This window comes from Pseudoxanthomonas sp. CF385, assembly GCF_900104255.1.
Lineage (GTDB): Bacteria > Pseudomonadota > Gammaproteobacteria > Xanthomonadales > Xanthomonadaceae > Pseudoxanthomonas_A.
On the sequence record NZ_FNKZ01000002.1, the window covers coordinates 394,573 to 451,382 of the forward strand.

52 protein-coding genes (2 of these 52 only partly in view) are annotated in these 56,810 nt (G+C 68.9%); 29 read left to right on the forward strand and 23 right to left on the reverse strand.

From position 1 onward, the window contains the following. The 8 genes from lpxD to BLT45_RS12070 all read left to right on the forward strand — a co-directional run. A protein-coding gene (lpxD, locus tag BLT45_RS12035) for a UDP-3-O-(3-hydroxymyristoyl)glucosamine N-acyltransferase (protein ID WP_093300158.1) crosses the window boundary here: on the forward strand, nt 1–320 show its end. 700 nt of this gene lie to the left of the window's left edge; the window shows 320 of its 1,020 coding nt (coding positions 701–1,020); its start codon lies beyond the left edge, outside the window; the stop codon is at nt 318–320. After that, complete coding sequence (gene fabZ / locus BLT45_RS12040; RefSeq protein ID WP_055935832.1) at nt 320–775, forward strand: 3-hydroxyacyl-ACP dehydratase FabZ; 456 nt, start codon at nt 320–322, stop codon at nt 773–775. Before lpxD ends, fabZ begins: the two co-directional genes overlap by 1 nt. Before the next feature lies 1 nt (nt 776). Beyond that, nucleotides 777–1,565 carry an acyl-ACP--UDP-N-acetylglucosamine O-acyltransferase gene (gene lpxA, locus BLT45_RS12045; RefSeq protein ID WP_093300160.1) on the forward strand — a complete coding sequence of 263 codons (789 nt, stop codon included), beginning with the start codon at nt 777–779 and terminating at the stop codon, nt 1,563–1,565. Beyond that, a complete protein-coding gene (lpxB, locus tag BLT45_RS12050) occupies nt 1,565–2,743 on the forward strand; it encodes a lipid-A-disaccharide synthase (protein ID WP_093300162.1) in 1,179 nt (392 codons plus the stop codon). Before lpxA ends, lpxB begins: the two co-directional genes overlap by 1 nt. Before the next feature lie 20 nt (nt 2,744–2,763). Continuing rightward, nucleotides 2,764–3,345 (forward strand): ribonuclease HII, encoded by a 582-nt coding sequence (rnhB, locus tag BLT45_RS12055; RefSeq protein ID WP_093300165.1) that lies wholly within the window; start codon nt 2,764–2,766, stop codon nt 3,343–3,345. A gap of 138 nt (nt 3,346–3,483) precedes the next feature. Beyond that, a complete protein-coding gene (locus tag BLT45_RS12060; RefSeq protein ID WP_139188008.1) occupies nt 3,484–3,756 on the forward strand; it encodes a hypothetical protein in 273 nt (90 codons plus the stop codon). 162 nt (nt 3,757–3,918) lie between these two features. Next, nucleotides 3,919–7,476, forward strand: coding sequence for a DNA polymerase III subunit alpha (gene dnaE, locus BLT45_RS12065; protein WP_093300171.1), 3,558 nt, complete (start codon nt 3,919–3,921; stop codon nt 7,474–7,476). 96 nt (nt 7,477–7,572) lie between these two features. Continuing rightward, nucleotides 7,573–8,532, forward strand: a complete 960-nt coding sequence (locus tag BLT45_RS12070; protein ID WP_093300173.1) for an acetyl-CoA carboxylase carboxyltransferase subunit alpha — start codon at nt 7,573–7,575, stop codon at nt 8,530–8,532. 63 nt (nt 8,533–8,595) lie between these two features. Here BLT45_RS12070 and BLT45_RS12075 read toward each other — a convergent pair whose 3' ends face one another. Continuing rightward, entirely contained in the window at nt 8,596–11,406 is a 2,811-nt protein-coding gene (locus BLT45_RS12075; protein ID WP_175455839.1) for a di-heme oxidoredictase family protein, read from the reverse strand. 222 nt (nt 11,407–11,628) lie between these two features. Between BLT45_RS12075 and BLT45_RS12080 the strand changes: the two genes are divergently transcribed. Continuing rightward, nucleotides 11,629–12,378 carry a tetratricopeptide repeat protein gene (locus tag BLT45_RS12080; RefSeq protein WP_093300182.1) on the forward strand — a complete coding sequence of 250 codons (750 nt, stop codon included), beginning with the start codon at nt 11,629–11,631 and terminating at the stop codon, nt 12,376–12,378. Between the two features lie 103 nt (nt 12,379–12,481). Next, nucleotides 12,482–12,670 carry a hypothetical protein gene (locus tag BLT45_RS12085; RefSeq protein ID WP_093300185.1) on the forward strand — a complete coding sequence of 63 codons (189 nt, stop codon included), beginning with the start codon at nt 12,482–12,484 and terminating at the stop codon, nt 12,668–12,670. A 6-nt stretch (nt 12,671–12,676) separates the two neighbouring features. Here BLT45_RS12085 and BLT45_RS12090 read toward each other — a convergent pair whose 3' ends face one another. Then, nucleotides 12,677–13,630, reverse strand: a complete 954-nt coding sequence (locus tag BLT45_RS12090; protein ID WP_254771877.1) for a GAF domain-containing protein — start codon at nt 13,628–13,630, stop codon at nt 12,677–12,679. A gap of 106 nt (nt 13,631–13,736) precedes the next feature. Between BLT45_RS12090 and tilS the strand changes: the two genes are divergently transcribed. Genes tilS through BLT45_RS12105 form a run of 3 tightly spaced genes read left to right on the forward strand, consistent with a single transcriptional unit; the run spans nt 13,737 to nt 16,207 of the window. Next, a complete protein-coding gene (tilS, locus tag BLT45_RS12095) occupies nt 13,737–15,035 on the forward strand; it encodes a tRNA lysidine(34) synthetase TilS (RefSeq protein ID WP_093300187.1) in 1,299 nt (432 codons plus the stop codon). 43 nt (nt 15,036–15,078) lie between these two features. Continuing rightward, nucleotides 15,079–15,339, forward strand: coding sequence for an exodeoxyribonuclease VII small subunit (locus BLT45_RS12100; protein WP_093300200.1), 261 nt, complete (start codon nt 15,079–15,081; stop codon nt 15,337–15,339). After that, on the forward strand, nt 15,329–16,207 hold the full coding sequence (locus tag BLT45_RS12105; protein WP_093300202.1) for a polyprenyl synthetase family protein: 879 nt from the start codon (nt 15,329–15,331) through the stop codon (nt 16,205–16,207). Before BLT45_RS12100 ends, BLT45_RS12105 begins: the two co-directional genes overlap by 11 nt. A 69-nt stretch (nt 16,208–16,276) precedes the next feature. Here BLT45_RS12105 and BLT45_RS12110 read toward each other — a convergent pair whose 3' ends face one another. Together BLT45_RS12110 and pmbA are read right to left on the reverse strand one after the other, a co-directional pair. Further along, nucleotides 16,277–16,654: a DUF4870 domain-containing protein gene (locus tag BLT45_RS12110; RefSeq protein ID WP_093300203.1), complete on the reverse strand. Its 378-nt coding sequence runs from the start codon at nt 16,652–16,654 to the stop codon at nt 16,277–16,279. 114 nt (nt 16,655–16,768) lie between these two features. Continuing rightward, the gene (gene pmbA / locus BLT45_RS12115) at nt 16,769–18,127 is read right to left on the reverse strand and encodes a metalloprotease PmbA (RefSeq protein ID WP_093300204.1); all 1,359 of its coding nucleotides are present in this window, start codon (nt 18,125–18,127) and stop codon (nt 16,769–16,771) included. Nucleotides 18,128–18,223: 96 nt separating this feature from the next. On the opposite strand from pmbA, the gene yjgA reads away from it, so the two are divergent. Then, nucleotides 18,224–18,775 (forward strand): ribosome biogenesis factor YjgA, encoded by a 552-nt coding sequence (gene yjgA / locus BLT45_RS12120; protein ID WP_093300206.1) that lies wholly within the window; start codon nt 18,224–18,226, stop codon nt 18,773–18,775. 23 nt (nt 18,776–18,798) lie between these two features. Here yjgA and tldD read toward each other — a convergent pair whose 3' ends face one another. The 4 genes from tldD to BLT45_RS12140 are packed head-to-tail and all read right to left on the reverse strand — an operon-like array spanning nt 18,799 to nt 26,255. Next, a complete protein-coding gene (tldD, locus tag BLT45_RS12125) occupies nt 18,799–20,241 on the reverse strand; it encodes a metalloprotease TldD (RefSeq protein ID WP_093300221.1) in 1,443 nt (480 codons plus the stop codon). Nucleotides 20,242–20,299: 58 nt separating this feature from the next. Continuing rightward, the gene (locus BLT45_RS12130; RefSeq protein ID WP_093300232.1) at nt 20,300–24,130 is read right to left on the reverse strand and encodes a YhdP family protein; all 3,831 of its coding nucleotides are present in this window, start codon (nt 24,128–24,130) and stop codon (nt 20,300–20,302) included. A gap of 24 nt (nt 24,131–24,154) precedes the next feature. After that, complete coding sequence (rng, locus tag BLT45_RS12135; protein WP_093300234.1) at nt 24,155–25,642, reverse strand: ribonuclease G; 1,488 nt, start codon at nt 25,640–25,642, stop codon at nt 24,155–24,157. A gap of 13 nt (nt 25,643–25,655) precedes the next feature. Further along, nucleotides 25,656–26,255, reverse strand: coding sequence for a Maf family protein (locus tag BLT45_RS12140; RefSeq protein ID WP_093300237.1), 600 nt, complete (start codon nt 26,253–26,255; stop codon nt 25,656–25,658). A 161-nt stretch (nt 26,256–26,416) separates the two neighbouring features. Between BLT45_RS12140 and BLT45_RS12145 the strand changes: the two genes are divergently transcribed. Continuing rightward, nucleotides 26,417–27,160, forward strand: a complete 744-nt coding sequence (locus BLT45_RS12145) for an SIMPL domain-containing protein (RefSeq protein ID WP_093300239.1) — start codon at nt 26,417–26,419, stop codon at nt 27,158–27,160. A 210-nt stretch (nt 27,161–27,370) separates the two neighbouring features. Continuing rightward, nucleotides 27,371–28,036, forward strand: a complete 666-nt coding sequence (locus BLT45_RS12150) for an energy transducer TonB (RefSeq protein ID WP_093300240.1) — start codon at nt 27,371–27,373, stop codon at nt 28,034–28,036. Between the two features lie 57 nt (nt 28,037–28,093). Here BLT45_RS12150 and rlmH read toward each other — a convergent pair whose 3' ends face one another. From rlmH to leuS, 6 genes are all read right to left on the reverse strand, one after another. Further along, complete coding sequence (gene rlmH, locus BLT45_RS12155) at nt 28,094–28,564, reverse strand: 23S rRNA (pseudouridine(1915)-N(3))-methyltransferase RlmH (protein WP_093300241.1); 471 nt, start codon at nt 28,562–28,564, stop codon at nt 28,094–28,096. 73 nt (nt 28,565–28,637) lie between these two features. Next, nucleotides 28,638–29,054 (reverse strand): ribosome silencing factor, encoded by a 417-nt coding sequence (gene rsfS, locus BLT45_RS12160; RefSeq protein WP_093300247.1) that lies wholly within the window; start codon nt 29,052–29,054, stop codon nt 28,638–28,640. A 31-nt stretch (nt 29,055–29,085) separates the two neighbouring features. Then, complete coding sequence (gene nadD, locus BLT45_RS12165; RefSeq protein WP_093300254.1) at nt 29,086–29,763, reverse strand: nicotinate-nucleotide adenylyltransferase; 678 nt, start codon at nt 29,761–29,763, stop codon at nt 29,086–29,088. 13 nt (nt 29,764–29,776) lie between these two features. Next, nucleotides 29,777–30,811 (reverse strand): DNA polymerase III subunit delta, encoded by a 1,035-nt coding sequence (gene holA / locus BLT45_RS12170; protein WP_093300255.1) that lies wholly within the window; start codon nt 30,809–30,811, stop codon nt 29,777–29,779. Continuing rightward, the gene (gene lptE / locus BLT45_RS12175) at nt 30,811–31,356 is read right to left on the reverse strand and encodes an LPS-assembly lipoprotein LptE (RefSeq protein ID WP_093300269.1); all 546 of its coding nucleotides are present in this window, start codon (nt 31,354–31,356) and stop codon (nt 30,811–30,813) included. Before lptE ends, holA begins: the two co-directional genes overlap by 1 nt. Before the next feature lie 90 nt (nt 31,357–31,446). Next, nucleotides 31,447–34,095 carry a leucine--tRNA ligase gene (gene leuS, locus BLT45_RS12180; protein ID WP_139188009.1) on the reverse strand — a complete coding sequence of 883 codons (2,649 nt, stop codon included), beginning with the start codon at nt 34,093–34,095 and terminating at the stop codon, nt 31,447–31,449. 105 nt (nt 34,096–34,200) lie between these two features. Between leuS and BLT45_RS12185 the strand changes: the two genes are divergently transcribed. Further along, a complete protein-coding gene (locus tag BLT45_RS12185; RefSeq protein ID WP_093300279.1) occupies nt 34,201–35,511 on the forward strand; it encodes a metal-dependent hydrolase family protein in 1,311 nt (436 codons plus the stop codon). 21 nt (nt 35,512–35,532) lie between these two features. Here BLT45_RS12185 and BLT45_RS12190 read toward each other — a convergent pair whose 3' ends face one another. The 4 genes from BLT45_RS12190 to BLT45_RS12205 all read right to left on the reverse strand — a co-directional run bounded on the left by BLT45_RS12190 (nt 35,533) and on the right by BLT45_RS12205 (nt 37,727). Further along, on the reverse strand, nt 35,533–36,129 hold the full coding sequence (locus BLT45_RS12190) for a DUF998 domain-containing protein (RefSeq protein ID WP_093300282.1): 597 nt from the start codon (nt 36,127–36,129) through the stop codon (nt 35,533–35,535). An 81-nt stretch (nt 36,130–36,210) separates the two neighbouring features. Beyond that, nucleotides 36,211–36,801, reverse strand: coding sequence for a DUF4410 domain-containing protein (locus BLT45_RS12195; protein ID WP_093300292.1), 591 nt, complete (start codon nt 36,799–36,801; stop codon nt 36,211–36,213). A 72-nt stretch (nt 36,802–36,873) separates the two neighbouring features. After that, a complete protein-coding gene (locus BLT45_RS12200) occupies nt 36,874–37,092 on the reverse strand; it encodes a helix-turn-helix transcriptional regulator (RefSeq protein WP_093300302.1) in 219 nt (72 codons plus the stop codon). Further along, nucleotides 37,089–37,727: a hypothetical protein gene (locus BLT45_RS12205; protein WP_139188010.1), complete on the reverse strand. Its 639-nt coding sequence runs from the start codon at nt 37,725–37,727 to the stop codon at nt 37,089–37,091. The genes BLT45_RS12200 and BLT45_RS12205 overlap by 4 nt, the downstream gene beginning before the upstream one ends. A 139-nt stretch (nt 37,728–37,866) precedes the next feature. Here BLT45_RS12205 and trxA point away from each other — a divergent pair, with 139 nt between their 5' ends. The 7 genes from trxA to BLT45_RS18165 all read left to right on the forward strand — a co-directional run bounded on the left by trxA (nt 37,867) and on the right by BLT45_RS18165 (nt 45,340). Further along, nucleotides 37,867–38,721 (forward strand): thioredoxin, encoded by an 855-nt coding sequence (trxA, locus tag BLT45_RS12210; protein WP_093300305.1) that lies wholly within the window; start codon nt 37,867–37,869, stop codon nt 38,719–38,721. A gap of 44 nt (nt 38,722–38,765) precedes the next feature. Then, the gene (locus BLT45_RS12215) at nt 38,766–39,230 is read left to right on the forward strand and encodes a DUF4442 domain-containing protein (protein ID WP_093300308.1); all 465 of its coding nucleotides are present in this window, start codon (nt 38,766–38,768) and stop codon (nt 39,228–39,230) included. Nucleotides 39,231–39,311: 81 nt separating this feature from the next. Continuing rightward, the gene (locus tag BLT45_RS12220) at nt 39,312–39,983 is read left to right on the forward strand and encodes a DUF502 domain-containing protein (RefSeq protein WP_093300311.1); all 672 of its coding nucleotides are present in this window, start codon (nt 39,312–39,314) and stop codon (nt 39,981–39,983) included. 2 nt (nt 39,984–39,985) lie between these two features. Continuing rightward, nucleotides 39,986–40,762, forward strand: a complete 777-nt coding sequence (locus BLT45_RS12225) for a queuosine precursor transporter (protein WP_093300318.1) — start codon at nt 39,986–39,988, stop codon at nt 40,760–40,762. A 47-nt stretch (nt 40,763–40,809) separates the two neighbouring features. Further along, nucleotides 40,810–41,859, forward strand: a complete 1,050-nt coding sequence (locus BLT45_RS12230; RefSeq protein WP_093300320.1) for a serine hydrolase domain-containing protein — start codon at nt 40,810–40,812, stop codon at nt 41,857–41,859. A gap of 125 nt (nt 41,860–41,984) precedes the next feature. Continuing rightward, nucleotides 41,985–43,634 carry a FecR family protein gene (locus BLT45_RS12235; RefSeq protein ID WP_093300327.1) on the forward strand — a complete coding sequence of 550 codons (1,650 nt, stop codon included), beginning with the start codon at nt 41,985–41,987 and terminating at the stop codon, nt 43,632–43,634. After that, nucleotides 43,631–45,340, forward strand: a complete 1,710-nt coding sequence (locus BLT45_RS18165) for a CHASE2 domain-containing protein (RefSeq protein WP_175455840.1) — start codon at nt 43,631–43,633, stop codon at nt 45,338–45,340. Before BLT45_RS12235 ends, BLT45_RS18165 begins: the two co-directional genes overlap by 4 nt. A gap of 20 nt (nt 45,341–45,360) precedes the next feature. Here BLT45_RS18165 and BLT45_RS12250 read toward each other — a convergent pair whose 3' ends face one another. Beyond that, nucleotides 45,361–46,734 carry an MBL fold metallo-hydrolase RNA specificity domain-containing protein gene (locus BLT45_RS12250; RefSeq protein ID WP_093300332.1) on the reverse strand — a complete coding sequence of 458 codons (1,374 nt, stop codon included), beginning with the start codon at nt 46,732–46,734 and terminating at the stop codon, nt 45,361–45,363. 227 nt (nt 46,735–46,961) lie between these two features. Here BLT45_RS12250 and BLT45_RS12255 point away from each other — a divergent pair, with 227 nt between their 5' ends. Beyond that, a complete protein-coding gene (locus tag BLT45_RS12255; RefSeq protein WP_254771907.1) occupies nt 46,962–49,064 on the forward strand; it encodes a M13 family metallopeptidase in 2,103 nt (700 codons plus the stop codon). A gap of 206 nt (nt 49,065–49,270) precedes the next feature. Then, nucleotides 49,271–51,292 (forward strand): M13 family metallopeptidase, encoded by a 2,022-nt coding sequence (locus BLT45_RS12260; protein ID WP_093300336.1) that lies wholly within the window; start codon nt 49,271–49,273, stop codon nt 51,290–51,292. A 66-nt stretch (nt 51,293–51,358) separates the two neighbouring features. On the opposite strand, the gene BLT45_RS12265 is transcribed toward BLT45_RS12260, so the two are convergent. Beyond that, a complete protein-coding gene (locus BLT45_RS12265; protein WP_093300338.1) occupies nt 51,359–52,003 on the reverse strand; it encodes a rhomboid family intramembrane serine protease in 645 nt (214 codons plus the stop codon). Nucleotides 52,004–52,045: 42 nt separating this feature from the next. Further along, a complete protein-coding gene (locus BLT45_RS12270) occupies nt 52,046–52,384 on the reverse strand; it encodes an MGMT family protein (protein ID WP_093300340.1) in 339 nt (112 codons plus the stop codon). Between the two features lie 41 nt (nt 52,385–52,425). Between BLT45_RS12270 and BLT45_RS12275 the strand changes: the two genes are divergently transcribed. Further along, the gene (locus tag BLT45_RS12275) at nt 52,426–52,836 is read left to right on the forward strand and encodes a hypothetical protein (RefSeq protein ID WP_093300342.1); all 411 of its coding nucleotides are present in this window, start codon (nt 52,426–52,428) and stop codon (nt 52,834–52,836) included. A 75-nt stretch (nt 52,837–52,911) separates the two neighbouring features. On the opposite strand, the gene BLT45_RS12280 is transcribed toward BLT45_RS12275, so the two are convergent. Continuing rightward, complete coding sequence (locus tag BLT45_RS12280; protein WP_093300344.1) at nt 52,912–54,033, reverse strand: inorganic phosphate transporter; 1,122 nt, start codon at nt 54,031–54,033, stop codon at nt 52,912–52,914. Between the two features lie 12 nt (nt 54,034–54,045). Further along, complete coding sequence (locus BLT45_RS12285; protein ID WP_056878267.1) at nt 54,046–54,672, reverse strand: DUF47 domain-containing protein; 627 nt, start codon at nt 54,670–54,672, stop codon at nt 54,046–54,048. A gap of 282 nt (nt 54,673–54,954) precedes the next feature. On the opposite strand from BLT45_RS12285, the gene BLT45_RS12290 reads away from it, so the two are divergent. Further along, entirely contained in the window at nt 54,955–56,265 is a 1,311-nt protein-coding gene (locus BLT45_RS12290; RefSeq protein WP_093300346.1) for a hemolysin family protein, read from the forward strand. Between the two features lies 1 nt (nt 56,266). Beyond that, nucleotides 56,267–56,810, forward strand: the 5' portion of a protein-coding gene (locus tag BLT45_RS12295) for an exopolysaccharide biosynthesis protein (protein ID WP_093300349.1). 80 nt of this gene lie beyond the right edge of the window; 544 of the gene's 624 nt are visible here — the first part of the coding sequence; it begins with the start codon at nt 56,267–56,269; the stop codon falls past the right edge of the window.

Sequence of the window (56,810 nt, forward strand, 5' to 3'; positions counted from 1 at the left end):
ACAACCAGATCCAGATCGGCCACAACGTCCGCATCGGCGCGCATACGGCGATGGCCGGCTGCAGCGCCGCGGCCGGCAGCGCGCGCATCGGCCGCTACTGCCTGATCGGCGGCGCGGCCGGCGTGCTCGGCCACCTCGAGATCTGCGACCGCGTGGTGGTCACCGCGATGTCGCTGGTGACCAGCTCGATCACCGAGCCCGGCGAATACTCCAGTGGCACGCCGCTCACCGACAACCGTACCTGGCGCAAGAACGCCGCCCGCTTCAAGCAACTGGACGCCTTGGCACGACGCGTGCTGGCGGCCGACAAGGAAAGCTGATGACCCTAGACCTGCAATTGCCCGTCGACGCCGCCACCATCCGCAAGCTGCTGCCGCACCGCTATCCGTTCCTGCTGGTGGACCGCGTGGTGGAGTTCGAGAAGGACAAGCGCGTGCTCGCCTACAAGAACATCACCCAGAACGAGCCCTTCTTCACCGGCCACTTCCCGGACCGTCCGATCATGCCGGGCGTGCTGATCATCGAGGCGCTGGCGCAGGCCGGCGGCCTGCTGACCCAGCTTTCGCACCAGGGCGATACGGCGGGACGCATGTTCTACATGGTGAAGGTCGAGAACGCCCGCTTCACCCGCATGGTGGTTCCCGGCGACCGCCTGGACCTGGACGTCACCCTGAAGCGGCTGATCCGCAACATGGCCTTCTATACCGGCGTGGCCTCGGTCAATGGCGAACAGGTCGCCTGCGCCGATGTGCTGTGCGCCGAGGACACCCGCTGAGATGACGGCCCCCACCGCCATCCATCCCAGTGCGGTCGTCGATCCCGGCGCCTCGTTGGGCGAAGGCGTCAGCATCGGGCCCTTCGCCTACGTCGGCCCCGAGGTCGAGATCGGCGATGGCACCGTGATCGGCCCGCATTGCACCGTCACCGGCCCCACCCGCATCGGTCGCGACAACCGTTTCGTCGGCCACGCCGCCATCGGCGGCGATCCGCAGGACAAGAAGTTCAAGGGCGAACGGGTCGAGCTGGTCATCGGCGACCGCAACCAGGTGCGCGAGTTCGTCACCCTGAACCGCGGCACCGCCACCGGCACCGGCATCACCCGGATCGGCAGCGATAACATGCTGCTGGCCTACACGCACGTGGCGCACGACTGCGTCATCGGCAACCACTGCGTGTTCTCCAACAACGCCACCCTCGCCGGCCACGTGACCGTGGAAGACTGGGTCATCCTCAGCGGCTTCGCGGGCGTGCACCAGTTCTGCCGGATCGGCGCGCATGCCTTCATCGGCATGGGCGTGCTGCTCAGCGGCGACGTGCCGCCATTCACCATGGTCGCCGGCGAAGCTTCGGGCCGGCCGCGCGGGATCAACAGCGAAGGCCTGAAGCGCCGCGGTTTCGATGCCGACCGGATCGCCGCGATCAAGCGCGCCTACCGCACGCTGTACGTCGCAGGCCTGCCGCTGGCGGAAGCCAAGCAGCAACTCGCCGAGCAGGCGCAGGCCAGCGACGACGTGAAGGCCCTGCTGCACTTCATCGACAGCGGCGAACGGCCGTTGCAGCGCTGATGGACGCGGCGCCCGCGGCCCGGCCGCTCCGCATCGCGCTGTGCGCGGGCGAGGCATCCGGCGACGGGCTGGGCGCGGGTCTGATCCAGGCATTGGAACAGCGCTTTCCCGATGCCGAATTCGCCGGCATCGGCGGCGACGCCATGCGCGCGGCCGGTTGCGACACCTGGTTCGATGCGAACGAACTCGCGGTGATGGGCCTGGCCGAAGTGCTGCGCCACCTTCCGCGCCTGCTGCGGCTGCGGAAGGCATTCCGCCAGCGCATGCTCGCCTGGAAGCCCGACGTCTTCGTCGGCATCGACGCGCCCGATTTCAACCTCGGCGTCGAGGCTTGGCTCAAGCAGCGCGGTGTGCGCACCGTGCACTACGTCAGCCCCTCCGTCTGGGCGTGGCGCGAGAAGCGGGCCGAGAAGATCGGGCGCAGCGCGGACCGGGTGTTGTGCCTGTTCCCGATGGAGCCGCCGATCTACGCGCGGCACGGCGTGGACGCGCGCTTCGTCGGGCACCCGATGGCCGACGACATCCCGATGCGTCCGGACCGCGGCGGCGCGCGCATGGCGTTGGGATTGGCGTCCGATGCGCCGGTGCTGGCCGTCCTGCCCGGTAGCCGGCTGGGCGAGATCCATCGCCTGGCACCCGCCTTCTTCGAAACCGCACGCCGTGTCGCCGCGGACATCCCGGGGCTCCAGATCGTCGTGCCGGCCGCCAACGCCGCCTGCCGGCAGGCCCTGGAGGCGCAGTTCGCCGCGCACGGCGCCGACGCCGCCTGGCATCTGCTCGACGGCCAGGCGCGCAGCGCGATGATCGCCAGCGATGTCGTGCTGCTCGCCTCCGGCACCGCCACCCTGGAAGCGATGCTGTGCAAGCGGCCGATGGTGGTGGGCTACCGGATCGCGCCGCTGACCTATCGCATCGTCAAGGGCCTGGGCCTGCTGAAGGTGGAGCGCTATGCGCTGCCGAATGTACTGGCCGGCGAAGACATCGCGCCCGAGCGCATGCAGGACGACTGCACGCCCGACCATCTCGCCGCAGACGTGCTCCATTGGTTCCGCTCACCCGCTGCGGTCGCCGCGCTCCAGCCCACCTACGATCGGTTGCACGTGCAGCTGCGGCAGGACGCGTCGGCCAGCGCCGCCGATGCGGTCGCAGGCGTGCTCGACGCGGTACCGCACGCGTGAACGCGGAAGGGCTCTTTCCGATGCCGACCGTCCGCCTGGTCGCGGGCGTCGACGAGGCCGGGCGAGGGCCGCTGGCCGGACCCGTCGCCGTCGCCGCGGTGATCCTGGACACCCGCCGCCGCATCCGCGGACTCAACGACTCCAAGCAATTGAGCGAGCGGAAGCGCGAGGCGCTGTTCCCGCTGATCCAGGAACGCGCGCTCGCGTGGCGCGTGGAATTCGTGGCGCCGGACGAGATCGACCGCCTCAACATCCTGCAGGCCACGCTGGAAGGCATGCGACGCGCGGTACTGGCGCTGCAGCCGTTTCCCGACCTGGTGCGGATCGACGGCAACCGCGCGCCGAAAGGCCTGAACTGCATGGCCGAGACGCTGGTCGGTGGCGACGCCATCGAGCCCGCCATCATGGCCGCGTCGATCCTGGCGAAGGTGTCGCGCGATCGCCTGATGGTGCAGCTGCACGCGACGTTCCCGCAGTACGGCTTCGACGTGCACAAGGGCTACCCCACGCCGGCGCACCTGTCGGCGCTCGCGCAGCACGGGCCCTGCACGCATCACCGGCGCAGCTTCGCCCCCGTGCGCGAGGCGTTGCTCACGCGCTGAACCCCGTGACCATCGGCACCGTGCCCATGGTCACGATGGCTTCCTGCAGGCGCGACGCCGGGCGCGACACGGCAGCATGACGGTCATGCCCGTTCCCTCCCCCCTGGATCGCGGGCTCCTCTCCCCCACGAGGCCTGCATGCCCCTGATGCATTCCGACGCCGCCCCCGCGAAGGCGCCCTACAGCCACTCCCCCGACGACGAGCGCCTCGCCCTGCTGCGTTGCCTGCTGGCCGACCGCACCTGGCCGCAGGAGGCCGCCCAGCGCGCCCTGCTGCAGCACGTGCTGGCGGCCTTGCGCGCGCCCCGCGGCATGCCGCTCGATGAAGCCCAGTGGACGCTGCTGGCCGACGAGACCGCGCGCTACCTGGAGTTCCGCCGCCAGCAGAGCCTGGAGCGCCTGCTGCACTGACCCCGGCCACGCCGCTGCAGACGGCGGGCCTTCCACTTCCCCCTGCCGCTCCCCTGGGCGGCCTTTTTTTTGCGGGCGGAGCCGGCCGGCGGTGCCGGAATGTCAAGCCTTGCCCCACCCCACCCCCGCCGTTACGCTGGCCCCACAGTACCCCGAGCCGGCATGTCCTCCCGTTTCGTCCATCTCCACCTGCACACCGAATTTTCGTTGGCGGATTCGATCATCCGCGTGCCCGAGAAGCCGGAGCAGGCCGACCCGAAGAAGGCCAAGCAGGCGAACCTGCTGAGCCGCGCGGTGGAACTGGGCATGCCCGCGCTCGCGGTCACCGATCGCAACAACCTGTTCGCGCTGGTGAAGTTCTACAAGGCGGCCGAAGGCGTGGGCCTGAAGCCCATCGCCGGCGCGGACCTGCTCGTCGCTGAAGGCAACGAGGCCCCGTGGACGGTCACGCTGCTGTGCCGAGATCGCGACGGCTACCTGTCGCTGTCGCGCCTGCTGACCCGCGCCTGGATGGAAGGCCACCGCACCGATGGCGTGGCGATCGACCCGGAGTGGCTGCGCCAGGACCATGCGGGCCTGTTCGCGCTGATGGGGCGGCAGAGCCTGGCCGGCCGGATGGCGCTCGGTGGACGCCATGACCTGGCCGAGCAGCACCTCGCCGACTGGCAGCGCAGCTTCGGCGACGACCTGCACCTGGAACTGACCCGCACGCAGCGCGATGGCGAAGAGGCCTTCAACGCCTTCGCCCTGCAAGCGGCGGGCACGCGCAGCCTGCCGGTGATCGCCAGCAACGACGTGCGCTTCCTCTCCCCCGACGACTTCGACGCGCACGAGGCGCGCGTATGCATCGCCTCGGGTCGCGTGCTCGACGATCCCAAGCGACCGCGCGACTACAGCCCCGAGCAGTACATGAAGTCGGCCGCGCAGATGGCCGAGCTGTTCGCCGATGTGCCCGACGCGATCGACAACACGGTGGCGCTGGCCCAGCGTTGCAACATCGAGATGCGCCTGGGAACGTATTTCCTGCCCGCGTATCCGGTGCCGGACGACGAAACGCTGGACAGCTGGATCCGCAACCTGTCGCACGACGGCCTGAAGGCGCGCCTGGAGAAGAACCCGCTCGCGCCCGGCCATACCCGCGAAGACTACGAGAAGCGGCTGGATTTCGAGCTGGACACCATCTGCAAGATGGGCTTCCCCGGCTACTTCCTGATCGTGGCCGACTTCATCCAGTGGGGAAAGAGCCACGGCATCCCGATCGGACCGGGCCGCGGCTCGGGCGCCGGCTCGCTGGTGGCGTGGGCGCTGCAGATCACGGATCTTGATCCGTTGCCCTACGGCCTGCTGTTCGAGCGCTTCCTCAATCCGGAACGCGTGTCGATGCCCGACTTCGACATCGACTTCTGCATGGACCGTCGCGACGAAGTGATCGACTACGTCGCGCGCAAGTACGGACGCGACCGGGTCAGCCAGATCATCACCTACGGCACCATGGCCGCGAAGGCCGTGGTGCGCGACGCCGGCCGCGTGCTGGGCTTCCCGTACGGCCTGGTCGATGGCGTCGCCAAGCTGATCCCGAACATCCTGGGCGTGACGCTGAAGGATGCGATGGGTGAAGGCAGCAGCGAGATGGCGTCGCAGGAGCTGATCGAACGCTACCGCGACGAGGACGACGTCCGCGACCTGATCGACCTCGCGCGCCAGCTGGAAGACCTGACCCGCAACGCCGGCAAGCACGCTGGCGGCGTGGTGATCGCGCCGACGCCGTTGTCGGACTTCTGCCCGCTGTTCGCCGAACACGACGAAGGCGGACGCGGCAGGAACCCGGTCACCCAGTTCGACAAGGACGACGTCGAAGCCGTCGGCTTGGTGAAGTTCGACTTCCTCGGCCTGCGCACGCTGACGATCATCGACTGGGCGGTGAAGGCGGTGAACGCGCGCCGCGCGCACCTGGGCGTCACGCCGGTCGACATCGCCACGATCCCGCTCGACGACGCCAGCGTGTACCGCGACGTGTTCGCCAACGGCAACACCGGCTCGGTGTTCCAGTTCGAATCCTCGGGCATGCGCCGCGCCCTGAAGGAAGCCAAGCCCGACCGGTTCGAGGACCTGATCGCGCTGAACGCGCTGTACCGCCCCGGCCCGATGGACATGATCCCGTCCTTCGTCGAGCGCAAACACGGGCGCGAGGAGTTCGATTACCCCGACCCTCGCACCAGGACCATGCTGGAAGAGACCTACGGCATCATGGTCTACCAGGAGCAGGTCATGCAGATGGCGCAGATCGTCGGCGGCTACTCGCTGGGCGGCGCCGACCTGCTTCGCCGTGCGATGGGCAAGAAGGTCCCGGCCGAAATGGCCAAGCAGCGCGAGATCTTCCGCGAAGGCGCGGCGAAGGGCGGCGTCGACGAGCGCAAGGCCGACGAGATCTTCGACCTGATGGAGAAGTTCGCCGGCTACGGCTTCAACAAGTCGCACGCCGCCGCGTACTCGCTGGTCGCCTACCAGACCGCGTGGCTGAAGAAGCACTACCCCGCCGAGTTCATGGCTGCCACGCTGTCGTCGGACATGGACAAGACCGACAAGGTGGTCGGCTTCCTCGACGAAGCGCGCGGCCTCGGCCTGAACGTATTGCCGCCGGACGTGAACCATTCGGCCTTCATGTTCGTCGCCACCGACGCCAACACCGTGCGCTACGGCCTGGGCGCGGTGAAGGGCGTGGGCCAGGGCGTGTGCGAGAGCATCGTCGAGGCGCGCGGCAATGGCGACGCATTCCGCGACCTGCTGGATTTCTGCAAGCGCGTCGATTCCTCCAAGCTCAACAAGCGGGCGCTGGAAGCGTTGATCAACGCCGGCGCGCTGGATGCCCTCGGCCGCAACCGGGCGTCGCTCGCCCTGCAGTTGCCGGAAGTGCTGAAGGCGATCGACCAGATCACCAAGAACCGCAATGCGGGCATCGTCGACATGTTCGGCGCCAGTGCCGGCAGCGACGACATCCATGTTGAGCTCCCGGTAACGGACGAATGGCCGCTCACCCAGAAGCTGCACGGCGAGCGCGAGACGCTGGGCCATTACCTCAGCGGCCATCCGATGGATCCCTATCGCGAGGACCTGCGCTCGCTGGTGGGCAGCGACCTGAGCGAACTCGACCGTATCTGGACGAGCGGTTCCAGCGGGGAGAAGAAAGGCTGGCGCCCCGAAGTCAACGCGATCGTCGCCGGCCAGGTGGTCGGCGTGCGCCGCAAGGGCGACAGCCAGGTGTTCGTGCAGTTGGAAGACGGCCGTGGCCGCATCGAATGCAGCGCGTTCTCCGATGCGCTGAACGAATTCGGCGCGCTGATGACGCGCGACCGTGTGCTGGTCATCAAGGGCGGCCTGCGCGAAGACGAATTCAGCGGCGGCTACAGCCTGCGCATCCGCCAGGTGTGGGACTACACCGCGCTCTGCCAGCAGCACGCGCAACGCCTGCAGCTGCGCCTCGACCTGCGCGTGCCCGGCCTGTGGGAACGCGTCGACGCGCTGCTGTCGCGCCATCGCCCCGGCGGTACGCCGCTGCGCCTGGACCTGCTGATGGGCGCCGGCGGCAACACGATCGCCGGCATGCTCGACCTCAACGGGCAGAAGGCCGTGCGCGTGGACGCCGAACTGCTGGATGCGCTGCGGGCCATGCCCGGCGTGCGCACCGCCAAGCCCGCGTTCTACCGCCCCTGGGCCAACTGACGCGGGGCCGTGCGCCGCGTCACCGCCCTACCCCCCCGTACGTGACCGTCGGGTGGCTTCGGCTACACTTCCCCCTTTCCGGCCCATGGCCCGCAGATGAACCCGAACTACCTCGATTTCGAACAGCCCATCGCCGATCTGGAAGCCAAGATCCAGGATCTGCGCGCCGCCAGCACCGGGCCGGCGGTGAATGTCGATGCCGAGGTGCACGCGCTGCAGGACAAGCTGCGCATCCGCACGGCGCAGATCTTCCGCGACCTGTCGCCGTGGCAGGTCTCGCAGCTGGCGCGCCACCCGGCGCGTCCCTACACGCTGGACTACATCAAGGTCTTCTGCGACGAGTTCCAGGAACTGGCCGGCGACCGCGCGTTCGCCGACGACGCCGCCATCGTCGGCGGCCTGGGCCGCATCGACGGCCGCAGCGTGGTCATCATCGGCCACCAGAAGGGCCGCGACACCAAGAGCAAGATCGCGCGCAATTTCGGCATGCCGCGTCCGGAGGGCTATCGCAAGGCGCTGCGCCTGATGAAGATGGCCGAGCGCTTCAAGCTGCCGCTGCTGACCTTCATCGATACCCCCGGCGCATACCCGGGCGTGGGCGCGGAAGAGCGAGGCCAATCGGAAGCCATCGCCCGCAACCTGATGGAAATGGCCGAGCTGAAGATCCCGATCATCTGCACGGTGATCGGCGAAGGCGGCAGCGGCGGTGCGCTCGCCATCGGTGTCGGCGACCGCACGCTGATGCTGGAGTACGGCACGTATTCGGTGATCTCGCCCGAAGGCTGCGCGTCGATCCTGTGGAAGGATGCCGCCAAGGCGAAGGATGCCGCCGAGCAACTGGGCCTGACCGCCAAGCGCCTGAGCGCGCTGGGCCTGGTCGACAAGGTCGTGCGCGAGCCCATCGGCGGCGCGCATCGCAACCCGCGCCAGATGGCCGTGCGCCTCAAGGCCGTGCTGCTCAATGAACTCGACGCGCTGGAGCAGTTGCCCGTCGAGGAACTGCTGGCCAAGCGCTATGCGCGCCTGCGCGGCTACGGGGCGTACGAAGCGGCCTGAGCGACCTCCTCCGCAGTCCTGTCGAAGCGCCGGTTCGTCCGGCGCTTTTTTTGTCCGTGCGGCCTAGAGCGATTTGAGGAAATCCACCAGCGCGCGCCGATCCTCCGCGCTCATCGCCTCGAAGCGCTGCTTCGCGGCGGCGCCCTGCCCGCCATGCCACAGCACGGCCTCGTCCAGCGTGGCCGCACGTCCATCGTGCAGGTAGCGCACGTTCGGATCGATCGTCGCGGCCAGGCCCAGGCCCCAGAGCGGCGCCGTGCGCCACTCGCGCGCGGTGGCGCGCCCCTCGACATAGGTATCCGCCAGCTCCGGCCCCATGTCGTGCAGCAGCAGGTCGGTGTACGGCCGGATCGTCTGGTAGCGCAGCTCGACGAAGCGGTGGTGCCCGGTGCGCAGTTCCGGCGCATGGCAGGTGCCGCAGCGCGCGGCTTCGAACATCTGGGCACCGCGCCTGACCCGCAGCTGGCGCGCGCGTGCCTGTGCGTCCTGCTCCAGCGGATTGTCGAAATCGCGCTTCGGCGGTACGCCCAGCAGGCTGAGGTAGAGCGTGGTCTGGTGGATGTCGGCGGCGGTCAGCTTCGCGCCGCCGGTGTTGGCCTGCGCACAAGCGGCACCTTCGCTGCCGCGCGCGCATTCCAGCGACGGCATCAGCGGCGAGGCCACGCCCATGTCGGTGTTGAAGGCCAGCGAGGCCTGCTGTTCCAGCGTCGCACTGCCACCCTTCCAGCCGAAGCGACCCACGCGGCTGACGCCGGGGTCGCGCGCATCGGCGACGATCTGCAGCCGGCCGGCGACACCGTCCGGATCGCCCTGCTGCGCCAGCGCCAGGCGCTCCAGCTGTTGCTCCGGGACGGCTTCCAGCAGGCCCAACCCGACCAGCGAAGATGCCACGCGCACCGACAGGGCCGTCGGCAACGCCAGCGCCTGTCCCGCGCGATCACGTAGCGCGTAGTTCGGCCGGCGCAGCACATAGGCGCTGCCATCGGCGTAGCGGCCAGGCAGTTCGGTGTAGCCGGTCAGCACCAGCTCCGCTTCGCGGCCGTCGAGCGTGGCGCCGGCCTCGCGATAAGTGCCCTGCTGCAGGCGCAGGCCGAAGCGCGGATCCGCCGCTTGGGTGCCCGCACCGGCGATGCCGACGAACACGCCTAGCCGGTTCAACGGCGCGCCCGCCGCCGGCGAACTGCGGCCATTACCCGTGTGGCAGTCCACGCAGCGCGTCTGCGAAAAGTGCGGCGCGGTCTTGCCGGCGTGCGCGGTGAAGACCGTGTTGCTTTCCTCCGAGTGGCGACCGCTCGCGAACGAGGTGTGGATCAGCCGACGCCCTTCTGCCCAGGGCTGCATGTTGTAGCCGGCGATGTTGTGCGAGGCCTGCTGCAACATTCGGTAGGGCTCGTTGGAGGTGTCCTCGTGCAACGTCATCCACGCACCGGCGCTGAGCGCCTCGTCCGGCATCGCCAGCGAATCCAACGGCCGCTGCACGCCGTAACCCGGCCCGCGGAACCACGACACGATGCCGTGCGAACCGGCGCGATACACCAGTGCCTCGGCGTAGTAGTTGAAGCGGCCGATGATGTCGGGGTTGCCGGCCAGGAAGATGCCCAGCTCGAACTCCACCAGGTCGCCCTTGCGCAGCGCGCGGTGCGCGTCGTTGGCGGCCGTGCGGATTTCCTTCACCAGCACGAAGGCGTTGCCGGGCGCGCCCGCGGGCGGCGTGTAGTTGGCGTTCGGATCCTGCCCGAATTGCGCGTAACCGGGGATCGGCGTCTGTGTGGCCACGCCACCGGGCAGTAGCTTCATGCCGCCGTTGTCGGCGTACAGCGCCACCGAGGTCGGCTCCAGCGGATCTTCGCTGCGTCGCCCGATATAGCCGTGGCGGAAGTTGGTGCCGTACCAGTAGTGCTGCGGCTTCACCACGATGGTCAGGATGCGCTGCTCGCCGGACGTGCCGGGCACCGCATCGTCGTGGATGATGATCTCGTGCGTGCGCCGCTCGAAGTAATGCGGCGGGAACACCTGGTAGCTGTCGTCGACGATGGGTTCGCGCGCGTGCCGGTCACGCACGCGCCCACCGACGTGGGTGACCAGGGTGCCGTCGTCCTGCGTGTACTGGACCGGCGCGGCCTCGTCGGGCCACAGCAGTGGCTGGTAGTTGGCCGAAGGCGGCACCGGCGGCGGGGGCGGCAACATCGGATGCGATCCGTTCTGCCGCACCGGCTGCGGCTCGCCGGCGCCGAGGTGGAATTGCTGGGCGGGCACCGCCACGCAGGCGACCTGTTCGAGGGAAGCGCCCGCGCTGGCTGAGGCACCCACGACACCGAGGCACTTTCCGCTGTTGACGTTGACGATGCGGTAACGGTCGCTGGCGTCGATGCGTTGCAGGCGAAAGCGTTGCGCGCCGCTGCCGTTGTCGTCCCACTGCTGTACGACCACGTGGTCGGCGCCGGACGCACCCGGGATGTCGGCGGATTTCTGCGTATGCAGGTTGCGCAGGCGGTACTGGCCCGTCGCGGTTTCGGCGATATCGAAGAACTGGCGGTTCAAGGTCGCATCGCAGGCCGACTGCACCAGCGGCGTGCCGTTGGCCACGCTGCCGTCGCGGATCTCGATGCACAGGCCGCTGAGCACGCTGGCGACGCGGTAGCGCCCCGATGGCACCGGGTCGACATCGATGTTCTGTGGCGCGGCCGCCGCGACGGGTGCGCCGGATGCGACCCTCTGCGCGGCCGCCTGCGATGCCAGCATCGGGCGGGCGCGGCTCCAGAACGGCGCCTCCTCGCCGGCCTCCTCCGTCTGCACGGAACAGGCGGCCAGCGAGGCCACGGCGAGCACGGCGAATGCGCGGCGACGCCACGCACGTACGAGGAGGACATGCATCGGGGACCAACTCCTTGGGGACGCGTGGGGAACGTCGGCGGTGCCGCGGCCTCGCTCCCCGAGGCGACACGGCCCGCCATCCGAAGCAGGACGCGGCATCGTCGCAGAGCGCGTCGCCCGTCACTGTGACCCTCGCCGCACAACCCGCGCCGGACCGGCGCTGGCGCACGCGACGCGGATGCCCGATGCTGGGCGCCCCGTCTCCGGCGCCCGCACGTCCGCATGAGCCCACTCCTCCTGCTGTCCTTCGCCCTGCAGATCGCCTGTTGCGTGCACGTGGTCCGCACCGGGCGCCCGTTGTACTGGGTCTTCATCCTGCTGCTGTTCTCCTTCATCGCGGTGATCGTGTACTTCATCGCCGAGATCCTCCCGGACCTGCGCCACAACCCGTCGGCGCGCCGCACCGTCCGCAGCGTGCGGAACCGCATCGATCCCGAACGCGACCGGCGTGATGCGGCCAAGCTGCTGAAAGCGGCCGACACACCGCAGAACCGTCGCCGCCTGGCGGAGGAAAGCCTGCGCAGCGGCGACTACGCGCATGCCGCGGAGTTGTACGAGCAGGCGCTGAAGGGCCTGTACGCCACGGATCCGGACCTAATGCTCGGGCTGGCGAAGGCGCAGTTCGGCCTGGGCGATTCGCCCAAGGCGCGCGCCACCCTGGATGCGCTGATCGCCGCGAATCCGTCCTTCCGTTCCGCCGATGGCCACCTGCTCTATGCGCGGACGGTCGAAGACACCGGGGACGCCACAGCCGCGATCCACGAGTACGAAGCCGTCGTGCAGGGCTATCCCGGTGAAGAGGCGCGCGCCCGCTTCGGCCTGCTGCTCAGGCGCGCCGGGGAGGACGGCCGCGCACGCGCCGTGTTCCAGGAAATCCTCGACCGCTCCGATGCCGCGCCGCGTTACTACCGCCGCGAGCAGCAGGACTGGATCGACGTGGCCAAGCGCGAACTCGCCACGCTGGCGCGCTGATCCTCCCCGACGGGCGGTTGATCGCGATCAATGCGGGCGACGCTGTCCCGCAGGATGATGCGATCACCGGGTGGGGCGTCGTCCGCCCGATGGGAGGACCGTCATGGACCTGTTGTCGTTGCCGTGGTGGTTGCTGCCGGCGGTGCTGTTCACGCTGCCGGTGCTGGTCGCGCTGGGCGTCAACCGCTGGCGTTTCCACCGCACAGGCGTCAGCCAGCACCTCGTGCTCGGCTTGTTCGTGAGCACCTGCTGGATCGCGGCGCTCATCGTCATCCTCCAGCGGGTGCGCTGAGTTCCGTCAGGCCGCCTGGCGTCCGCTGGCCAGCGCATCCTTCTGGTCGCTGAGATCGCCCTCCGCGCGCAGGTACACCTGCATCAGCGCATCGTCCGCCGAGTGGGATGCCGCGGCACCGACCAGCAACACCAGCCCCTGCCGCTGGCCGGCCTGGCGCGCCGCGGTGCGCAGGGCCTCGATCCGCGCCGCGACGTCACCGCCTTTCAGCAGCACGACGAACTCAGCGCTGTCGGTCACGCGGCTGACGTGGTCGCCCTCGGCGTGGTGGAGGCAGGCATCGAAGACCGGCTCCAGGCCCTGCAGGGTCTTCTCCAGCGTGCGCTCACCCAGCCGCCGTGCGGCGTCGGCCATGCCCTGTACTTCGACCAGTACCACGCTGTAGGCCTCGGTGGCGACGGGCGCCGCGTCCTCGCCCTGCAGCGCCACGAGCGCCTGTCCCTCGTGTTGCGCGCGCTGGGTGTCGAGCAACGTCGCGGTGATCCGCGCCAGCGCGCGCAGCGACGCCTTCTGCTGGTTGTTCAACTGGCGTGGCTGGGTGTCGACCACGCAGACAGTGCCCAGGGCTTCGCCACTGCCGGCGACCAGCGGCATGCCGGCGTAGAACCGCGCCTTCACGTCGCCGGTGACGATGGGGAAGCCGGAAAAGCGGGTGTCTTCGACGAGGTCCGGGATTTCGAGCAGTTCCTCCGGCTGCCGGATCGCATGGTCGCAGACGGCGGTGTCGCGCGTGGTCTCGTGTCCGTCCAGCCCGATGCGCGCCTTGAACCACTGGCGCTCGCGATCGATCAGCGACACCACCGCGATCGGCGTCCCGCAGACCGCGGCGGCCAGCGCGACCAGGTCGTCGTAGACCGTGCTCGGCAGCGTGTCGAGGCGTGGTAGCGATCCAGCGTGTGCTGGCGCGCGCGTTCGCGGTCGGCGGTATCGGTCGGCTTCACGGAGGCTCCTGTGGGGCAATCGCGTCCATGGTCGCGGCGTGCCGGTTCAGATCCCGTCAACGCGCACGTAAAACCGAACGTCCATCACAGTGCGCGGGATGGCCTGCGCCCGTTAGCATGCGCGCATGGATGCCGCCTCTTCCTCGCTGGACCTGCTGCCCGCACGCGCCGCCGGCCACGTGTGGGTCGCTTTCAGCGGCGGCCTGGATTCCACCGTGCTGTTGCATCGGCTCGCCCACGACGCCGCGATCAGGCGCCACGGACTTTCCGCGCTGCACGTGCACCACGGCCTGCAGCCCGAGGCCGATGCCTGGGCGGCGCACTGCGCGAGCGTGTGTCACGCGCTCGACGTGCCGTTGCGTACCGTCCGCGTGCAGGTGGACCGGGGACGCGGCGAAGGCCTGGAAGCCGCCGCACGCCATGCGCGCCACGCCGCGTTCGCCGAAGCCATGGACCAGGGCGACCTGTTGGCCGCCGCGCATCACCGCGACGACCAGGCGGAAACCTTCCTGCTCCGCGCCCTGCGCGCCTCCGGACCGGACGGCCTAGCGGCGATGCCGGCGTGGCGCAGGTTCGGTCCGGGATGGCTGTGGCGGCCGCTGCTGGAGACCCCGCGCGGCGAGGTGCAGGCCTACGCACGCGCGCATGCGCTGACTTGGATCGAGGATCCCAGCAATGCGCACACGGACCTGGACCGCAACTTCCTCCGCCACGCGGTGTTGCCGGTGCTCGAACAGCGCTGGCCGCATGCGGCGGCCGCCTTCGCACGCAGTGCCGCACTGAGCGCCGACACGGCCGCCCTGCTGGCGCAACAGGACGCGTCGTGGCTGGCGCGTGCCGCCACCGCGGATCCCGCCGCGCTGCGCATCGCGCCGCTGCAGGCGGCGAGTGCCGCGCAGCGCGCGCGTACGTTGCGACATTGGATCGCCACGTTGTCGCTGCCGCCGCTGCCCGCCGAGGGCGTGGCGCACATCGAGGCCCAGTTGCTCGACGCACGCGCCGACGCGCAGGCCACGTTCGCATGGCAGGGCGCCGTCGTCCGGCGCTGGCGCGACCTGCTGCACGCCGAGCGCCTCCGCCCCGCGTTGCCGGACGGCTGGCAGACCGAATGGGATGGCGCCGCGCCCTGCCTGCTGCCGGATGGCGGCCGGCTGGTGCTGGAAAGCGACGGCACGGGCTTCGACCTGCCGATGACGCTCACCCCGCGCCGGGGAGGCGAACGCATCACCCTGCCGGGGCGGTCGCACACGCACGCGCTGAAGGACGTGCTGCAGTCGCTCGGCGTGCCGCCCTGGGAGCGTCGCCACCTGCCGCTGCTGTGGCGCCAGGACCGGCTGTGGGCCGCCGGCGATCTCGTGCTCTCCGCGGACGGCGATGCATGGTTGCGCGCGCAGGGCGCCCGCCTCGCCTGGCAGCGCGGCTGAATGCCGCGTTGACCTGGCCGGGGCCGATCCCCACACTTGCCGCATGGCCAAGAAGAACACCCCCGACGCCTCTCCCGTCGCCCACTTCGAACAGTCGCTGGACGAACTGGAGAAGCTGGTCGACAAGATGGAACACGGCGACATGAGCCTGGAAGAGTCGCTCGCAGCGTACGAGCGCGGCGTCGGCCTGTACCGCCAGTGCCAGAGCGCGCTGGAGCAGGCCGAACTGCGGGTCAGGCTGCTCAGCGACCCGGAACAGCCCGAGAACGGCGAGCCTTTCGCCCCGGCGCCCGATGGCCGCTGATCCCCGCTTCGCCGCCTGGGCGGCGGGCCTGGAAGACTACCTGGATCACGCGCTGCCTCGAGCGGACGTGGCACCGCAGCGCCTGCACGCCGCGATGCGCCACGCCGTGCTCGGCGGCGGCAAGCGCATGCGCGCGCTGCTCGTCTACGCCAGCGGCGCGCTGGTCGGTGCCGACGACGCCACGCTGCACGCCCCTGCGGTGGCGGTGGAACTGATCCATGCGTATTCGCTGGTCCATGACGACCTGCCCGCGATGGATGACGACGATCTGCGTCGCGGCAAGCCGACCGTGCACGTCGCCTTCGACGAAGCCACGGCCATCCTCGCCGGCGACGCGTTGCAGACCCTGGCGTTCGAGTACCTGGCCACGGCGGCGGCATCGGCCGCGCTGCGCGTCGACTGGCTGGCCACGCTCGCGCAGGCCTCGGGCGTCGCCGGCATGTGTGGGGGGCAGGCCCTGGATATCGATGCCACCGGCACGCTGCAGTCGCTGGATGCCCTGCAGCGCATGCATGCGCTCAAGACCGGCGCGCTGATCCGCGCCTCGGTGCGGATGGGTGCGCTGGCCGGCGGCGCGGACGCCGCCCTGCTCGCGCGGCTGGACGATTTCGCCACGGCGCTGGGCCTGGCCTTCCAGGTCCGCGACGACATCCTCGATATCGAAGCCAGTTCCGAACAGCTCGGCAAGACCGCCGGCAAGGACCAGGCCCAGGCGAAATCCACGTACCCCGCCCTGCTCGGCATGGACGGCGCGAAGACGAAGCTCGAGGAGTTGGCCGACGCCATGCGCGCCGCCCTGGCACCCTGCGACGCGCGTGCCGATACCCTGCGCGCACTGGGCGAACTGACCGTGCGCCGCTCGCACTGAATCGTGCGGCGAGCGGCAAAGAAAAAGCCCGGCGATGCCGGGCTTTTTCATGGGCGGTACGCGCGCCGGTTACTTGATCAGGCGCAGCGCGAACGGGTAGCGGTAGGCCTCGCCGTTGTTCGCCTTCATGCCGGCGATGATGCACAGCACCAGGTTCGCGATGCCGATCAGCGGCATTAGCAGCAGGCCGATCAGGACGAACGCCAGGATCCACGACACCACGAAAGCGATGAAGACGGTGATCTGGAAGTTCAACGACTCGATGGCCTGGTCGTTCAGCCAACCCTTGTCCGTCTTGTCCTTGTTCACCAGCCAGATGATCAACGGCACGATGAAGCCGAACAGGATGCCGGACAGGTGCGTCAGCAGGGCGATGGTGCGGTCTTCCTGCGGCGCGGTACCGGTCGGCGGCGGCGGCGGTGCGGTGACGTTGTCGAATTCGCTCATTCAAGATTCCCCGGAAAGTGATGGTGGTCGGACCCCGCGGCTCCGCCGCAGGTGCCCCTCGTCAAGGATAACGGCAATCGGGGTCGGTTTCGGTCAGGGGCTCCCCGGCCCCGATCACTCGCCCGCCACCGTCATCCGGCCGATCAGGACCGATCCGATGGCCACGTGCGAACGCCGGTCGACATCGGTGCCCACGGCTTCGATGCGGGCGAACACGTCCTTGAGGTTGCCGGCGACGGTGACGCCGTCGACCGGGTAGGCAATGGCCCCGTCCTCGACCCAGAAGCCGGCTGCACCGCGCGAGTAGTCGCCGGTCACGCCGTTCACGCCCTGCCCCATCAACTCGGTGACCAGCAGACCAGTCCCCATGCCCGCGAGCAGTTCATCGAAACCGCCCGCGTTGGCCTTCACCTGCAGGTTGTGGACGCCGCCGGCGTTGGCCGTGGTCTGCAGGCCGAGTTTGCGCGCCGAATAGCTGCCCAGCAGGTAGCGTTCCAGCACGCCGTCGCGAATGATGTGCGACCGCTTCGTCGCCACGCCTTCGGCATCGAACGCGGCCGAGCGCAGGCCGCGCGGCAGCAACGGAAGCTCCTCGATGGCGAACCAGTCCGGAAAGATCCGCTGGCCGACGTGGTCCAGCAGGAAGCTGGCGCGCCGGTACAGCGCACCGCCCGAAATCGCACCGAGCAGGTGCCCCACCAGCGAGCGCGCCACTTCCGCCGAAAACAGCACCTGATGCTGGCCGGTCGCCAGCGAGCGCGGCTGCAGGCGGGCCAGCGTGCGCTCGGCGGCCTTGCGGCCGATCACGTCCGGCGCTTCGAGCGCCAAGTGAGACAGCGCCGTGCTGTACCAGCCATCCCGCTGCATGGCGTCGCCCTGCCCGGCGATCAGCGCGCAACCGATGGTGTGCTGGGTCTCGCGTTCGCGGCCGACGAAACCATGCGAGTTCGCATAGACGGACAGGCTCTCGCCGCTGCCGACCGAGGCGCCGTCGGAATTGGCGATGCGCGCGTCCAGGTCGCGGCCCGCGGCCTCGCAGGCCAGCGCCTGGTCGACCGCCTGGTCCATGTCCAGCGCCCAGGGGTGCCACACGTCCAGGTCCGGGAACTCCCGCGCCATGAGCGCCGCGTCGGCCAGGCCGGCGGCTTCGTCGTCCTCGGTGAAACGTGCGATCGCGCAGGCCTGCTCGACCGTGGCTTCAAGGCTTTCCTCGCGCAGATCGGCCGTGCTGGCGCTGCCCTTGCGCTGGCCGAAGTAGACGGTCACGCCGATGCCGCGGTCGCGGGTCGATTCCACCGTCTCCACATCGCCCAACCGCACGTTGACGTTGAGCCCGGTTTCTTCGCTGCAGCTGACTTCCGCCTGGGTGGCGCCGGCCGCCTTCGCGCGCGCCAGCAGGCGCTGCGAGAGCGATTCCAGGCGTTCCAGCCGCGCAAGGCTGTCGTCGGCGGTGGTCGGGAGGGTGGCGTTCAATGCTTTATCCTTGTGTCCTGTGATCCGCGCGATGGCGCCGGATCGGTACCCTGGTCAGGCTTCCGCGCGATGCGGAAGCGATAGTGAGGCTTCACCATGCGCGGACGCGACCCCGAAACCGGCGAATTCCATAGCCCGAGCCGTACCCAGCAGCGGGGCGAGGCCCTGGAGATCCGCAGCCTGGCCGAAAAGCTGGTGGCCCTGCCGGCCGCGCAACTGGCGCGCCTGCCGATCCCCGAGGAACTGATGCCGCACATCGTGGAAACGCAGCGCATCACGTCGCACATCGCCCACAAGCGCCAGCTTCAGTTCCTCGCCAAGCAGATGCGGCGCGAGGAAGACGAGGTGCTCGAAGCCATCCGCGATGCGATGGATGAAGGCGGTGAAGCGGCGCGGCGCGAGACGGCCCTGCTGCATCGCGCCGAACAGTGGCGCGACCGCCTGCTGTCCGGCGGCGACGACGCGTTGGCCGACCTGCTGGGTGAATTCCCGACGGCCGACCGCCAGAAGCTTCGCCAGCTGGTCCGCAACGCCACCGACGAACGTACGAAGAACAAGCCGCCGCGTGCGTTCCGCGAACTCTTCCGCGAGATCCGGGACGTGCTCGAGGGTGCGGAATCCGACGAAGGCGCGGGCGAAGAGGACTGAGGGCATCGCGTCGCGACGCGTGTTCACGCCTTCGTACCGCCCACCGTCAGGCCTTCGATCAGCAGCGACGGCTGGCCCACGCCCACCGGCACGCTCTGTCCGTCCTTGCCGCACACGCCCACGCCGGCATCCAGCGCCAGGTCGTGGCCGACCATCTTCACCTTCTGCATCGTCTCCGGGCCGTTGCCGATCAGCGTGGCGCCCTTCACCGGTGCGGTGATGCGGCCGTCCTCGATCAGATAGGCCTCGGTGGCGGAGAACACGTACTTGCCGCTGGTGATGTCGACCTGGCCACCGCCGAAGTTGACCGCGTACAGGCCCTTCTTCACCGAGCGGATCATGTCCTCCGGATCGTCCTGCCCGGCCAGCATGTACGTGTTGGTCATGCGCGGCATCGGCAGGTGCGCGAACGACTCGCGCCGGCCGTTGCCGGTCGGCGCCATGCCCATCAGGCGCGCGTTGAGCGAGTCCTGCATGTAGCCCACCAGTACGCCGTCTTCGATCAGCGTGGTGCAGTTCGTCGGCGTGCCTTCGTCGTCGATGTTGAGCGAACCACGGCGCCCCGGCAGCGTGCCGTCGTCGACGATGGTGACGCCCTTCGACGCGACCTGCTGGCCGATGCGGCCGGCATACACGCTGGTGCCCTTGCGGTTGAAGTCGCCTTCCAGGCCGTGGCCGACGGCTTCGTGCAGGAGCACGCCCGGCCAGCCGCTGCCCAGCACCACCGGCATGATGCCGGCCGGCGCATCGATCGCCTCGAGGTTCACCAGCGCCTGGCGCAGCGCTTCGCGCGCCAGGTCTTCCGGCTTGCCGTCGGCGAACAGGTCCGCATAGCCGTAGCGGCCGCCCATGCCGGCGTAACCGGATTCGCGGCGTCCGTTCTGCTCCACGATCACCTGCACGTTGAGGCGTACCAGTGGCCGCACGTCCGCGCCGAGCACGCCGTCGCTGCGCGCCACCAGCACCGTGTCGATGCCGCCGGCCAGGCTGACCGTTACCTGCTTCACCCGCGGGTCGGCCGCACGCACGAAACGGTCCACCGCGCGTAGCGCCTCGACCTTCGCCTCGTTGCCCATCGCATCGATGGGATCGTCGCTGGCGTACAGCGCGCGACCTTCGCTGCGCACCAGCGTGCGCGGTGCATGCGCGGCACCGTCGCGGGCGATGGCACGTGCGGATTTCGCCGCGCCGAGCAGCGCCTGCGCGTTGATGTCGTCGGAGTACGCGAAGCCGGTCTTCTCGCCCGAGATCGCGCGCACGCCCACACCCTGTTCGATGGAGTGCGCACCGTCCTTGACGATGCCGTCCTCCACCGTCCAGCTTTCGCGGCGCGCATGCTGGAAATACAGGTCGCCGAAATCGACGCCGGGGCCCAGCAGGGCGCCGAACGCACGGTCGAGGCTGGAGGAGGCCAGCCCGGCGGGCAGCAGGAGACGGGATTCGGCGAGCGCGATCGGCAGGGTCATGGACATCACAATGGGGGTGGAGGACGCCGACGGCAAGGCGGCCGCGCGCCGGGCCGGTTCAGGGAGCGCCGGCGGAATCGGTCCGGCTGTCGTTGACGACGCGCGATTGCTCACGGCCCACGACTTCGACCTTCGGCGACTTCCACGGGCCGGTGACGCGGTAGGTCTTGGCGCTCATCTCGGCCAGCGGCTTCTTCAACACCGCATTGGCCACCGCGCCCACCGCTGCGCCGATCGGGCCGCCGGCCACCGCGCCGACGGCGGTGAGCACATTGGCGGACTTCGGCTTCACGTCGACGGTCTGGTCGAAGCGCTCGCTGCGCAGGTCGGTGTCGCCGCGGATCTGGATTTCGGCGGCCGGGCCGTCGATCACCAGGTTGTCGCTGCGCGCCAGCCCCCCGGCGATGCGGATGTCGCCGTCGATGCGGTTGAAGGCGAAGCCCTTGGAGAAGAAGTCGCTGAAGTCCAGCATCAGCCGCCGGCGCACTTCCGCCACGCTCAGCAGGCCGAGCACGCGGCCCGCACCCGGCTCCACTTCCAGCAGGTGGCCATCGCGCGCGGCGAGCTTCACGCTGCCCTCCAGCGAGGCCAGCCGGAACGCCGCAGGACTGCCGGGCCAGCCCGCTTCCGCGGTGATCTGCCCGTGGCCGCCGCCGACGCGGTCGCCCAGGCCCAGGTCATCCAGCAGCACGCCGAAGTTCTCGCTCTTCACGTCGGCGGCGAACCGCGTGCGGGCCGCATCGCCCGTGCCGGTCCACTGGCCGCTCACGTCGATGTGCTGGCCCGGGGAACGCAGCTGCAACTGGTCCACATGCATGCCATCGGCCTGCTGGCGCGTGCGCAGCTTCGCCGCGCCCAGCTGCGCATCGCCGAAGCGCAGGTCCTCGATGTCCAGCGACAGCGGCGGGATACCGGCCGGATCGATGTCGTCCGTCGCGCCCCGCGCGGCCGTGGCGGCACCGCCGGCATCGGCCGCGGGCGCCTTGCGCCAGTGCACGCGCGCCAGCTTGCCGGCGATCGCAGCGCCCTTCGCATCGGGCACCAGCAACGCACCGGAGAGCGCTTCGCCATCCAGCGACACCGCCAGCGCCTGCTGCGCGGGCGCCAGCTGCAGGCGCGTATCGGGGAACACCGAGCCGATCATCAGCAGCCGTTCCGCGGTGACGTCGATATGGCGCAAGGGCAGCGATCCGCCTTCGCCACCACCCTTGGCCAGGGCGACCCACTCCATCGCATCCAGCGTACCGGCACGGCCGGTGGCGATCAGTCCGGAGGCGGGTGCGGCGTCCTTCACTTCGTTGCTGCCCAGCACGACGCGCACGCCGGTCTGGCCGTTGCTGGCGCGTGCACGCAGCGCGAGCAGGTCGCCGAACGCGACATCGATCTGCCCGCTGCCCATCGGCAGCGGCGCGCGCACGGTCGTCTGCAGCGGCGATGCAGCCGCTTTGCGCAACGGTGCCGGCAGGCTCATCGCCGTGCCCACTAGGTCGGAGGTGAGGTTCAACTGCGTGGGCGCTTCGGGCTTGCCCGTCGTGGTGCGCGGGATGTTCACCCCCACGGTCCACGCCGACCGGCCGTCCATGTACGGCTTCAGCCAGGCCATCTCGGGCGCGCGGTCGAGCAGGCGATCGGCATCCACCACGGCGGACAGATCCGCTTCGAATGCCTGGTTGCGGTCGCGCGTACCGCTACCCGCGCGCAATCCGAGTACGCCGGCCTGCCCGTCGTGCACGACCTGCAACGGCCCCGATGCGAAGCCGCCGTCGTCGTACTTCGCCTTACCGCGCACGTTGTCGAACACCAGATCCCAGCGCTTCTCCGCTAGCTGCGCGCCTTTAAGTTCAACGGTGCCTGCCAGCTTCTTGCGCGCCTGTTCGTCGGCGTGCAGCGGCTGCAGCAGATCGAACGTGGCCGCGACCGGTCCCTTCGCCTGCAGGTGGTCCAGCGTATCGCCGTAGGTCTTGTGCAGCGGGCTCTGCCGCAACAGCGCGAGCAACTTGCCCGAGTCGGTCTCGGTGCGCGCCGTGATCTTCAGGTCGCCCTTGCCGAAATCCGCGATGCCCGCTTCGAACGCGGGGATCGCGACCTCCGCCAACTGGCCCCGCGCCTTCAGCTGGAAACCATTGCCGATGAAGGCGATGTCGCCATGCACCTGTTCCACCTGCGGCCAGTCGGGCTGGAACTTGAACTGTCCGCCGTCGATCCGGGCGACGGCTTCGAAGCGGCCGTTCTGATGGATGAACGGCCAGTCGTCCAGGTCGCCGGTGACGATCGCGCGCCCGTCGCGGACCGTGCCGCCGACCAGTGCGCCATTCAACCAGTCCACCGCAGCCTTCGACATCTTGTGATGGATCCAGAATCCCTTCGCCACCGGCACCGGCGCGTCGTCGAGATCGGCGGCCAGGTCGATCCAAGGCCGCGTGCCGTCGCCCTGGAACCACATGCCGCCGCGCACGTCGGCCGCGTAATCCTTGCCCTGCACGCGCAGCGCGGGTGTGGCCATGCGCCAACCCTGCCCTTCGCGCCAGCCCAGCACGTCGCCCTGCAGCCTCACGTCGTGCACCACGGCGAATCCGCTGGGCCAGTCGAAGCGCATGCGCGAGGCAGGATCGAGTTTCAGGCGGAAACCGGCGGCATCGCCATCGAAATCGCCCGCCAGGCCGCTGAGCCCCGGTGCATCCCCGACGGCCGCGAACGAAATGTCACGCAGCGTGCCTTCTCCATGCATCGCGCCGTCGCGTCGACCCGCGAGTGCGATCCGTGCGAGCCGCGCGCCCGGCTTCGCCTGCACCAGCCAGCGGCGCAGGCCCGGATCGACCTTGTCGCTCAAGCCCAGCACGGCGAACAGCGGCGCGGCGTCCACCTCGTCGGCCAGCAACGCGTAGCGCTCGCCGCCGCCCAGCACGAGGCCATCGAGCGTCTGCACCGCCGGCGCGTTGCCCACGCGCAGGCGCGGCGCATCGAGGCGCCAGCCGCCATTCACCAGCCGCCAGCGCATGCGGCCTTCCAACTGTTCGAAAGCGACCCGCGTCGGCACCGCGGACGCCGTCAGCGACGCGCCCCGCAAACCGACCTGGCGCAGCTGGGCGTCGGCCGTCACCAGCACGACGCGATGCCGGCGCAACTCCGTCCACGCGCGCACGCGCCCGTTGCCGCGCTCGGCCACCACGCCGGCGTAGCGCAGCAACGGTGCCCAGGCGCCGATGTCGTCGGCCACGACATCGAGGTAGGCGCGGCCATCGCCGGCCTTGCGGTCGAAGTCCACGGCGACATTGAGCGGCGCCGCGTCCTTGCGGATCCAGGCGCGCGTACCCGCACGCACGCGGTCGCCCTGCACGCGCAGGCGCAGATCGAGATCCGGCACCTGGATATCCCAACCCAGGGACGGTGCGACGATGGCCAGGCGCCCGTCGATGATCTGCAGTTCGCCCAAGCCTTCCAGGCTCCTCAGCGGATCGTCGCCCGCCTGCTGCTGGCCGGGCAGGCCGCGCACCGACCACTTGCCGTCGTCGCCGCGTTGCAGCGTCAGGGCAAGGCCGCGCAACCTCAACTCGGTGAAGGAACGTCCGGGCAGCAGGCCGCCATACATCGACACCAACACTTCGGCCTGGCCGATGCGCACTCCCGCATCGCCCTCGCCCAGGCGCAGGCCGTCGAGCTGCAGCAGCGGCCCGCGCCGCGTCCATTGCGTCTTGACCCCGTCGAAGGCCACGGGCCGGCCGGCGCGTTCGCTGAGCCAGGCCGCGATGCGGTCCGGATGGCGCTCGGCCAACGGCAACACCTGGCTGGCGATGCCGAGCACCACGGCCATGCACACGAGCACGACCGCGATGCCGTACACGGCACCCCGGCGGGCCAGGCGCAGGCGGCGGCGCAGCGGCGTGGGCATCAGGCGTGCGCCCCGCCCCGTGCGTCAGAGCAGCACGACATCGAACTGCTCCTGCAGATACTGGTCGTCCGCCTGGAAGCGGATCGACTTGCCGAGGAATTCCTCCAGCTCGGCGACGGCCGCGGATTCCTCGTCCGTGATCCGTCCCACCACCTTCGGCGAGGCGATCACCAGCAGGCGCGCGGCGTCGAACTGGCGCACGGCGCGGGTGATCTCGCGGAAGATTTCGTAGGTGACGGTTTCGGTCGTCTTGATGCTGCCGCGCCCGCTGCATTCGGGGCACGGTTCGGACAGCTGGCGCGCCAGGCTTTCCACGGTGCGCTTGCGCGTCATCTCGACCAGGCCCAGCGGCGAGAACTCGTACACCGTGGTCTTGGCGTGGTCCTTCGCCAGCGACTTCTCCAGCGTCCGCAGCACCTGGCGGCGATGCTCCGGATCGTCCATGTCGATGAAGTCGATGATGATGATGCCGCCCAGATTGCGCAGCCGCAGCTGGCGCGCGACCGCCTGCGCGGCTTCCAGGTTGGTGCGGTAGACGGTCTCTTCGAGGTTGCGCTGACCAAGGAACGAGCCGGTGTTGACGTCCACCGTCGTCATCGCCTCGGTCTGGTCGATCACCAGGTAGCCACCGGATTTCAGCGGCACCTGCTTGTCCAGCGCACGACCGATCTCGTCCTCGACGCCGTACAGGTCGAAGATGGGACGCTCGCCCGCGTACAGTTCGATGCGCTCGGCCAGCACCGGCATGTACTTGGCGACGAACGCCTGCAGCCGCTCGTGGGTTTCCTTCGAGTCGACCTTCACCTTCTCCACGTCCTTGCGGATCAGGTCGCGCACCGCGCGCAGCGGCAGGCTCAGGTCTTCGTACAGGATGCTGCAGGAAGGGGACTCGCGACCGCGGCGCTCGACCACGTTCCAGACGCGCGACAGGTAGGCGATGTCCTCGGCCAGCGCCTCGGCCGGCTGGCCTTCGGCGTTGGTGCGGATGATGTAGCCGTGGCCGCCATGCAGGCCGGCCAGCTCGGTGACGACCTGCTTCAGGCGATGGCGCTCGGCTTCGTCCTCGATGCGCGCGGACACGCCGATCACCTTGGACTGCGGCAGCAGCACCAGGTAGCGCGACGGAATGCTGATCTGCGTGGTCAGGCGCGCGCCCTTGCTGCCGATCGGATCCTTCACCACCTGCACGACGATGTCCTGGCCGTCGCGCAGCAGGTCCATGATCGGTGCCGGCGGCGGCGCGGGCATGGGCGCGTCCTCGCCTTCGACCACTGCGCCCGGCGAGGAACGCACGATGTCGTTGGCGTGCAGGAACGCGGCGCGCTCCAGCCCGACCTCGACGAAGGCCGCCTGCATGCCCGGCATCACCCGCTGCACCTTGCCCTTGTAGATGTTGCCCACCACGCCGCGACGCCAGCCGCGTTCGATGTGCAACTCCTGCAGCATGCCGTTCTCGATCACCGCGACGCGGGTTTCGCGCGGGGTGACATTGACCAGGATTTCTTCCGACATCGGGGTCCTTCCCTCAAGCTGTTGCGTGGGCGGCGGTGGCCGACGACGGATGGATGCCGAACTCGCGCAGCAGCTTCGCGGTCTCGTGGAGGGGCAGGCCCATGACGGCCGAATAACTGCCGTCCAGGCGGGTGACGAACTGCTCGGCGCGTCCCTGGATGCCGTAGGCGCCGGCCTTGCCCATCGCCTCGCCGCTGGCGACGTAGGCCGCGATGTCGGCATCGTCCAGCTCGGCGAAGCTGACCTCCGTAACCACCAGGGCCTGCGCTTCGCGCCCGGCGCTGACCACCGACACGGCGGACACCGCCTGGTGCGTACGACCGGAGAGGCGGCGCAACATCGCGGCGGCTTCGACCTCATCGGCCGGCTTGCCGAAGACCTCGTCGCCCAGGATCACCTCGGTGTCGGCCCCCAGCACGACCGCACCGGGCGTGGCGACGACCTTCAGCAGCCCGGCACCGGCCTTCTCGCGGGCGACCCGGCGTACGTACTCCGTGGCCGGCTCACCGGGTTGCCGGTGCTCGGGGATGTCGAGGTCGATCCGGCCGAATGCGAGCCCTAGGCGGGTCAGCAGTTCGGCACGGCGGGGGGATTGGGAGGCCAGATAGAGCATCGAGGAAGAATAACCCGCGGCACCTGACTGAATGGGTCCTGATGCGGACCGGACATGGCTAACCCTGCCGCAGATCACGGCTCGTTCATGTCATCGTGAACACCCTTGCGCGTCGACGACGACCGGGTGTCCCGCCACCCGAATCACGAAAAGGAGATCCCATGCGTCTGCCCCTCATCCGCCCGCTGCTGCTCGCCCTGACCCTGTCCCTGGGAACCACCGCCGCCATGACCTCGTCCGCCCAGACCGCCCCCGCCTACGCGATCCCGTCCGACGGCACCCTGCTCAACGTGTCGGCCCAGGCCGAGGCCTCGCGCGTGCCGGACATCGCCACGATTTCCGCCGGCGTGGTCACCCAGGCCGTGGACGGCAACACCGCCCTGCGCCAGAACAGCGAGCAGATGGCCAAGGTGGTCGCCGCCATCAAGGCCGCCGGCATCGCCGACAAGGACGTGCAGACCAGCGGGATCAGCCTCAACCCGCAGTACCGCTACGCCGAGAACGAAGCCCCGAAGATCACCGGCTACCAGGCCAACAACACGGTGAGCGTGAAGGTCCGCGACATCGCCAAGCTGGGCAAGGTGCTGGACGCCCTGGCCGGCGTCGGCGCGAACCAGATCAACGGCCCCAGCTTCGAGATCGACAATCCGGAACCGGTCTATGACGAAGCCCGCCTGGCCGCACTGAAGAAGGCCCAGGGCCGTGCCGAGACCTACGCCAAGTCGCTGGGGCTGAAGGTGCGCCGGATCGTCAGCATCTCCGAGGGCAACGGCGGCTTCCGCCCTGTCCCGATGATGGCGATGGCCAAGATGGAAGCCCGCGATGCCGGGGGGGCGCCGCCGGTCTCGGCGGGCGAAACCACGGTCTCGGTCAACCTGGACGTGGTGTTCGAACTGGGCAAGTAAGCCCGGCCGCACCGCACCACGAACGGCGCCCCGAGGGGCGCCGTTTTCGTTGACGGCGTCCTGGAACCGTGCCTACGCCCAAGGTCGTAGGCCGCCCCTCTTGCGGCCAACGTGCGGGGGAGTACAGTCTGGACGTGCGGCGCGGGGACGTTGCAACCCCACTCTTCGCGGCCGAGCGTTGTTCCGTTCACAGCCCTCAGGAGGTGGATCATGGTTCGCGCACTACCCCACGGTTCCGACACCCGCATCGACATCGGCCGCATCGCCGCCATCGCCGCCGCCATCGCGGTCCACGCCGTCGCCCTCCTGATGCTGCTCATGCCGATGGCGGCACCGCCCTTGAAGCCGCTGGCGCTGGACGTTCCGAAGAAGCCCATCTTCCAGATCTACGAGAAGAAGGTCCTCCCCGATCCCGTGCCTGTCGTCGAGGAGCGCAAGATCGTTCCCGAAAAGAAGCCGGACGTGATCCAGAAGCGGGCCGACGTGGTGACCCCCGCCGTCGATACCCCCGTGATCGTCGAAGGCGGCAGCGAACCCATCGTCGAACATTCCGTGGTCGACGCCGGCGATATCACCGGCCCCGTCGTGGGCGGTCCGCTACCCTCGGCGACGCTGGAATACGTCCGCGCCACGTCGCCGCGCTATCCGAACAACGAGTTGCGCAACGGTGTGCAGGGCACGGTGATGCTGCGCGTGCTGGTGGACGTGGACGGCACGCCGCTCAGCGTGACCATCGAAAGCAGCAGCGGCAACCGCAACCTGGACAAGGCCGCGCTCCAGCATGTGCTGAAGACCTGGCGCTTCAAGCCCGCCATGCAGAACGGCCAGGCCGTGCAGGCTTACGGCTTGGTGCCGATCGCCTTCAGCCTGCAGTGACCCGGAAGACGTAAACGGAAAAGCCCGCCGGAAGGCGGGCTTTTTCTTTGCCCGCGCTCAGGCGCGGTGGTACGGATGGTTCGCCAGCATCGCCGCGGCGCGGTACACCTGTTCGGCGACGACCAGCCGTACCAGCATGTGCGGCAATGTCAGCGGACTGAGCGACCACTTCTCGTGCGCCGCCGCGACCACGTCCGGCGCATGGCCTTCCGGCCCCCCGATCAGCAACGCGAGGTCGCGACCCAGCGTGCGCCAATGCGCCAACCGCTGCGCGAGCTGTTCCGACGAATAGGGCTTGCCGGTCACTTCCAGCGCGACGACGTGCGCGTTCTTCGGCAACGCGGCGAGCACGCGCTTGCCTTCGTCCTCGATCGCACGCTGCGGATCGCGACTCTTGCCGCGCAGGCCCGGTTCGATCTCGACCAGCTCGAACGGCAGCCAGTGCGAGAGCCGCTTCTGGTATTCGGCGAAGCCCTGGGCGACCCACGCGGGCGCGCGCTCGCCGGTGGCGATGAGACGGCATTTCATGTCGCCATGATAGCGGGCTCCGGAAACGACGAAGGCGCCTGCCGGCGCCTTCGCGTGGAGACCGGATCGCGGCTCAGAGCCGCGATTCGTCGGCGGTCTCGACGTCCTCCGGCGGCTGGTCGCCCACGGTCCACAGGCGCTCCAATGCGTAGAACTCGCGCACGCGGGGCAGCATGACGTGGACGATGACGTCGCCCAGGTCCACGAGCACCCATTCGGCCTCACGCTCGCCTTCCACGCCCAGCGGCATGACGTCCAGTTTCTTGGCGAACCTCACCACCTCGTCGGCGATCGACTTCACGTGGCGCGTCGAGGTGCCCGAGGCGATCACGAGGTAGTCGGCGACGCTGGATTTGCCGCGCACGTCGATCTCGACGACATCCTTGGCTTTCAGCTCCTCGACCGCGGCGTGCACCGTGGCGAGCAGGTCCGGCAGGGCCGGGGGCGGGCTGGGCAGGCGGGTCTTGATGACGTGGGCTTGGCTGGACAAAGGCTTGGTGGCTCCGGAGGTACGGCCGGGATTATAGCGGACCCGGCGTGGTGGCCCGGTCAAGGTAGAGCCTTTCGTCGGCGATGGCCGTTGCGACGGCCGTGGGCACGAGATGGCGCCAGGGTTCTCCGGCCGCGATCCGCCGCCGTATATCGGTGGCCGATTCGGGCTGCAGCGGATGGCTCAACCGATACACCAGGCCTGACGGCACGTCGCACAGCGCATCCGCCGAGGACGTCCAGCGCGAAGCCAGCAGGTCGCCCAGTTCGGCCGGCACGCCCGCATCCAGTGGACTTCCGGGCCGGTCGGCCACGATGAAATGGGTCAGCGCGAACAGCGACCGCCATGCCCGCCACGTCGGCAGGCCCAACAGGCTGTCGGCGCCGATCAGCAGGGCCACGGGCACGGCATCGCCTTGCTCGGCGCGCAGTTCGTGCAGCGTGTCGACCGTGTAGGAGCGGGTCTCCGGCATGCGTTCGGCGCGCAAGAGTTCGCGTCGATCCACGCAGAGGCCGTCTTCGTCTTCCACCGCGAGGTCGAGCAGGTGCGCGCGCTGCTGCGCGCTGGCACCGGGTGGCGCACGATGCGGCGGGTCTGCGGCGGGCATCAGGCGCACCGGCGCCTGCACTTCGTCCCGCGCGGCGCGCGCGATGGCCAGATGCCCGTTGTGGATGGGGTCGAACGTGCCGCCGTAGAAGAGCTGCAGCATTCCGACGCGCCCGTCAGGCCACCAGCAACCGCACGGCCTTGGCTTCGGCGATGGCCAGCAGCAGGCGCTCCAGCGCCACCCAGGCATCGCCCTCGCCCCGGCCCTTCGCGGTGCGGTCGATCTTCGAGGCCTCGGCGACGAAGCGGTCCCAGCGCGCGGGCGAGGCGTGCCGCTGCAACGCGCGCTTGAACGGCGCCTGCTTGGCTTCCCAGATGCCCTGCGACTTCATTTCGGCCGCGAGATTGCCGCCGCCGGCCTGCACGCGCGCCAGCGTGGCGGTGCGCAGCAGTTCCTTGACGATCATCGGCATCAGGCCGGCGACCACGTCGCCCTCGGCCCGCAGGCCAGCAAGGATGCGCGAAACCTGCGCGCCCTGCCCCGCCAGTACGGCATCGGTGAGGCGGAACACGTCGTAGCGTGCCGCGTTCGCGACCAGCGCTTCCATCCGGTCGACGTCCAGCGTCTGTCCATCGCTGAGCAGCGCCAGCTTGTCGATCTCCTGCGCGGCGGCGAGCAGGTTGCCTTCGACGCGCTCGGCCAGCAGTTGCACCGCCTCGCGATCGGCGCGAAGGCCCTTGCTGCGCAGCCGGCTCTCGATCCAGCCCGGCAATTCGTGCGGCTTGATGGCCCACGCCACGGCGACTACGCCGACGCGCGCGACGGCGTCGCTCCACTTGCCCTGGTACGCCTTGCCCCATTCGCCCGCGGTGATCAGCAGGACCACGTCGGGCGGCGGATTGGCGCAGAACGCGCTGATGACCTCGGCGCCCTCCTTGCCCGGTTTCCCGCCCGGCAGGCGTACTTCGACCAGTCGGCGCGCACTGAACAGGCTGGGCGCGTTGAAGCTGGCATCCAGCTGGCCCCAATCGAAATCGCGGCCGTCGGCATCGAATACTTCGCGCTCGCCGATGCCCTGGGCCCGCGCCTGCGCGCGCACGGCGTCGGCGGCCTCCAGCACGCGCAGGATTTCGGGACCCGCGATCAGGTAGACCGGATGCAACGGCTCGGACGCGCCACGCGCGGCCAGCTGTTCCGGTTTCAGCTCCATCAGGGGGCCGCGTTCACCGGGCCGGAACGCACCACGCCGTCGACGCGGCGCAGGATCGACGCCGCCATCTCGCGACGGAGTTCTTCCGCCAGCACTTCGCGCTCGGTGGTCGTGCCGGTCGCGTCCTGCGGCGGCGACACGTAGTCGCGCGACAGTTCGACGACCTGCTGCGGCACCAGGTCGGTGCCATCGGCCTTGGTGAAAGCGAACACCACGGCGTAGCGGAGGCTGAATTCCTGCGCGCGCCCGAACTGGTCCACCGCGATCGGCAGGTCGCCCCACCGCTCGGACACGACGCGCAGGGTGGCGACCTGTTCGCCGGCCGCGATGTCCTCGTTTTCGCCGATCGGCGCGGCCAGCGTCGCGCCCGCAGCCTGCAGGCCGCGCGACAGGCTGGTGACCAGCGCGCTGTAGGACGTCGTCGAGCCGACCACCCTCACCGGCCCGAGGTCGGCCGGCAACGCGATCTGGTTGCGCAGGTGGAAGCCGCAACCGGCCAGCAGGACCAGGGCGGCGAGGAGCATCGGCAGGCGGAATCGGGTCATGGGCGAAGTCTGGACGAGGCCGTCATGGGCGGCAATAGCGTAGCCCGCCCGCAGGTGAACACGGAGGCAAGGCGCCGCAAGCGCCCGTCCTCAGCCCGCGACGATGTTGACGATCTTGCCCGGCACCACGATGACCTTGCGGATCGCCAGGCCGTCGAGGAACTTGGCCGTGTTCGGCTCGGCTTTGGCCAGCGACTCGACCAGGTCGCGCGGCGCGTCCGCGGCCACGTCGATCGTGCCGCGCAGCTTGCCGTTGACCTGCACCGCCAGCGTCACCGTGTCGCGCACCAGCGCGTCGGCGTCGACCTGCGGGAACGGCTGGTCTTCGATCAGCGTTTCGGCGTGGCCCAGCGCCTGCCACAGCGCATGGCTGGCGTGCGGGGTGATCGGGTTCAGCAGCAGCACCGCGGCCTCCAGCGCCTCCTGGCGTACGGCGCGACCCTGCGCGCTCGCATCGTCGAACTTGCCCAGCGCGTTCGACAGTTCCATCACCGCCGCGATGGCGGTGTTGAAGCTGTGGCGTTTGCCGTAGTCGTGGCCGACCTTCTCGATGGTCTCATGGGTCTTGCGGCGGACGGCCTTCTGGTCGGACGTCAACGCGCTTCCGAGCATTGCGATGCTTGTCAATTTGTCCAGAGCCCCTTCGGCCGCATGCTTCTGCACCTGCGTCCACAGGCGACGCAGGAAGCGCGCCATGCCCTCGACGCCGGCTTCGTTCCACTCCAGCGACTGCTCGGGCGGCGCGGCGAACATCGAGAACAGGCGGACAGTGTCCGCGCCGAACTTGTCGACCATCGACTGCGGGTCGACGCCGTTGTTCTTCGACTTCGACATCTTCTCGACCGCGCCGATCTTCACCGGTTGGCCGTCGGCCTTCAGCGTCGCGCCGACGACGCGCGCCTTGTCGTCGCGCTGCACTTCCACGTCGGCCGGGTTGATCCAGTCCTTCGAACCATCGGCGCTGTCGCGATAGAACGTCTCGGCGATCACCATGCCCTGCGTCAGCAGGTTGGTGGCCGGTTCGTCGCTGTCCACCAGCCGCGCGTCGCGCAGCAGCTTGTGGTAGAAGCGGAAGTACATCAGGTGCAGGATCGCGTGCTCGATGCCGCCGATGTACTGGTCCACCGGCAGCCAGTAATTGCCGCGCTTGTCGACCATGTCCTTCGCGCCGGGCGAGGTGTAGCGCGCGTAGTACCAGCTCGACTCCATGAAGGTGTCGAAGGTGTCGGTCTCGCGCTCGGCGGCGGCACCGCACTGCGGGCACTTCGTCTTGCGCCATTCCGGGTCGGCCTTGATCGGCGACTTCACGCCATCCAGGGTGACGTTTTCCGGCAACACGACGGGCAGGTCCGAATCCGGTACCGGCACCGCGCCGCAGGCGTCGCAGTAGATCACCGGGATCGGGCAGCCCCAGTAGCGCTGGCGGCTGACGCCCCAGTCGCGCAGGCGGTAGTTGACCCGGCGCTGGCCCTGGCCCTTGCGTTCGAAACGCTCGGCCAGTGCCTCGAAGGCACCGCGGTAGTCCAGGCCATCGAACTCGCCCGAGTTGACCAGCTCCAGGTCATCGCGGGTCTTGTCGCCGTACCAGTCGCGCCACGTGGTGGCGTCGTAGGTCTTCTCATCGTCGTTCTTCGGCGCCGTCAGCGCGATCACCTGGCGGATCGGCAGCGCGTACTTGGTGGCGAACTCGAAATCGCGCTCATCGTGCCCGGGCACCGCCATCACCGCGCCGGTGCCGTAGCCCATCAGCACGAAGTTGGCGACCCACACCGGGATCCGGTCGCCGGTGATCGGGTGCACGGCCACCAGGCCGGTGTCCATGCCGCGCTTTTCCTGGGTTTCCAGTTCCGCTTCGGACACACCGCCCTGCTTCAGCTCGGCCAGGAACGCGGCCAACGCCGGATTGGACGCGGCAGCCTTCTGCGCCAGCGCGTGTTCGCCGGCGATCGACACGAAGGTCACGCCCATCAGGGTGTCTGGGCGCGTGGTGAACACCGTCAACGGTTCCTGGCCGTCGACGGCGAACTGGATCTCCAGGCCTTCGGAGCGGCCGATCCAGTTGCGTTGCATGGTCTTGACCGCGTCCGGCCAGCCCGGCAGGTCGTCCAGGCCGTCCAACAGCTCCTGGGCGTAGTCGGTGATGCGCAGGAACCACTGCGGGATCTCGCGCTTCTCCACCACCGCACCGCTGCGCCAGCCGCGACCGTCGATCACCTGCTCGTTCGCCAGCACCGTCTGGTCCACCGGATCCCAGTTCACCACCGAGTTCTTGCGGTAGGCCAGGCCCTTGCGCAACAGGCGCGTGAACATGCGCTGCTCGTGAACGTAGTAGTCGGGCCGGCAGGTGGCGAACTCGCGCGACCAGTCGATCGCGTAGCCCAGCGACTTCAGCTGGCTGCGCATGTGGTCGATGTTGGCGTAGGTCCACTTGGCCGGCGCGGTCTTGTTCTTGATCGCCGCGTTCTCGGCCGGCAGGCCGAACGCGTCCCAGCCCATCGGCTGCAGCACGTTGTGGCCGGTCATGCGCTTGTAGCGGCTGATCACGTCGCCGATGGTGTAGTTGCGCACGTGGCCCATGTGCAGCGCACCCGACGGGTACGGCAACATCGACAGGCAGTAGTACTTCGGCTTGTCCGACCGCTCGTCGACCTCGAAGGCGCGCCGGGCCTCCCAGAAGGACTGGGCCTGGGACTCGACGGATTTCGGATCGTAGGAAACGGGTTCGGCGGCGGTGGACATGGCGGCTGCGGAGACGGCTACGGCAAAGCCGCCAAGGGTACCGCAGCGCACCATGCCCCGCCATGCCACCGGTTAGCATGAGGGGGTCGAAACAGGGGATTCCAGATGAACAAGACCGTCCTTGCCCTCGCCGTGGCCGCCTGCGGCCTGTTCGCCGGCATGACCGCCATGGCCGCCGAACCGGCCGCGCCCGCCACGCTCGCGCTGCACTGCGAGCGGGTCTTCGACGCCCGCAGCGGCAAGGTCCTGGGCGAGCACACCCTCCTGATTCGCGACGGCCGGATCGCCGAGGTCATCCCCGGCCGCGCCAAACTGGCCGACGCCGAATCGATCGTCCTGGCCGACCACACCTGCACGCCGGGCTGGACCGACCTGCACGTGCACCTGGATGGCGAGTCCAGCCCGCAGAGCTATTCGGAAGGCTTCCGCCTGGATCCGGTCGATTTCGCCTACCGCTCGGTCGGTTACGCCGAGAAGACGCTGATGGCCGGCTTCACCAGCGTGCGCGACCTCGGCGGCGAGGTCACCCTGCACCTGCGCGACGCGGTGAACCAGGGCGCCGTGAAGGGCCCACGCATCTTCGCCGCCGGTACCTCCATCGCGACCACCGGCGGCCACGCCGACCCCACCAACGGCTTCAACACGCACCTGGCGCACCTGATGGGCCCGCCGGGCCCCACCGAAGGCGTCATCAACTCCATCGACGACGCCCGCCAGGCCGTGCGCCAGCGCTACAAGGACGGCAGCGACGTCATCAAGATCACCGCTACCGGCGGCGTGCTGAGCTACGCCAAGTCCGGCGACGCGCCGCAGTTCACCGTCGAGGAGGTGAAGGCCATCGTCGACACTGCGCGCGACTACGGCTTCCGCGTGGCAGCGCACGCGCACGGCAAGGAGGGCATGAAGCGCGCCATCCTCGGCGGCGTGACCAGCATCGAGCACGGCACCTACATGGACGACGAGGTGATGCGGCTGATGAAGCAGCATGGCACGTGGTACGTGCCGACGATTTCCGCCGGCCGCTTCGTCGCCGAGAAGGCGAAGATCGATGGCTACTTTCCGGCCGTAGTGCGACCGAAGGCCGAGCGCATCGGCGCGCTGATCCAGGAAACCGCCGGCAAGGCCTACCGCAACGGCGTGAAGATCGCCTTCGGCACCGACATGGGCGTGGGTCCGCACGGCGACAACGCGCGCGAGTTCGTCTACATGGTCGAAGCCGGCATGCCCGCGGCCTATGCGCTGCAGGCGGCGACGATCCGCGCGGCGGAAGTGCTGGGCGTGGACGACCAGGGCGTGATCGAGGCCGACAAGCGCGCCGACATCGTGGCCGTGCCGGGCAATCCGGTGGAAGACATCAACGCCGTGCTGAAGGTGGATTTCGTGATGAAGGACGGCAAGGTCTACCGCCGCCCGTGATCGACCGCGGTGCCTGGCGGACTACCTCCGCCAGGCCGCCACGCACAGCCACAGCAGCCACGCGGCATAGCCCAGCCGCTGCGCGATGCCCGCCGGCATCAGCGCGACCGCGACCAACGCACTGAACAACACGATCACGGCCGCCACGGCGCTCGCGATCACCGCCGGACGCCACCCGCTGCGTCCGCGCATCCCGAGGGTGAACAGCGCCGCGCCCGGCACGAACGCCACCCACCACAGCAGCCACGCCGTCGCGTGCAGGCTGCTGGCGTCGTTGTGCAGGTCGTCCGGATCCAGCGGCAGCACGCCCAGGCCGACGAAGCCCAGCGCGGACAGCAGCAGGAACTGCGCGCCCACGCGGGCGGTCCAGCCCGCATCGGCCGGCAGCCGATGCCGCAGGTCCAGCGCGACCACCGCGGCCAGCAGCCCCGTCAGGACGAAGCCCAGCAGGTTGAAGCCCAGTGCGTGCGGCACGCCTTTCGCGCCCAGCACCGCGACCGGATGCCAGACCTGCGAATAGCCGGACAACGCCAGGCCGAAACCGAGCACCGCGCAGGTGAAGACGCCGGCGGCGATTGCGCCGGTCCAGGGCAGCAGGCGGGACAGGAAAGGCGGCATGCGAAGGCTTGCGAGGGCGGAAACAACGCGGGCAGGCCGTCGTGGCCTGCCCGCTCGGATATCCATCTTAACGCCGGCGCGTCATTCCTTTTCCCAACCGGTCCGGCCGCCCTGTGCGGTCGCCTGGTTGTCCTTCAGGTAATCCAGCGCGAGCGAGGCGCTGCGCACCAGCATGCTGTTGTCCGCCGCGCCGAAGGTCCATGCGCCCGCCATGCCCTTGGCATGCTGGTAGAACTCCGGCGTGGCGATCACCTGGCCGGTCGCCGCGTCGGTGAGCTTCATCGTCACCAGGATGCGCGAGCTGCCGGCGAACGCGCCGGCCCAAAAGCGCGCCCCGCCACTGATGAAGCGGATCTTCTCGATGCGGGGTTCGACCACCAGCGTGCGGACGGGCATGTGCGTCGCCGGCGCCGCGTTGCGCTGGGCGGCCCATGCACCGACGCGCTCGTCGAGGTTGCGCTGGAACGACACCAGCGCCTCCTGATTGGCCTTGTGCTCCGCGTACGCGTCGGACAGCGTGGCGGGCTTGATCTCGTAGCGATCGAACGCGGCCAGCGCTTCCGCCGGCGGTGGATTCACCTCGGCCGACGCCTGGATTTCATCCTTCGCCAGCGCCTGGCCGACGACGGCCCCCGCCAGCACCATGCCCAGCACGAAACGACGCACGCCCATCACAGCCTCCGGTCCGATCGATGACGCGGCCGATGCCGCCGCGCGACCTTAGCAGAGCCCCTGCACGACGCCCTATGCCAAAGGTTGCCAGCGGAAGACCTCCTCCACGCCCACGCCGAACACGCGAGCGATCCGGAAAGCCAGCTCGAGCGACGGCGCATAGCGGCCCGCTTCCAGCGCGATGATCGTCTGGCGCGTCACCCCGCAGGCATCGGCCAGCGCCTGCTGGGTCATTTCGCCCTGTTCGAAGCGCAGCCGACGGATATCGTTGGCGACCGGCGTGCCGCTCATGCGGCGCCGCACCGGTCGCGCCAGTACAGCACGGCGGTGGCGACGTACTCGCATAGCCAGCCCCACATCAACGCGAACACCAGCAGGTTCGCGATCATGAAGTGGGTCGCCCATGCCAGGCGGTCGGCCGGCGAGAACGTCAGCATCAGCGCGAGCCCGACGATGCATGCCATCAGCGCGCCACGCCCCCAGCCGGCGGCCTGCTGCTCGATCTCGCGGTCGCGCTCGTCTTCCTGCACGCGTCCCTTCCAGCGCGCGCCGAGAATGCCGGACAGCACGCTCCAGGCCACCAGCAACAACACGAGGTTGCGCCCGACGGCCGCGGCCTCCGGGTTCTCCCGCCAGGGCGCGGCGGCGAAGACATCCGCATGGGCGAGGAAATAGCCCGTCGCCGCCAGCATGAAGGCCACACCGATCCATGCCCGCCATTCGCCGGGCGACAGGCCGCGCTCGGCTTCGCCCTGCGGCATCCGCGAGATCGCATACAGCGCGGCCCACGCCACCAGCACCAGCGTCGCCGTCCCTGCCTTGCCCAGATCGAAGCCCATCAGCGTCGACGGGCCGGCCAGCAGCGCCCAGAACGCGAGCAGCCCGAGTACGAGCAATCCCAGCCATCCACCCCGCTGCCATGCCATGACGTGCGCTCCACCGGACAACATGTAATACATACATTACATTCACGCCCGGACATGTCAAGTCTTTTTTACATCTCCTTGTATCCTGCGCCCCGCGCCTCCATGTGGACGCGACGCCCCGTAGCCACGAACCTGCCCGATGAGCGAGCTGCCCCACGTTTTCGACGCCACCACCGAGACCTTCGAAGCGGAGGTCCTGCGCAAATCGCTGGACGTGCCGGTACTGGTGGACTTCTGGGCCACCTGGTGCGGCCCGTGCAAGACGCTGGGCCCGATCCTGGAAAAGCTCGCCGGCGAGTACAACGGCGCGTTCCTGCTGGCCAAGGTGGACGTGGACAAGGAGCAGCAGATCGCGGCGGCCTTCCAGATCCGTTCGGTGCCGACGGTCTTCCTGGTGAAGGGAGGACAGTTGGTCGACGGCTTCCCGGGCGCCCTGCCCGAGGGCCAGCTGCGCGAATTCCTCGCCTCGCACGGTGTCGTGCCCGCCGAAGGCGCGCTGCCCGAAGAGGAGCAGGCGCCGCTGGACCCGCAGGCCCAGGTCGCCGCCCTGCGCGAGGCGATCAGCGCCGAGCCCGACAAGGACGAGCTGAAGCTGGACCTGGTGCTGGCCCTGCTCCGCACCGGTGAAGCGCCCGAGGCCGAGCGCCTGCTGGACGCGCTGCCGGCCAACCTCGCCACCGACGACCGCGCGGTGAAGGCGCGCGCGCGGCTGGGCTTCGCCGCGGCGCTGAAGGACGCGCCCGCCCCCGAGGCCCTGCGCGCCGCCCTCCAGGCCAACCCGGACGACCTGCGCGCGCGCCATCTGCTGGGCGTACACGCCCTGGTGGCGGGCGATTCGGAACAGGCATTGGAGCAGTTCCTGGACATGCTCAGGCGCGATCGCGCCTACGAGGACGGGCTCGCGCGGAAGAGCCTGATCGACGCGTTCCGGGTCGTCGAGGATGACGCGCTTGTCAGCCAGTACCGCCGGAAGATGTCCTCCCTGCTGTTCTGACTGGCGAAACCCTTCGTACCGTTCCCCTCGCACGTGCAGTACCCATGAAGCCCAATACCCTGCGGCACATCTTCAATGTCTGGCCGCCTTTCCTGTTCAGCGGCATCCATGTCACCGAGATGGCCGAGGACTGGAGTTTCGCCCGCGTCGAACTGCGCATGCGCCCGTGGAACCGCAACTACGTCGGCACCCATTTCGGGGGCAGCCTGTTCTCGATGACCGATCCGTTCTGGATGATCCTGGCCAAGGAACGCTTGGGCCGCGACTACTACGTCTGGGACAAGGCTGCGGAAATCGAGTTCGTGAAGCCCGGCAAGGGCACGCTCCATGCCGAGTTCCGCCTGGACGAGCGCGTGCTGCAGGAGATCCGCAGCGAGGCCGCGGACGGCCAGAAGCACCTGCGCTGGATGCCGGCGGATGTCTTCAATGCGCAGAACGAGATCGTCGCCCGCGTCCGCAAGCAGATCTATGTGCGGTTGAAGCCCGAGGCGCGTACGCCCGCCCGCTGAGCCCGTTGAATCCCGGACGGCGCCACGCCGTTCCACCGGCGGTGCTACAGCCGGGGACCCGCGGCGGCCTACAATAGGCGCATGCCCCCCGACCATCCGCCGCACCGTGCCTCGGTGCAGAAGCTCTTCATCACCGGCCTGCTGACCCTGTTGCCCATCTGGCTGACCTGGGTCGTCATCAAGTTCGTGTTCGTCCTGCTCTCGGACATCAGCAAGCCGTGGGTGGAGCCGATCTCGCACCGCATCGCGGCGACGTTCCCGCAGTCGCTGGGCTGGTTCAACGGCCTGTGGGTGCAGAACACCATCGCGATGATCGCCACGCTGTTCGTCATCCTCGCGGTCGGCGCACTGACCCGGCGCGTCGTCGGCCAGCAGTTGCTGCGCTGGTTCGAGGCGCTGATCGCACGCGTCCCCCTGGCCAACGTCATCTACACCAGCGCGCGCAAGCTGCTGGACATGCTGGAGACCAAGCCCGGCAGTACCCAGCGCGTGGTGCTGATCGATTTCCCGCACCGGGACATGAAATCGGTCGGGCTGGTGACCCGGGTGATCCGCGAGGAAGGCAGCGGTCGCGAACTGGCCGCGGTCTATGTGCCCACCACGCCCAATCCGACCTCCGGCTATCTGGAGATCGTGCCGGTCGAGCTGCTCACGCCGACCGACTGGACCGTCGATCAAGCGATGAGTTTCATCATTTCCGGCGGCGCCGTGGCCCCGGAAACCATGCCGTTCACCCGCGCAGGCGAGCGCTGAGCATGCAGGCGCCGCGCACGCTGGATGACCGCGCGGTCCGTCTCTTCATCGTGCTGGCGGCGGTGTTCTGCGCGAACGCCGTGCTGGCCGAGTTCATCGGCGTCAAGATCTTCGCGCTGGAGGACACGCTCGGCATCGCGCCGCTGGAATGGAACCTGTTCGGCCAGACCGGCTCGCTGAGCTTCACCGCGGGTACGCTGCTGTGGCCGTTCGTGTTCATCCTGACGGACACGATCAACGAGTTCTTCGGCAAGCGCGGCGTGCGCTTCATCTCGTGGCTGGCCGTGGCGCTGATCGTCTACGGCTTCCTCTTCGCTTTCGCCGCCATCGCGCTGGCGCCGGCAGGCTGGTGGATCGGCGCGGCGCAGTCGCAGGGCGTGCCGGATTACCAGAAGGCGTTCGCCGCGATCTTCGGCCAGGGCATGTGGACGATCGCGGGGTCGGTTGTGGCGTTCCTCGTCGGCCAGCTGATCGATGTCTCGGTGTTCCATCGCATCCGCGAGGCCACGGGCGAACGCTGGGTGTGGCTGCGCGCCACGGGTTCCACCGCGATCTCGCAACTGGTGGACAGCTTCGTGGTGATCTACATCGCCTTCGTGCTGGGCCCGCAGAAGTGGCCGACGTCTTTGTTTCTCGCCGTCAGCACGGTGAACTACGCCTACAAGATGCTGGCGGCGATCGCGCTTATCCCGCTCCTCTATCTGATGCGCCACGGCATCCGCCTCTACCTGGGACGCGACCGTGAACAGGCCTTGCGCGACGAAGCCGCGGCGGACTGATCGCCGGAGTTGCGCTAGGCTGCGGCCGTTCCACCACGGGGAATGCGATGAAGACGGCCTGGGCCCTGGGAGTGATGCTGATGGCGATGGGTGACGCAGGCGCCGCGACGCGCGACGCCACGATCGATGCATGGATGCGTGAGTACAGCGGCAGCGTACCGGGCGCGTCGGTGCTAGTGCTGGAGAACGGACAGCCCGTGTTCGAACGCAGCTACGGCATGGCCGAACTCGAAACCGGCCGCGCCGCCACCCCTGACACGCAGTACCGCCTGGCATCGGTCAGCAAACAATTCACCGCCGCGTGCGTGTTGCTGCTCGCCGAAGACGGTGTCCTTGTGCTCGACGATCCGCTGCGCCGCTGGCTCCCCGCATTGCCGACGTCCGCGGACGCCGTGACGCTGCGCCATCTGCTGAGCCACACGTCGGGCCTGGTCGACTACGAGGACCTCGTTCCCGAAGGCCAGGCCGACCAGGTGCACGACGCTGACGTGCTGCGCCTGCTCGAGCATGAAGACCGCCTCCACTTCACCCCCGGCAGCGACTACCGCTACAGCAACAGCGGCTATGCGCTGCTGGCCCTGGTGGTGGAACGCGCCTCCGGGCAGCGCTTCGCGGAGTTCCTGCGCAAGCGCGTTTTCACGCCGCTGGGCATGACGCAGACGCTGGCGCGACAGGACGAAGGTCCCGTCGTCGCATCGCGCGCCTACGGCTACAGCCTCGTGCACGGCCGATGGCAGAGGACGGACCAGAGTACGACCAGCGCCGTGCTCGGCGATGGCGGCATCTATTCCTCGCTGACCGATCTGGCGAAATGGGATGCCGCCTGGTACGACGATCGCCTGTTGTCGGGGCCGTCACGCGCGCAGGCGGTGCAGCCGGCGACCACGACACCGGAACCGGACGTGGACCACTACGGCTTCGGTTGGCGCCTGCACGGCGGCATGCAATGGCATTCGGGCGAGAGCATCGGATTCCGCAACGTGATCCTGCGTTTTCCCGAGCGCCATCTCACCGTCATCGTGCTGACGAATCGCAATGATCCGGAACCCTATGCGCTGGCGCGGCGTATCGCGGCGCTGTGGGATGCTTCGCCTTGAAGCGCCCGGAAATTGCTTGAATACGGCCCTAATGTGAGTTGAAGCAGCGGAAAACAGAACAGTCGGGCGAAGCGTTTCTCCTATAATTGTGACCAGCGCAACACTTTGTGACAGCGAGGGTGGCAATGCACAAGCGGGCAATCCAACGGACGGAATGGCGAGGGTGGGCGCTCCTGTTCCTGCTCGTGATGGCGTGCCCGGCGCAGGCGCAGGAATGGACCTATCGCGTGCGCCCGGGCGACACGCTGTGGGACGTCGCGGGCGAATACCTCGCGCCCTCCGTGCCATGGCAGCGCCTGCAGGAGCACAACCGCGTCGCCGACCCGTATCAGCTTGCGCCGGGCAGCACGCTGCGCATCCCCGTGCAGTGGCTGCATCGCCAGCCGGCGCATGCCAGGGTCGTCGCCGTACGTGGCGACGCCAGTGCGCAACCGAAGTCCGGAAACCCTTCGCCTGTCACGGCCGGCATGTCGCTCGGTAGCGGCGCCGTGGTGAAAACCGCGCCGGAGGCGTCCCTCAGCCTGCAGTTCGCCGACGGCTCGCGCCTGTTGCTGCTCGGCGACAGCGAACTGCGGCTCGAGCGACTGACACGCTTCGGCCGTTCGGGCATCGCGGATACGCGCCTGAAACTGCAACGCGGGCGTATCGGCAACGATGTGCGTCACCTGCGTGGTCCTGCTGCGAACTTCATCGTCGATACGCCGAGCGCGTCATCGGCCGTGCGCGGTACCCGCTTCCGCGTCGAAGCCGATGCGACGGGGACGCAGACGGAGGTACTGGAAGGCCGCGTCGCCGTCAGCACCGCCGCGCGCAGCGCGCTGGTGCAGCGTGGCTACGGTGCCGCCGTGTCGCTCGATCAGACTGCGGTGACACCGGTTGCCCTGTTGGCCGCGCCCGACCTGTCCGGGCTCGTGTCGGCACCGCAGGTGACGCGCGCGCCGCTGGCCTGGCGGGCCGTCGCGGGCGCGCGCCGGTACCGCGTCCAGATCAGCGAGCATGCGCGCTTCGACAGCCTGCAGGTGGACGCCGAAGTCGAGGCGCCCGACTACACGCTGCCGCCGCTAGAGGAAGGCCGCTACCACGTGCGCGTGCGCGCCATCGATGCGCAGGGGCTGGAGGGCCGCGATGCGGTCGCCCAGATTCAGGTGGATGGATTGCTGCCCGCGCCCTATTCCATCGCACCCGCCGCCTCGAGCGTCGTGCGCACGTCCGACCTGACCCTGGCCTGGACGCAGGCGCCGGGTGCCGCCGCCTACGACTATGAAGTCGCGGGCGCAGCCGGCTGGGGCCAGCCGGTGGCCCAGGGACGGGTGAAGGACGCCTCGTCCGTGGCCCTCGCTCCGGTCGTTCCCGGTGATTACGCGTGGCGTATCCGCAGCGTGGACCGCGCCGGCAGGACGGGCCCTTTCGGCGACCCGGTCGCCTTCGTCATCCGTCCGTTGACCGAAGTGACCGCCATCGACGGCCGCGCCGCCGAAGCCGGCGACACCCGCCAGGTGACCTTCCGGTGGCCCGCCGGCCAGCCGGGGCAGCGGTACCGCTTCCAGATGTCGCGCACCGCCGATTTCCGCGAACCGACCGTGGACGAGACCGTCAGCGAGGCCGAGATCACCCTGCCGCGCCTGCGCAGCGGCACCTGGTACCTGCGGGCCCAGACCATCGACGTGGATGGCTTCGAAGGCCCCTTCCCCCGTCCGCAGGTGGTCGAAGTGCCCTGCCGCCTCTGCAAGATTGGCGCTGGGGCGGGGGCGTTGCTCATACTGCTCACCCTGTGAGCACCCCTGCGCCCGCACCCAAGTGGAAACCCCGACTGCTGACCGCGGTGGGAGCGGCTGCGCTTGCGGTGCTGGTGACGCTGTCGGGCCTCACCGCGGCGCCGGATGCCTGGGTCTACGACCGGCTGGTCCGCGGCGCTGCGCCCGAGGCGGACCCGCGCATCGTCGTGGTCGACATCGACCAGAAGAGCCTGGCCGAACTCGGCCGCTGGCCCTGGTCGCGGCGCGTGCACGCGCAACTGGTCGATCGCCTGCGCCTGGCGGAGGCCAAGGGCATCGCGTTCAACATCCTGCTGTCTGAGCCGGCGCTCTTCGATCCCGAGGGCGATGCGCTGCTGGCGCGCGCGATCAGCCGCAGCGGCCGCGTGGTACTGCCGGTGCTCGCCGAACCCGTCCAGCGCAACGGCGCCAGCGTGGAGCTGATGCCGATCCCGGAGTTCGCGGCCTCGGCGGCATCGCTGGGACACGCGGAGATGGTCCTCGATGAGGATGGCGTGGCGCGCAGTGTCTACCTGCGCGCGGGCCTCGGGTCGCCGCACTGGCCCGCGCTCGCGCTGGCCCTGCTGCAGCTCGACCAGCCCAATGGCGGTGCCCCTGACCTGCCAGGCCGGCGTCTCGTGGCCACCGACGTGGCCGCACCGGCGCAGGACGACTGGGTGCGGGACCATGAAGTGCGCATTCCGTTCGCGTCGCCGCCCAACGCGTTCCGGCACGTGTCCTACAGCGACGTGCTCAACCAGCGGATTCCGCCCTCGCTGCTGAGGGGCAACTGGATCGTGGTCGGCGTCAACGCGACGGGCATGGGCCAGTACGCCCGTGCGCCGGGCCAGCCACTCAACGAGGGCATGAGCGGGGCCGACTACCAGGCCAACCTGCTGAACATGCTGCTGAAGGATGCGGCCATCACGCCGATGGGCGAAGGCTGGCAGGCGCTGCTGTCGGCGCTGCTCGCGGCACTCCCGCTGTTGCTGTCCGCGCTACCCGGCCTGCGTCGCGTGTGGCTGCCGACGGTGATGACGATGGCGGGCGCCGTGGTGCTGTCGGTCGTGCTGCTGCGCTACGGCCATGCGTGGTTCTCACCGGTTCCCGCGCTGCTCGTGCTGGCGCTCGGTGCATCGTTGTGGATCTACCGGCTGCTGCGGCGCACCCACAAGCAGGCGCAGTCGGACGCACTCACCGGTCTGGCCAACCGCACGCGCTTCGACCAGGCCCTGGACCAGGAACTGCGCGTCGCGCGGCGCAGCGGACAACCGCTGTCGTTGCTGGTGATGGACATCGACCACTTCAAGCGGCTCAACGACAGCAAGGGCCATACCGCGGGTGATGCGGCGTTGAAAGCGCTGGGCCGCGTGCTGCGAAGCCGCGCACGGCGTCCGCGCGACCTCGTCGCACGGCTCGGCGGCGACGAGTTCGCCGTGCTGCTGCCGGAAACCTCGGCGCAGGCGGCGGCGACCATCGCCACCACGATCCATGTGGACCTCGCCAACCTCGGCCGCAAGCCGCACGGCGCGAACGCGGGTGCATCGCCGCCGTTCACCGCCAGCATCGGCATCCACACCTTCCAGTCCGGCGACGACCTGGGTCCGGAGGATGTCTTCGACCGTGCCGACGCCGCGCTGTACCGCGCCAAGCAGACCGGCCGCAACCGCAGTTTCAGCCACACCGGCGAACACGAACCCGTCGGCATCTCCGCCACGCGCGTGTGACGGCCGCGGCGCCGGCCGCTTCAGACCTCGACCACCATCCCGGGACGCGCCAGGTCCACGGGGGCGCCATGCCGCTCGCCGATCTCGCCCGCGAGCGCCTCGCGCGCCCTGTCTTCGCCATGCACCAGCACCAGCGGCGGTGAAGGCTGGAAGTGGCCGTACCATTCCAGCAGGCCGTTCTGGTCGGTATGCGCGGACAACCCGCCCACGGTGTGTCGCTGCGCATTGACGCGATAGTCGCGCCCATGGATGCGCACCCACGCCGCGCCATCCACCAGCCGCCGACCCAGCGTGCCTTCGGCCTGGTAGCCGACGAACACGACGTGGGCGTTGCGGCGGCCCACGTTGTTGCGCAGGTGATGCTGGATGCGTCCGCCGTTGGCCATGCCGGAGCCGGCGATGATGATCGCGCCGTTCTCGACCTGATTGATCGCCATCGACTGTTGCGTGGTCTCGGCGACATGCAGGTTCGGCAGGCGGAACGGATTGGGCGCTTGCGACCACACCCGGCGCGCGTCCTCATCGAACAGGCCGTGGTGGCGCGCATAGACGTTCACGACTTTCGCCGCCATCGGGCTGTCCAGGAAGATCCGCCAGCGCGCGAGCTTCCAAGCATCCCAATGCCGTGCGAACCAGTACAGCAGTTCCTGCGTGCGGCCCACCGCGAACGCAGGAATGATCACGTTGCCGCGATCGCGCCACGCGTGCTCGAAGATGTCGCCCAACTCGCGCACGGTTTCCGGGCGGTCGCGGTGGTTGCGGTCGCCGTAGGTGGACTCCATCAACAGCAGGTCGGCCTGCCGTACCACCGCAGGATCGCGCAGGATCGGCGTGCCCTTCGGGCCGAGATCGCCGGAGAACACCAGCTTGCGGCCGTCGGCCCACAGCTCGACGATCGCCGAACCCAGGATGTGGCCGGCATCGCGCAGGGCGATGTCCACGCCGGGCGCGATCGTCGTGCGCGCGTCGTACGGCAGCGGCTGCACCTGCAGCATCGTCTGCTGCACGTCCTCGACGGCGAACAGGGGTTCGACCGGCGCTTCGCCCTTGCGCAGGCGGCGATTGGCGCGCTCGGCCTCGGATTCGGAGAGCGATGCCGTATCCATCAGCATGATCGGCATCAGCTCGGCGCTGGCCTGCTGGGTGAAGATCGGGCCGCGGAACCCGCGCTTGACCAGCAGCGGCACGCGTCCGATATGGTCGATGTGGGCATGGCTGAGAACGAGCGCATCCAGGGTCGCCGGATCGAACGGAAACGCCTCGGCGTTGCGCGCCTCCGCCTCCCGGCTGCCCTGGATCAACCCGCAATCCAGCAGCACGCGTTTGCCTGCCGCTTCGACCAGATGCATCGAACCGGTGACTTCGCCGGCCGCGCCGTGGAAATGGACCTGCATGGGCTCGCCTCCTGTGCCTGGTAGCGAGTATGCGGCCAGCCAAGGGGGGCAAAACCGGCCGCGAAGCGCACCCCGTGCCCGAGCGCCGGGATACCACCGGTTTCCGGACCGTCACCCATGACCTTCGACACACCTGCCCTCATCCGGGCAGGCGTAGAGTCCCCGCACGCCCCCACCTGGGGGTTCCTTTTTTCCATTGCCCCTGCCCGGGGCCGGAGTAGACCGTGATTGCCCGCAAACCCCAGATCCTGATGCTTTCGCTCGCCGTGGCCGCCGCACTCGCCGCGTGCGCCAAGAAGGAAGAGGCCGCCCCGGCCGCCGACACGGCCGCGAAGGCGCCTGACGCGCTGGAACTCAAGCTGGACGAGAGCACCCTGCCGGGCGTCAATCGCTTCCAGATCGGCGACCTCGATACCGCCAAGAACGCCTGCACCGATTTCGCCGGGTATGCCAACGGCAAGTGGCTGGCCGCCAATGCGATCCCCAGCGACCGCACCAGCTGGGGTGCGTTCGAGATGCTGGACGAGCGCTCCACCGCCATCCAGAAGCAGCTGGCCGAGCAGGCCGCCGCGCACGCCGGCGCGACCGGCGTGGAGAAGATCGTCGGCGACCTGTGGGCCACCGGCATGGACGAAGCCAAGGCCAACGCGCAGGGCATCGAGCCGATCGCACCGATGCTGAAGTCGATCGACGGCCTGCAGGACAAGGATGCCGTCGTGGCGTACCTCCAGCAGACAGCGGCCAAGGGGCAGAACTTCCTGTTCGGCTTCGGCTCGCTGCCGGAGTTCAGCAACCCCGACATGAACACCGCCGTCGCCATGCAGGGCGGCCTGGGCCTGCCGGACAAGAACTACTACTTCGACGCCGACAAGAAGGACATCCGCACGGCGTACGTCGCGCACATCGGCAAGGTGCTGGAGCTGTCGGGCGTGGCCGCGGCGGACGCCAAGACGCAGGCCGACCAGATCATGGCGTTCGAAACCCGTCTGGCGAAGGCCTCCAAGTCGCGTGAAGACCTCTCGCGCGATGTCAGCCTGTACAACAACATGATGCCCATCGCGGATGCCGACAAGCTGACGCCGAACTTCTCGTGGACGAAGTTCCTCGAGTCGCAGGGCGTGACCGGCCTGCAGCAGTTCTCGCTGGCCATCCCCGGCTTCCACCAGGAAGTCAGCAAGATGCTCAGCGACACCGACCCGGCCATCTGGCGCGCGTACCTGCGCTTCCACACGGTGGACGGTGCGGCCCCCTACCTGAGCGATGCGTTCGCGAACGAGCAGTTCAACTTCTACAACAAGACGCTGCGCGGCCAGAAGGAAATCGAACCGCGCTGGAAGCGCGTGCTCGGGACCATCGAGAACCAGAGCGGTGAAGCGCTGGGCCAGATGTACGTGAAGGTGGCCTTCTCGCCGGAAGCCAAGGCCAAGATGGAAACCCTGGTGGCGAACCTGGGTACGGCGCTGAAGGCGCGCATCCAGAACCTCGCCTGGATGAGCGACGAAACCAAGGCCAAGGCGACGGAGAAGCAGGCCGCGTTCACGACCAAGATCGGCTACCCCGACAAGTGGCGCGACTGGGCCGGCCTGTCCACCGGCCGCGACAGCTACATCGGCAACGTGCTGGCCGCGCAGGAGTTCAACTACAAGTTCGACCTGGGCAAGATCGGCAAGCCCGTGGACAAGACCGAATGGGGCATGCCGCCGCAGATGGTCAACGCGTACTACAACCCGTTCCAGAACGAAATCGTGTTCCCGGCCGCCATCCTGCAGCCGCCGTTCTTCGACCCGAACGCCACGGATGAGATGAACTACGGTGGCATCGGCGCGGTGATCGGCCACGAAATGACCCACGGCTACGACGACCAGGGCAGCCGCTTCGGTCCGACCGGCAAGTTCGAGAACTGGTGGAGCGATGCCGATTCGAAGGGCTTCAAGGCGCTGACCGGCAAGCTGGTGGCGCAGTTCGACGGCTACCGCACCGCCGACGGCCAGAAGATCAACGGCAACCACACCCTGGGCGAGAACATCGCCGACCTGGGCGGCCTGGCCACGGCCTACGACGCGATGAAGAAGGCCACCGAAGGCACGCCGGACCCGAAGACCGACGGCCTGACCCGCGACCAGCGCTTCTTCCTCAACTGGGCCACCGTGTGGCGCCGCAACTTCACCCCGGAAGAGCTGAAGAACCGCATCGCCACCGACGAGCACGCCCCGGCGCAGTTCCGCGCCATGGGTGCGCCGTCGAACCTGCCGACGTTCGCCGCCGCGTTCTCCTGCAAGGCAGGCGACGCGATGGTGCGCGGCGGCGACCAGCAGGTCGTGATCTGGTAAGCCCACGCCTGGTGTGACCCGAAAAGGCCCGGCATGTCCGGGCCTTTTCCTTTCCGGGCCGGTCCCTGGAACGACCAGGCGATGGAGTCTGTGACACAGGGCCGGTTGGCGCCGCCAAATGCGGCGGGATTTGCGCGATGGCATGACGGGACGCCCGCGGCGCCCTTGCTAGAATCGCCCGACCCCTGAATCACGGAAGCTCCCTGATGTCCCTCCCGCGCACCGCACTCGGCCGTCCCACCCTGATCGCTCTCGCCCTGGTCCTGGCCCTGGGCGCCCCGGACGCCGATGCGCAGCGCAAGAAGCGCGCCGCGCGTGCCCCCGCCGTCAGCGCGGAGTGCACCGACTTCTACACCGCCACCAACGCCACCTGGCTGAAGGCCCACCCCGTCCCCGCCGGCGAAGGCGGCGTGAGCGTGCTGGGTGCCTTCCGCGAGCGCACCCTGGAACAGCAGCGCGCCCTGCTCGACGCGGCGATGAAGTCGCCGCAGGGCAACGTGCAGAAACTGCTGGGCGACTTCTGGGCCAGCGGTCTGGACGAAGCGGCCGTGGAAGCCGACGGCGCCAAGCCGATCGCCCCGCTGCTGGACCGCATCAACGCCATCAAGAAGCCCAAGGATGTCGCGCCGGCCATCGCTGCGCTGCACCAGGTCGGCATCCCGGTGGCCTTCAACTTCAGCCCGGACGTGGACCTGCAGGCGCTGGATCGCCACATCGGGTACTTCATGCAGGGCGGCCTGGGCCTGCCGGACCCGGCGTACTACACCCGCACCGATGCCGACACCCGCGAACTGCTGGGCCGCTACCGCGCCTACGTGAAGCAGGTGCTGGCGCTGACCGGTACGCCGGCGGCGAAGCTGGATGCCGAATCGGCCCTGGTGATCGATCTGGAATCGCGCCTGGCGCAGGTGTCCAAGCCGATCGTCGACCTGCGCAGCCCGTTCGCCAACTACGCTCCGGTGCCGACCAAGGACCTGGGCAAGCAGTACCGTAATCTGCAGCTCGACGCCTTCCTGAAAGCGCAGGGCGTCAGCGACGACACCGTCTCGCTCGCCGATCCGGCCCTGTTCAAGCGCCTCGACGGCCTCGTCGCCAGCCTCAAGCCGGACCAGTGGAAGGCCTACCTGCGCTGGCGCGTGGGCGATGCGATGGCGCCCTACCTCGCCAAGCCGTTCCGCGATGCGGAGTTCGACTTCCGCGGCCGCGTGCTGCGTGGCGACGCCGCGCCCGCGCCGCGCTGGCAGCAGGTGCTGGACGCCATCAACCTCGCCGCCGGCCCGATGCTGGGCAAGGAATACGCCGAACGCTTCGTGCCGGCCGACCACAAGCGTCGTGCCGAACAGATCGCCGGCCAGGTACGCGACGCGCTGGGCCGCGGCATCGAGCGCAGCAGCTGGCTGAGCGACACCGCCAAGGCCGAGGGCAAGGCGAAGCTGGACAAGCTGAAGATCGAAGTCGGCACGCCCCGGCGCGACCTGGACTACACCGTGCAACCGATGGGGCGCGGCAGCTTCGGCGGCAACATCCTGATCGCGTCCACGTGGCGCCATCGCGAAGAGATGAAGCGCATCGGCAAGGGCAACGCCGACCGCCGCTGGGACGTGCTGCCGCAACAGCCGGCACTGGCCTACGACCTGGCGCAGAACCGACTGATCGTCACCGCCGCGGTGCTGCAGGAGGAAATCTTCGACGCCAGGCAGCCCGCCGCCGTGCAGTACGGCGCGTTCGGCGCGCTGGTGGGCCACGAGCTGAGCCGTGGCTTCGACGGCAAGGGCCGCATGGTCGATGCCAAGGGCCAGCTGCGCGACTGGTGGAGCCCGGCGGACGTGGCCGCCTGGAATGCGCTGGGCAGCAAGGTCGCCGCGCAGTACGGCGCCTACGCCTATCCGGGCCTGAAGAACGTCAAGGTCAACGGCGCCCTGACCCAGGACGAGAACCTGGCCGACCTGGCCGGCGTCGAACTCGCATGGGATGCGTTCTCCACCGCCGAACCGCAGGCCAGCGCGGCGTCGAAGCAGTCGTTCTACAAGGCGTGGGCCACGTTGTGGGCGCAGAACCTGTCGGAGACCGAAGCCGCGCAGCGCGCCGCGGTGGACGTGCACGCCCCGGGCCAGTGGCGCGCCAACGGTCCGCTGACGCAGCAGCCCGCGTTCGCGCAGGCCTTCACCTGCAAGGCCGGTCAGCCGATGCAGGCGAACGAGGCCGACCAGATCCGCGTCTGGCGCTGAGCCCGTCGCGATGGCGTGATGCAGGAACGGCGCGGATATCCGCGCCGTTCTTTTTTCAATGCCGCATCACTTGACGATGCGCATGCGGGGCGGACCTTTCCGGCCACGCCCGAACGGCGGCTGGCCGCGCCAGTAACGGATCATCAGCCAGCCGAACACCATGCCGCCGAGGTGGGCGAAATGCGCCACGCCGGGCTGCAGGCCGGTGAAGCCCATCAGCAGCGCCAGCACGGCGTAGATGATCACCAGCGTGCGCGCGCGAATCTCCATCGGCAGCGGGAAGATGATCATGCGGTTGTTCGGGAAGAGCATGCCGTAGCCCAGCAGCAGGCCGAACACGCCGCCGGAGGCGCCCAGTGTGGGATAGGGCATGCCGCCGCTGCTCACCATCCACCAGCCCACGCCCAGTTGAAGAACGCCCGCCCCGATGATGCAGACCAAGTAGTAGGTCAGGAAGCGCTTCGGCCCCCACGTCTGCTCCAGCGGGCTGCCGAACATCCACAGCGCGAGCATGTTGAAGGCCAGGTGGGCGATGCTGCTCGGGTCGTGCAGGAAGCCGTAGGTCAGCAGCTGCCACGGCATGAAACCGTGGCCGACCGGCCACAATGCAAGCCAGAGTTCCAACACGTGGCCGAGCGTGAGCTGCAACAGGTAGACCACGACATTCGCGATCAGCAGGTTGCGGGTGATGGGGGGCAATCGCGGAAACATGGGGGTCCTCAAGGCGTCTGCCGCCATGATACGTGGCTCACGTTAAGACCCGCTCGGGCCCCAGAGTGCTTCGTCCAGCGTGTCGGCCTTGCGCGGGCGTTTCACCCGCCCGTTCTCGACCTTCACGCCTTCCGCGCGCAGGCGCTGGCTCTGCTCTCGATACGCCCGCGAGCCCTCCGGGAACGCGATGCGTCCGTCCGAACGCAGCACGCGGTGCCAGGGCAGCTTCGGATCGTCGTTCTGGCTGAGGATGCGCGCCGCCAGCCGCGCCCGCCCGGGCAGGCCGGCGCGATGCGCGACCTCGCCGTAGCCGGCCACCTGCCCGCGCGGAATGGCGCGGATCGCGGCCAGGATGCGGTCTTCGGGAGACTTGGCGCTCATGTCGCATTAGCATAGCGGCATCGGCAACACCGGAGCACGCCATGGAAAACTTCGAACAGGTTCGCGGCCACCTGAATTCATCCGGCTACAAGGTCACCATGCACGACCCGTTCGTCGCCTGCGTGGAGTTGTCGCTGGGCAATGGCAAGCGCCACCAGGCGATCTTCCTGTCCGAGTTGGGCAACGACGATGAGCGCGGCTACCTGCGCGTGAGCACGGTGATTGCGCCGATGACCGGCATCGACGCCAGGCGCGCCCTGACGTTCAACTGGCAGAGCAGCGTGGGTTACCTCGCCATCGGCGAACTCGACGGCGTGCCGTACCTGCAGCTGTGCGAGAACCGCCCCTACGAGAGCCTCAACCCGGCGGAAGTGGACCGCCTGGTGCTGGAGATCGGCGGCCTCGGCGACAGCATGGAGCGTGCGCTGTCCGCGGAGGGCGACCTGCTGTAACGGCGCAGGCCATCGGACAAAGAGAAACGCCGGGCATCGCCCGGCGTTTTCCGTTTCAGCGCATGGGCGGAAGCGTCATGCCCAGCCGATCGCTTCCAACAGGCGCAGCAGTCCGTAGGCGAGGCCGCCGGCGGCCGGGATGGTCAGCACCCACGCCCACAGGATGCGCTCGATCACGCTGAACTTCAGCGCACGCGGATTCTTGGCGAAGCCCACGCCCATGATGGCGGTGGAGATGCTGTGCGTGGTCGAGACCGGCATGCCGAAGTGCGCGGCCACCGTCAGGATCGTGGCCGAGCTGGTTTCCGCGGCGAACCCGTTGATCGGGTGCAGCTTCACCATCTTGTGGCCCAGGGTCTTGATGATCTTCCAGCCGCCCGAGGCCGTGCCCAAGGCCATCACGATGGCGCAGGTGATGACGATCCACATGGCGATGTCCTGCTCGCCGGCGCTGCCCGGATGCAGGAACGCCAGCCAGCCCGGCAGGTTGTCGAGCGCGCCGGTCGCCTCGGCGCCGAACAACGTCAGCGCGATGATGCCCATCGTCTTCTGCGCGTCGTTGTGACCATGCGCATAGCCCATGTAGGCCGCCGACAGGATCTGCGCCTTGCCGAAGAACTTGTTGACGAAGTGCGGTCGCGCGAGGCGACCCAGCCAGCCGCCGACCCGCGCCAGCAGCACGATCAGCCCCCACAGCGCCACCATCACCACGATGCCGAGCAGGAAGCCCGCCACCGGCGAGGTGATCATCGGCAGCACGACCTTCCACAGAATGCCCTTATTCTGCGTCCAGTCGCCGGCCGCCTGCGACCAGATCAGCGCCGCCCAGTCGTTGTGCGCGGCGGCGAGCGCGGCACCGCACAGGCCGCCGATCAACGCGTGCGAGGACGAGGACGGCAGGCCCTTCCACCAGGTGATCAGGTTCCAGATGATCCCGCCCAGCAGCGCGCACAGGATCACCTGCGAAGTGACCTGCACCACCTGGGTATCGATCAGCCCGGACGCGATCGTCTTGGCCACTGCGGTACCGGTCAGCGCGCCGATCAGGTTCATGCCTGCGGCGAGCATCACCGCCTGGCCAGGCGACAGCACCTTAGTCGCGACGACCGTGGCGATGGAGTTGGCGGTGTCGTGGAAGCCGTTGATGAACTCGAAGACGAGCGCGGCGAAGATCACCACCAGCACGAGGGTAAGCATGGGCGCGACCCGTCAGCTGTTCTTGAGGACGATCTGGTACGCCACCACGCCGGCCTCGCGGCAGCGGTCGATGGCCTTCTCCAGGATCTCGAAGAATTCCTTCAGCAGGAACATCTGCAGGTGGTCCAGGCGACCGGAGTAGATGTCGCGGTACAGCTCCAGCATCAGGCGGTCGGCCTCGTTCTCGATCGCGCGCAGCTTCTCGTTGAGCGAGGTCATGCGATCGATGTTCATCTTCTTGATCTCGTGGACCATCTCCACGACCACGGACGCCGCCTGCTCCAGCATCGCCGCGCGCGGCGCGAAGTCGATGCCGTCCAGATGCTGGATGGCCAGCGAATAGCGGTCGGCGAACTTCTCGACCTGCTTGGGGATCTTGTACAGCGCCGAGCCCAGCGCCTCGATGTCCTCGCGCTCGATCGGGGTGATGAAGCTGTCCACCAGCGCCTTGCCGATCTTGTCCGAGGCCGCGCGCTCGCGCAGGCGCGCCAGCTTGAAGGCATCGAGCGCCGGCTGGCGGTCGGTGGCCTTCATCATGGTGTGCAGGGCCTTGGTGCTGTCGTGGGCGGCTTGGGCGGCCTCGTCCAACAGCGTGTAGAACTGCTGGCCGGAGCCGAAGATCGTCTGGAGGGAGAACATCAGGCGGTCCCACCGTCACGGGATGGACGGCTTCAAGGGCGGAATTATGACGGTTTCATGACTCTGGCGGACAGCCCGGCGCCCGGGCCGGTACCGGCACCGGGGCGCCATTAGCCAAACGTCTCGTTCAGCTTCGCATCTTGTCCACGGGACCGTTTGCTAAACTCGCGCCGCGCCCCTTGGGGTGCATCCTATGGACGACGACCCTACTCCCCCCCACTGTCCCCCGCGACAGACCCCGCCCGCCTCGCCGGCCCTCCACCCTATTGACCGGGAGGCGCCGTGCTCGAGTTGCTGATCGTCGCCTTCCTGATCGTCATCAATGCCTTCTTCGCACTGTCGGAGATGGCCCTGATGACGTCCCGCAAACTCAAGCTCAAGCAGATGGCGCAGGAGAGCCGGGGCGCCCGTGTCGCGCTGCACCTGGCCGAGCATCCCGACAACCTGCTGTCCACCGTGCAGGTGGGCATTACCGGCCTGGGCATCCTGACCGGCATGTTCGGCGGTGACGCCATCGGCCAGATGATCGCGGCCTGGCTATCCGACGTCTGGCCCGGCGCCCAGCGCTATACCAACCCGATCGGTGTCGGCACCGCGGTGACCCTGATCACCGCCAGCTCGGTCATCTTCGGCGAACTGATTCCCAAGCGTCTCGCGCTGACCAACGCCGAATCCATCGCGTCCGTGGTCGCGATCCCGCTGGACTGGCTGTCGCGCATCGCGCGCCCGGTGGTGTTCGTGCTCGGCGCGATCAACCGCGGCGTGCTGCGCATGCTCGGCATCCGCGACGACAACCGCGCGGCGGTGACGGAAGAGGAAATCCGCATGCTGGTGACCGAGAGCCACGAGCAGGGCGTGATCGACGCCGACGAGCGCAACATGGTCAACCGTGTGCTGCGCCTGGGCGACCGCACCGCCGACAGCCTGATGACGCCGCGCAAGAAGATCGTCTGGCTGGACGCGGCCGCCTCCTACGAAGACAACCTGCAGACCATGCACGAGTCGGCGTTCTCGCGCTTCCCGGTCTATCGCGGCAGCGACCAGGACGTGGTCGGCGTACTCGAGGTGAAGTCGCTGCTGCCGGCGCTCGGCGCCGCGCGACCGGACCTCTTCATCAAGCTGCGCGAGCCGCTGTTCGTGTCCGAGTCCACCCATGCGATGAAGCTGCTGGAGATCTTCCGCGAAGAGCAGCAATCACTGGCATTGGTGGTCGACGAATACGGCGAGATCCAGGGCCTGGTGACGCAGAGCGACCTGATGGGCGCCGTGGTCGGCCGCCTGCAGGCCGCGGAGCACAACATCGATGAGGCCCCGCTGGTCGTGGTCCGCGAAGACGGCTCGCTGCTGGTCGACGGCTCGCTGCCGAACGACGACCTGCGCGAACTGCTGGGCGGCGTCGCCCTGCCCGACGACGACGAGTACAACACCCTCGCTGGCATGATGATCGAGCGTTTCGGCCGCATCCCGCACGTCGGCGAACAGCTCGAGTGGGCCGGCTGGCGTTTCGAAGTCGTCGACCTCGACGGCGCGCGCATCGACAAGCTGCTGCTGCAGAAACTGCCGGAAACCGACGGCGAAGACCTGGCGGTCTGAGATGTCAGATGAGCCACAGCGCCACACGAGCACCGGCGCCCTGCTCGAAGAGTTCGCCACCGGCGATCCCGACGAGGTCCTGCACCTGGGCGACCTGCTGAAGGATTTCGGCCCGGCCGCATTCGGCCTGCTGCTGTTCATCGGCCTGCTGCCCGCCTTCATTCCCGTTCCCGGCGTGGGCGGTGCGATCGGCGGCCCGATGGTCATCCTGGTCGGCGCGCAGCTGCTGGTCGGCATGCGCAAGCTCTGGCTGCCCGCCTTCCTCGCCCGCCGCGGCCCGCATCGCGGGACGGTGATGCGTTTCCGCCAACGCATGGCCCCGTGGCTGCGCCGGCTGGAGAAGCTGGTGCAGCCGCGCATGCCGGCCTTGCTCGACAACCGCCTCGCGGTCTGTTTCACGGGCCTGCTGCTGGTGTTGCTGGGCGTACTGCTCGCACTGCCGATCCCGTTCACCAACTACGTGTTCGGTTTCCTGCTGTTGCTGTTCGCGCTGGCGCTGCTGGAACGCGATGGCGCACTGATGCTCGTGGCCTGGGTGGCCGGCA

Coding starts and splice junctions, on each gene's coding strand:
- lptE (WP_093300269.1), bottom strand. CDS start 31,356: ATGACCCGATTCCGCCTGCCGATGCTCCTCGCCGCCCTGGTCCTGCTG.
- BLT45_RS12060 (WP_139188008.1), top strand. CDS start 3,484: ATGCCCCTGATGCATTCCGACGCCGCCCCCGCGAAGGCGCCCTACAGC.
- BLT45_RS12200 (WP_093300302.1), bottom strand. CDS start 37,092: ATGAGCGGCACGCCGGTCGCCAACGATATCCGTCGGCTGCGCTTCGAA.
- BLT45_RS12235 (WP_093300327.1), top strand. CDS start 41,985: ATGCACAAGCGGGCAATCCAACGGACGGAATGGCGAGGGTGGGCGCTC.
- BLT45_RS12280 (WP_093300344.1), bottom strand. CDS start 54,033: ATGCTTACCCTCGTGCTGGTGGTGATCTTCGCCGCGCTCGTCTTCGAG.
- rng (WP_093300234.1), bottom strand. CDS start 25,642: ATGTCGGAAGAAATCCTGGTCAATGTCACCCCGCGCGAAACCCGCGTC.
- BLT45_RS12205 (WP_139188010.1), bottom strand. CDS start 37,727: ATGGCATGGCAGCGGGGTGGATGGCTGGGATTGCTCGTACTCGGGCTG.
- BLT45_RS12130 (WP_093300232.1), bottom strand. CDS start 24,130: ATGCCCACGCCGCTGCGCCGCCGCCTGCGCCTGGCCCGCCGGGGTGCC.
- BLT45_RS12260 (WP_093300336.1), top strand. CDS start 49,271: ATGTCCCTCCCGCGCACCGCACTCGGCCGTCCCACCCTGATCGCTCTC.
- BLT45_RS12230 (WP_093300320.1), top strand. CDS start 40,810: ATGAAGACGGCCTGGGCCCTGGGAGTGATGCTGATGGCGATGGGTGAC.
- BLT45_RS12265 (WP_093300338.1), bottom strand. CDS start 52,003: ATGTTTCCGCGATTGCCCCCCATCACCCGCAACCTGCTGATCGCGAAT.
- BLT45_RS12145 (WP_093300239.1), top strand. CDS start 26,417: ATGCGTCTGCCCCTCATCCGCCCGCTGCTGCTCGCCCTGACCCTGTCC.
- leuS (WP_139188009.1), bottom strand. CDS start 34,095: ATGTCCACCGCCGCCGAACCCGTTTCCTACGATCCGAAATCCGTCGAG.
- BLT45_RS12190 (WP_093300282.1), bottom strand. CDS start 36,129: ATGCCGCCTTTCCTGTCCCGCCTGCTGCCCTGGACCGGCGCAATCGCC.
- dnaE (WP_093300171.1), top strand. CDS start 3,919: ATGTCCTCCCGTTTCGTCCATCTCCACCTGCACACCGAATTTTCGTTG.
- tilS (WP_093300187.1), top strand. CDS start 13,737: ATGGATGCCGCCTCTTCCTCGCTGGACCTGCTGCCCGCACGCGCCGCC.
- BLT45_RS12070 (WP_093300173.1), top strand. CDS start 7,573: ATGAACCCGAACTACCTCGATTTCGAACAGCCCATCGCCGATCTGGAA.
- fabZ (WP_055935832.1), top strand. CDS start 320: ATGACCCTAGACCTGCAATTGCCCGTCGACGCCGCCACCATCCGCAAG.
- lpxB (WP_093300162.1), top strand. CDS start 1,565: ATGGACGCGGCGCCCGCGGCCCGGCCGCTCCGCATCGCGCTGTGCGCG.
- rnhB (WP_093300165.1), top strand. CDS start 2,764: ATGCCGACCGTCCGCCTGGTCGCGGGCGTCGACGAGGCCGGGCGAGGG.
- BLT45_RS12110 (WP_093300203.1), bottom strand. CDS start 16,654: ATGAGCGAATTCGACAACGTCACCGCACCGCCGCCGCCGCCGACCGGT.
- BLT45_RS12275 (WP_093300342.1), top strand. CDS start 52,426: ATGGAAAACTTCGAACAGGTTCGCGGCCACCTGAATTCATCCGGCTAC.
- BLT45_RS12075 (WP_175455839.1), bottom strand. CDS start 11,406: ATGCATGTCCTCCTCGTACGTGCGTGGCGTCGCCGCGCATTCGCCGTG.
- BLT45_RS12195 (WP_093300292.1), bottom strand. CDS start 36,801: ATGGGCGTGCGTCGTTTCGTGCTGGGCATGGTGCTGGCGGGGGCCGTC.
- BLT45_RS12225 (WP_093300318.1), top strand. CDS start 39,986: ATGCAGGCGCCGCGCACGCTGGATGACCGCGCGGTCCGTCTCTTCATC.
- trxA (WP_093300305.1), top strand. CDS start 37,867: ATGAGCGAGCTGCCCCACGTTTTCGACGCCACCACCGAGACCTTCGAA.
- BLT45_RS12100 (WP_093300200.1), top strand. CDS start 15,079: ATGGCCAAGAAGAACACCCCCGACGCCTCTCCCGTCGCCCACTTCGAA.
- BLT45_RS12215 (WP_093300308.1), top strand. CDS start 38,766: ATGAAGCCCAATACCCTGCGGCACATCTTCAATGTCTGGCCGCCTTTC.
- nadD (WP_093300254.1), bottom strand. CDS start 29,763: ATGCTGCAGCTCTTCTACGGCGGCACGTTCGACCCCATCCACAACGGG.
- BLT45_RS12080 (WP_093300182.1), top strand. CDS start 11,629: ATGAGCCCACTCCTCCTGCTGTCCTTCGCCCTGCAGATCGCCTGTTGC.
- BLT45_RS12105 (WP_093300202.1), top strand. CDS start 15,329: ATGGCCGCTGATCCCCGCTTCGCCGCCTGGGCGGCGGGCCTGGAAGAC.
- BLT45_RS12220 (WP_093300311.1), top strand. CDS start 39,312: ATGCCCCCCGACCATCCGCCGCACCGTGCCTCGGTGCAGAAGCTCTTC.
- BLT45_RS12150 (WP_093300240.1), top strand. CDS start 27,371: ATGGTTCGCGCACTACCCCACGGTTCCGACACCCGCATCGACATCGGC.
- lpxA (WP_093300160.1), top strand. CDS start 777: ATGACGGCCCCCACCGCCATCCATCCCAGTGCGGTCGTCGATCCCGGC.
- holA (WP_093300255.1), bottom strand. CDS start 30,811: ATGGAGCTGAAACCGGAACAGCTGGCCGCGCGTGGCGCGTCCGAGCCG.
- BLT45_RS12140 (WP_093300237.1), bottom strand. CDS start 26,255: ATGCTCTATCTGGCCTCCCAATCCCCCCGCCGTGCCGAACTGCTGACC.
- BLT45_RS12285 (WP_056878267.1), bottom strand. CDS start 54,672: ATGTTCTCCCTCCAGACGATCTTCGGCTCCGGCCAGCAGTTCTACACG.
- tldD (WP_093300221.1), bottom strand. CDS start 20,241: ATGACCCTGCCGATCGCGCTCGCCGAATCCCGTCTCCTGCTGCCCGCC.
- BLT45_RS12185 (WP_093300279.1), top strand. CDS start 34,201: ATGAACAAGACCGTCCTTGCCCTCGCCGTGGCCGCCTGCGGCCTGTTC.
- BLT45_RS12270 (WP_093300340.1), bottom strand. CDS start 52,384: ATGAGCGCCAAGTCTCCCGAAGACCGCATCCTGGCCGCGATCCGCGCC.
- BLT45_RS12085 (WP_093300185.1), top strand. CDS start 12,482: ATGGACCTGTTGTCGTTGCCGTGGTGGTTGCTGCCGGCGGTGCTGTTC.
- BLT45_RS12250 (WP_093300332.1), bottom strand. CDS start 46,734: ATGCAGGTCCATTTCCACGGCGCGGCCGGCGAAGTCACCGGTTCGATG.
- yjgA (WP_093300206.1), top strand. CDS start 18,224: ATGCGCGGACGCGACCCCGAAACCGGCGAATTCCATAGCCCGAGCCGT.
- rlmH (WP_093300241.1), bottom strand. CDS start 28,564: ATGAAATGCCGTCTCATCGCCACCGGCGAGCGCGCGCCCGCGTGGGTC.